We start from the raw sequence: 56,871 nt of genomic DNA, 5'->3' as shown, positions 1-56,871 counted from the left end.
TCCAAATCGGAACAGCAGCACCTGTCTTAATTATAAAGCGTATTAGTTTTTTGAGCGATGGAATTCCATTTGAATTGGTACGTAGTACGTATCGAGCGGATCGCTATAAATTTATTAGTGAAATAAAAAGGTGATACAGTGCATCCATATTTCAGAAAAATACAGGAATTACTGCAATCTGTCTTGGAAAAGGAACAGCCAAAATTAGAATTGGCCGCACAAATTATTGCTGAACGTATAGAGAAAGGAGGAATTCTCCAATTATTCGGCTGCGGGCATTCCTATTTATTGGCGCAGGAAGCTTTTTATCGTGCTGGCGGTCTCGTACCGGTGCGGCCTATTACTATAGGGCCTTTGACGCTGCAAGCAGGTGCATTGACTTCCTCTAAGAACGAGAAAGATCCGACGATTATTCAACGCTATAGACATTGTTTTGATTTTCAGGAGAATGATAGTTTACTTGTAATATCCACATCCGGAAGAAATTGCGCTCCGATAGACGCAGCTATACTTGCCAGGTCTTCGGATATATTTGTAATGTCCCTTCAATCACTAAATTACCGGAATTATGAATCTAAGCATTCTGGTGGTAAAAGATTAGAGGATGTCGTGAATCTTGTGGTGGATACTCATATCCCAGTAGGCGATGGTATATTAAATCATCAAGGGCTGCCATATGCCCCGGCTTCAACAGTTATTGGCTCTACACTTTTGAATGGATTGTTCAGCTTAGTTATAGAGAAAGTATTCAAAAAAACAGGGACATTTCCTGTGTTTGAGAGTGCGAATATTTCAAATAGTGAGACACATAACACCGAGATGATTACTAAATATCAGCACCGTATTAATTTTGAGTAAAATCGGGAGGGATATAAAATGGAAAAAGACTTTAAAATTACTGCCACTGAAGGCTTGCATGCCAGACCTATTGCGTTATTAGTAAATGCTGTCATGCCTTTTGAAGCAGAGGTACAGCTCACGTACAAAGACAAATCGGTAAATATGAAATCCATTGTAGGCGTCCTGTCGCAAGGGGTGGCACCAGGTAGTATAGTGAAAATTTCAGCCAATGGTCCGGATGCAGAGCCATTGATGCAAGCAGTATCTGAAATCATGTCAACTAAAGGAATTGGCGAAGAATGTTAGAGCTTCAGGGGATTGCTGTATCGGATGGAATAGCGATAGCAAATGCTTATTGCCTGGTTGAACCTGACCTATCATTTGAAAAATTTTTTGTATCGGATACTAAATCAGAAATAAAGCGCTTACAGGAAGCGATTACCCAAACGAAAAAAGACCTGCAGGAAACTCTGGTAATGGCTGAAAGTAAGTTAGGGGAAGAGAAGGCAGCAATATTTGCAGCGCATCTGCTGCTGCTTGAGGACCCGGAGATAGTGGGAGCTATTGAAGCAAAAATTAGTAATGGCATGAATGCCGAATGCGCTTTACATGAAGTTTCAACAATGTATATAGTCCTGTTTGAACAAATGGACAATGATTATATGAGGGAGCGAGCAGCGGATGTAAGCGATGTCTCAAAACGGTTACTGGCCCGCTTGCTAAAGGTGGAAATACCTGATTACAGCCGGCTATCTTCTGATATCATCATTGTAGCGAAAGATTTAACACCGTCTATAACAGCTCAATTAGATACTGCATATGTAAAAGGCTTTGTAACAGATATTGGCGGGAAAACTTCCCATTCAGCTATTTTAGCGAGAACAATGGGTATTCCCGCAGTTGTAGGTACGAAAAATGCAACAGCATGTATAAAACATGGAACAAAAATTATTGTTGATGGGGCAGCAGGTAAAATTATTGTAGATGCATCAAGAGAAATATTTGAACAATATGAAGTGCAGCAAAATAGATACTTAATGGTAGAGCAAAAACTAGCACCCTATCGCTCATTAGCCAGTATAAGTGCAGATGGTTACCGGGTTGAAATTGCTGGCAATATCGGCAAACCGGAAGACGTGGAAAAAATACTTGAAGCGGGTGCAGAAGGTATCGGTCTTTTCCGTACAGAGTTTTTGTATATGGAAAGGCAGAGGCTTCCGGATGAAGAGGAACAGTTTACCGTTTATCGCCAAATATTAGAGAAGATGCAGGGAAAACCGGTAGTTGTACGTACGTTGGATATCGGGGGTGATAAGCAACTGCCTTATTTAGAGCTGCCATCTGAGATGAATCCATTTCTAGGATATCGTGCAATCCGATTATGTTTACAAGAACAGAAAATGTTCCGCAGCCAGTTAAGAGCATTATTACGGGCTAGTGTATATGGTAACTTAAAAATCATGTTTCCGATGATTGCAACGGTAGATGAGTTCAGAGCAGCAAAAGAACTGCTATATGAAGAAAAGAAGCGCTTAGTCAGCAGTGGAGCCGCCGTGTCGGAGACGATAGAAATTGGATTGATGATTGAAATACCTTCTGCCGCCATCATCGCTGATATATTTGCACAAGAAGCAGATTTTCTCTCTATTGGTACGAATGATCTTATTCAATATACAGTAGCAGTTGACCGTATGAATGAGAATGTGTCAGCTTTATATCAGCCTTGCCACCCTGCTGTTCTGCGTCTCATCAAGATGGTAATTGATGCAGCGAAACAGCATGGAAAATGGGTTGGTATGTGTGGCGAAATGGCGGGAGATAAGGTTGCCGTTCCCATCCTGCTCGGTTTGGGGCTTGATGAATTTTCAATGGATGCTTCCTCCATTTTAAAAACGAGGGCACAAATTTCTAAACTATCCAAGGAACAGCTAACTGCACATATTGAAACCATTTTAAAGTTGGCAACGGCAGGTGATGTAGAGAGCTATGTCCAGAAACACCTTACCTCTGCAGAGTAAGGGTATTTTGGGGTAGCAAATAGAGTGCAGAAGGAATGTCCCTAATATATCAAAGGGGGAGACATTATGGATATAAAGCTGGTGCCAATGGAAGATTATCAGCAAATACATCGCCTGAGAGACTACAGCTTTCCTAAAAAATATGAGGGAGCTCGGCGTGCAGACTTCCATTATTGGATTGAGCATAGTACGACGCTCGGAGCATATGATAAAGAAAAGATTGTAGGGCAAATATTAGTGCTGCCGCTTAATATGATGGTGCACGGTGTCCAATATAAAATGGGCGGGCTCGGCTTTGTAGCAACATATCCGGAATATCGCGGCAGAGGAGTTATAAAGATGCTGATGAAAAGAGCCCTAAAGGAAATGCGCCAAAATGGTCAATGGATTTCCGTTCTTGCCCCGTATTCAGTATCCTTTTACCGCTATTTTGGGTGGGAGCTGTTTTTTGATAAGCTACATTACACAATACCGATAGAAGCATTTCCGAATTTTGGCCGGCAATCAGATAATGTAAAACGCTTCAGCTTTGAATGGATGAACGATGAGATATTCGGAGAGATTCGGCAATTTCATAATAATCATATATTAGGCTGCAATGGAGGGATGATAAGAAACAAAGCATGGTGGCAAAGGATAGAGAGAAGAGAGCCTGAAAGTCATTTTATAGCTTACTATAATAATGAAAATAAAATAGCCGGGTATCTTCGTTATGAAATAAAAGACTTACTATTTCATATCAAGGATTTTTATGCAGAAGGTATAGATGCAGAGCAGGCAATTTGGCGCTTTATAACCTCTCATAAAGCAAGTGTAGAGAAAATCATAGGAGCTACATCGGTTGCATCTCATTTTGGCTTTCAATTTGACCAGCCGCAATTTAAAAGAGAAATAACTCAAGACGTAATGGTAAGAGTGGTAGATGCATTTGAATTTATGAAGTGTTATCCATGGGGCGAAATACAGCAGCGACTATTTATTCGCCTTCAGGATCCTATATGCCCTTGGAATGAGCATTTATTTCAAATAGGCAGCGGTGGTCATGTATCGATAATGGATGAAGATAAGGTGGAAGATCAGTATGTATTACATTTATCTATTAATCTATTTTCAGCCATGATGGTAGGGTATCTCTCAGTGAAAGATGTTTTACCGTTGTCCGGAAAGAAAATAGCTGAAAGAACTGCACTGAATTGGCAAAAAGCTCTGCCGGTCAGTTTTCCCGCATTTTTTGAGTATTTCTAAGAAAAGAGTGTAAACGACAGCCAGTACAAAAAAATTTTAAGTTTTTTTGTGGACTATACCAGTTATTTTCTGTTAGCAATATACAGTCGTCAATTCAATAGAACGTTATTTGTCTAATATAGAGAGGGAGAACAAAGAGAGAAAAACATATTATGGTATAGACCAATTAACGGCAATTTGTTGATAGAAAAACGGTTTCCATAAAGCAATTTTGCTTCTATTAGTCTGAATATTTAGATAAATGAAAGAAATATGCAAAGGAGTGTTTTCATTGAAAAATATTGTGTTAGTCTGCGTAGCGGGAATGAGTACGAGTTTGCTTGTAACAAAGATGCAAAAGGCCGCCCAGGAACAAAATATAGAGGCTGATATTTATGCGATTGCAGAAAGTGAAGTAGATAAAGTTGTAACGAGTAAAAAAGTAGACGTACTGTTACTTGGCCCACAAGTACGCTATTTAAAAGGGACATATGAAGCGAAATATAGGCATCTTAATATTCCGGTCGAGACTATTAATATGACAGACTATGGCATGATGAAGGGTGAGAATGTATTGAAGCAGGCTTTACAGCTGATTGGGTAAGGGGGCAGGGAAATGGAAGATCACGTAATGATGAATTCCATAATGGGATTGATTGTTCATAGCGGTAATACAAAAAGTGAATGTATGGAAGCTATTCAATTAGCAAAAAGAGGCAATATTGAGCAGGCAAAAGAAAAGATCTCATTGGCGAACGAAGCGCTGACAGAAGCGCATCATGCGCAGACGGCTTTATTGACAGAAGAGGCTAAAGGAGGGGAGATCGAAGTAACAATGCTGCTTATCCATGCACAGGATCACTTAATGAATGCGATTACTTTCCGGGATCTTGCGCAGGAAATGATTGAATTATATGAACGCCTCGAAGGGGAATAGCATCTGATTTAGATGTTAAATAAAAGTACAAAGGGGAGAGTATGTGATGTTCAAATTTTTAGAAGAGAAATTTGTACCTGTAGCATCCAAGATAGGAAATCAACGTCACTTAGTAGCAATCCGGGATGGGTTTATTGCCATTATGCCATTGACAATTGTTGGTTCTCTAGCAGTACTCGTTAATAACCTGCCAATAGATTTTTATCAAGATGCTTTAAACTCGATTTGGGCAGATGGCACCTGGAAACAATGGGGTGGAAACATTTGGGGGGCAACGTTTGCAATCCTCTCACTATTATTAGCATTTACAATCTCATATAATCTTGCCAAAGGATATAACAAAGATGGACTTTCTGCAGGAGTAATTGGTCTATCCGCTTATTTAACATTCGGTACTTTCGGTGACGGGGGCTTAACTGGTTTAACAACAGGTACAGGCGGAATATTTATTGCTATTATTATCTCGTTACTTTCTACTGAGCTGTTTTGCCGGCTATCTGGTAATAGCAAGCTGCTAATAAAAATGCCAGAAGGGGTACCGCCGGCAGTGGCGAAATCATTTGCAGCATTACTTCCGGCAATTATTACAATTGGCTTATTCGCATTAGTTCGGACAATTATTTCGGTCGGATTTGATGTTCCCGATATTGTCGGATCATTTTATGCAACGATTCAAGAGCCATTTATGGGCTTGACGAATTCATGGACGGCGGCTTTGATTTTGGCTTTTATCCCTTCATTCTTATGGACGCTAGGTGTACATGGTGCCAATATAATTGATCCGTTTATGCAGACAATTAACGCAGATGCTATAGCGAAGAACATTGCAGCACTTGAGGCTGGTGAAGTAGCGCCGTATATTGTTAACAAGCCGTTTTTTGATGCATTTGTTAATATGGGCGGATCAGGCACGACAATTGCCTTGATCATCGCGATTTTCATCTTTGCAAGGAAAAACAAGCAATATAATACAGTGGGGAAATTATCTGCAGCTCCGGGACTATTCAATATTAATGAACCATTACTATTTGGTCTGCCTATCGTATTAAATCCCATTTTGTTCATACCGTTTATTTTAACACCAATGGTTAACGTTTCTGTTGCTTATTTTGCAACAAAAATTGGCTTGGTACCAGCAGCGACAGTAGTAGCTCCGTGGACAACGCCTCCGATTATTAACGGATTCCTAGTAACGCAGTCTTGGCAAGGCGCTGTATTAAGCTTAGTGCTGATTATCCTGTCCGTTTGTATTTATCTGCCGTTCATAGCAATGGCAAACCGTGTTGCCAAAAGAGATACACTTGAAAAAAATATATCAGAATGATGCTCCCGCACTGTCAGGCGGTATCGGCTGTATATGATTGTTAATAAGTCAGTCCTTGTTACTATGGAGATTTTGTCAATTTTGATTGTCAGTGGAGGTTTATCAAATGAGAAGATTAGGTATTTCAATATATCCCCAGCATAGTACAATGGAGGAAATGCAGCGATATATTCAACTGGCACATGATAATGGTTTTGATCGCATCTTTACATGTCTTATGTCATTGGAAAATAAAAAAGAACAGCAAAAATTACAGCGCATTAACTTATTTGCAAAAGAGCTGGGCTTTGACATTTCTGCCGATATTGCCCCTTCTGTTTTTCAAGACCTTGGATTAACCTATAAGGATATTGCTTATTTGAAAGAGAACTATCATTTGGCAGCTCTGCGTTTGGATTTAGGGTTTTCAGGTCAAGAAGAGGCCTTTATGTCATTAAACGAATGTGGCTTGAAGGTAGAATTAAATATTAGTAATGGTACGAAATATGTGGATAATATCATGTCCTACCAGCCAAACCAAGATAATATCATTGGATGCCATAATTTTTATCCGAGAAAATATACAGGGCTTTCACGGCAGCATTTTTTAAACACCTCTAAGATATTTAAAGACAATCATCTTCGTACAGCTGCTATGATTTCATCCGAACATGCAGTGTTTGGACCTTGGGAGCAAACACTGCATGGCTTACCCACTTTAGAGGAGCATCGTGCGCTGCCGATCATTGTGCAAGCAAAGGATTTATGGAATACGGGTTTAATTGATGATTTAATCATCGGGAATATGTTTGCTTCTGAAGAAGAGCTGCATGCATTGGGACGATTAAACCGAAATAAGCTGGAGCTAAAGGTTATATCAATGCCTGCAACAACTCAGCTGGAAGAAGATATTTTGTTTAAAGAGCTCCATTTCAATCGCGGAGATATATCTGATTATGTCATCCGCAGTACACAATCACGTGTGAATTATAAAAATGGTGATTTTCCCGTTCATGATACGCATAGCTTAAAACCTGGAGATGTAACAATTGATAATAATTTAGATGTACGATATAAAGGGGAGCTTCAAATTGTGTTAAAGGAAATGCCCAACGCAGGATCTACAAATATTGTAGCTAAAGTAGTTGAGGAGGAGCGTTTTTTATTGCAGCATATTCAACCATGGCAATCATTTAAATTTACAACATAAAAGGCAGAGGGATTGAGCAAATGGAGCCGGCTCAGTCCCTTTCCTTCATTTTTAGAATAGGAGTGAGGGCAATGTATGTACTGGCGGTGGATGGCGGAGGAACAAAAACATCAGCTGTCATTAGCGATGAGCTTGGAAACATTCACGCGAAATTGGTTACTAATCGGAGTAACCCTACAGCGATGGAAATGGAGCTTTTTAAAGCGACCCTTCATCAATTACTTCAAGGATTAAGAGCCCAAAATCCACATATATTTTCAGCTGTTCGAATCTGCTTTGCGGGGATGGCGGGAGTCCAGGAAAAAAAGGCTGAAACGATTGTGGAGACAATATTTCGTGAATATGTTCATAGTGAAGCGATCGTTATTATACAAAATGACGCTTTAATTGCCTTGTATGCCGGCACCTTTGGCGGGGAAGGAATCGTACAAATAGCGGGTACAGGAGCTGTTACAGTCGGCTATGATCATACACATTCCTTTTACAGGGTAGGTGGATGGGGCTATTTATTTGATGATGAAGGCAGCGGCTATGATTTGGGTGTACAGGCATTAAAGGCTGTATTCCAGAGTCATGATAATAGGTCCAGGTCAACATTATTAACAGATGCTTTATTAAAGCATTTTGCAGTAAATAATGTTCCAGAGCTTATTGACTGTATTTATGGTACGAAGCATCCTAGGACGGTAATTGCTCCTTTAAGCATGTATGTGATGGAAGCAGCAGAGCTTGGAGATTTGGCAGCCAATATTATTAGAGAAAATAGTTGTTCCAAGCTGTACCATGCAATAAAAACATGTTACCAGCAGCTATCCTGGAAAGGACAGATGGTTGTTCCGGTTGTACTAACGGGCGGTGTCCTATCGAATACTTCGTATTTTATATCAAAACTAACACAATTAGCTATTAATGACCAACTACCGCTGCAATTTCTTTCACCACAGCTGGATCCGATTGGAGGAGCTGTAATAGGAGCATTGCACACAATGGGCATTTCAGTGGGAGATGAATTTTCAGCGAAATTTATGGAGCATTACGTAAAATGGGGTAAATAAGGTCCTGAAGACAAGTAATGGAAGGTATTGCTACTTATACAGTAGAATCCGTGAAATGATAGCACAAAATTATGGAAAAAGACCAGACTAATAAATAGATGGTGCTATAACGGTGGAAGTCCCGTTAATAAGTTTACAGCAGCGTTCAAATGTTTTTATTTTTATTACTATTTGATTTTATGAACTGCAAATAAATGCAGATCGTCTATCTTTCGAATTTTATTATTAATTATAATAGTTTCTATTGACTGTGGAGTAACATTACGATATAATTCTTTAGTACACATCAATAGAAAATGTTGATGATGTATTGACGTGTGTTCGGAGGGAGGGAAAGAGAGATGTCAAAAACTGTCGTTCGCAAAAACGAATCGCTTGAAGATGCTCTTCGCCGCTTCAAACGTACTGTATCTAAAAGTGGTACAATTCAAGAAGTTAGAAAGCGCGAGTTCTACGAAAAACCTAGCGTAAAACGTAAAAAGAAATCAGAAGCTGCACGTAAACGTAAGTGGTAATTTTCCCTGTAAAATCCCTACGTTCATAACACGCAATTCGAGATTTAACTGAGCAGACAAATGATATACCCCGAAGCTACTTGCTGGCTTCGGGGTATTTGTATTTATACGATTAATTTATGCAATAGGCTTATTTTGTATACTATATTCTTGACGGAAAATAGATCAACCAGGTGTTGTGTGCTCTCGGGAAAAGTGATGGGGCACATAAGATATGTTGTAAAGGACAAGAAAATTTTCGCTTTTTCTTTTTACTCGTTTTAAAAAATGTAGGCTATACTGTTGGAAAGAAAGGAGTTAGCTTTACATTTTGTCTATATAAATTTTCCGGCAATAAATTATTAGATCAAGTAATGAGTAAATACATAATAAAAATGAAAGAAAATAAAATATAATGAAACTAATTGCGTTTTCATTCGTATAACAGGTAGGATCACTAAAAAGAAAGGAGGAATTGGATGAGGCAAAGAAGAGTTTGCGTCTGGCTGTTATTGATGGCGCTTTCATTTTTACTCCTTATTCCGGCTATTTCAGCTGATTCTCCAAAGGTATTCCACGTCCCAGTAAAGAATAATGTAGAAAAGGGCCTGCTTTCTTTTTTAGAGAGGGCAATCAAAGAGGCGAAGGAGCAAGATGCCGAAGCGATCGTCCTAGAAATACATACTCCGGGCGGCTTTGTGGATGCAGCACAGGAAATTGGTAAGCTGCTTGATGCTACAGATGATTTGAAAGTCATCGCCTATATCAACTCGACTGCATATTCGGCAGGAGCCTTTATTGCACTCCATGCAGACGAGATTTACATGTCAAAAAACGCTACATTCGGTGCAGCAGGAATTATCGATGGTGAAGGAAATACAGCTGATCAGAAAGCGGAAAGTGCCTGGATAGCAGCAATGGAAGCAGCAGCTGAATCTTCCGGCAAAGACCCTCGCTTTGCAAGGGCAATGGCAGATAAATCGTTTAATTTACCCGAACTTCGGGTTCCTGACGGTAAATTTTTAACCCTTACGGCTGATGAAGCCTTTAAGGTTAAATATTCGCAAGGAACAGCTAACTCCCTGCAGGAAGTGCTGGATAAAGCAGGATTGCAGGGTGCAGAAATTGTGGATGTCGAACCATCGCTTGCTGAAAATATTGCACGCATTGTGACTAACCCGATCGTTGTTCCTATTCTCCTGTCCATTGCGAGTCTTGGATTAGTAGCAGAGCTGTATTCACCGGGATTCGGGGTGCCGGGAACGATGTCATTAGCTGCCTTTGGTCTCTTCTTCTTTGGTCATACAATTGCTGGTTTTGCAGGATATGAGTCGATTTTATTGTTTGTAGTCGGCGTTATTTTTGTCATATTGGAGTTATTTGTCCCCGGAGGTATTATTGGCATACTCGGAGGTGCATGTATCATCCTCAGTCTTTTATTTGCAGGCGCAAGTGTGACACATATGGCATATTCAATCATTTTGGCAATGTTTATTGCAATGATAGGAATGGTGATTCTTATGAAGTTCTTCGGTAAAAAAATGCATATATTCAATAAGCTTGTCCTAAGGGATGCCACAACGACAGAGGAAGGGTATGTTTCCAATACGAACCGTGTGGAATTGATCGGGCGTACAGGAGAGGCATTAACACCGCTTCGCCCAGCAGGGGTCATCTTGATAGGGAATGAACGAATTGATGCAGTGTCTGAAGGAAACTTTGTTAATAAAGGAAGTCTAATTGAAGTTATTAAAGTAGAAGGTTCACGTATCGTCGTGAGAGAAATTTTAAGGAAAATGGAGGAATAAGATAATGGTTATTGATGGAGCAACAATCGGTTTAATTGCCATGATCGTAGGAGCATTCATTGTACTGGCAATATTCTTTACGCTTGTACCGGTTGCACTATGGATCAGTGCCCTGGCTGCAGGGGTTCGTGTAAGTATCTTTACATTGATTGGGATGCGGCTGCGCCGGGTTATCCCGTCACGTATTGTCAATCCGTTGATTAAAGCACATAAGGCAGGGCTTGATGTATCGATTAATCAATTGGAGTCCCACTATTTAGCGGGTGGTAATGTGGACCGAGTAGTTAATGCTTTAATAGCAGCGCAGCGTGCGAATATTGAATTGACATTTGAACGTTGTGCGGCTATTGACTTAGCAGGACGGGACGTATTAGAGGCTGTACAAATGTCCGTTAATCCAAAGGTAATTGAAACACCGTTTATCGCAGGGGTAGCAATGAACGGTATTGAAGTTAAAGCGAAAGCCCGTATTACAGTACGTGCAAACCTTGATCGTTTAGTTGGGGGTGCTGGTGAAGAAACAATTATTGCACGTGTCGGTGAAGGGATTGTATCGACAATCGGTTCATCTGAATCCCATTCCAAAGTGTTGGAAAATCCGGATATGATTTCTCAAACGGTCCTTTCAAAAGGCTTGGATTCAGGTACAGCCTTTGAAATTTTATCCATTGATATTGCGGATGTAGACATCGGTAAAAACATTGGGGCAGAGCTTCAAATTGAGCAGGCGCAGGCTGACAAAAATATCGCCCAGGCGAAAGCTGAGGAACGCCGTGCGATGGCCGTAGCAAGTGAGCAGGAAATGGTGGCCAAAGTTCAGGAAATGAAGGCAAAAGTAGTGGAAGCCGAGGCGGAAGTTCCAATGGCGATGGCAGAAGCATTGCGCAGCGGAAACTTTGGTATTATGGATTATATGAATTACAAAAATATACAGGCTGACACATCAATGCGTGATTCTATTGCAAAAGTGTCACAAGAGAATAAGTCTGAAAAAGGTGAAAAATAACCGAGGAGGGGGAGCGCTAAATGGAAGGGATCATCATCATGATTGTCATGTTTGTTCTCAGTACGCTATTTACAAAAGATAAAACAAAAGAAAAAGAGACGAAGCAAATGCCGCCATTTAGCAATCAGCATGTCCCTCGGGAAAGTACAAGGGATGAACCGCGTAGGGAAAGACCGAAAGTACGTTCACTAGATGATTTTGCAAAGGAAGTTTTTGGTCAATTAAGCGAAAAGGCGGAGGCGGTCCGCGATGTTCGTAAGATGAACGAAGAGACGGTCGAAGAACCTGTAAAGGAAGCGGTACGGGAAATCCAGGAGGAACGGAAATCCCTGCGCCCGGAGCTGGGTGTGTCCAGACCTATCATACAACGGCAAAAGAAGGAATCTCCGGTTATTGTGCCAAGTACGAGAGAACAGCTAGTGCAGGCAGTAATTACCTCGGAAATTTTAGGTCCTCCAAAAGCGAAGCAACGTAAATAATACATGCCCCCTTTTTTGCATACACTGTAAGAAAGGGGGCTTTTTTTGAAATCATTTATGCAATTGGATGACGTTCTGGAATGGATTCAATTCCGCCAGATTCGATGGAACGGTCTATATGATGTACGGCAGGTGGCGTCTGATCAATTTAGCTGCTCTTTAGGGAAGTTTCAGCTGACAATTGAAGGGGAAGGGATACTCGTCCAGTATTTGACCGAGGGCGGCTTTTTATTGAGTGCTGAAGTGATCAACAAAATTAAGATAGAAGAGCATGTGATGTAATGGACCGCCGCAAAGTGATTGTGTCGCTTAAACAAGGGCCACGTGCAGATCGATTATTTCACCATTTACATAAAGAGCGTATTGTCATGAAACAAGTCCGTTTTTCCAATAATGAAGTATCATTTGAAATAACGAGAGATAACCTACCAGCATTGCGTCGTGCCCGGCGTTTTGCTGGCGCTAATCTGAAACTGCGCTATGACGACTTGGATTCTGTTCTTCAAATTACATGGAAAACAATTATGGGTATACTATTATTAGTTGCTATACCAATCATCTGTACACAGTTTATTTGGCGGATTCATGTTACAGGTGCAACCCCGGAGCTCGCATTAAAGGCCGAGCAGTTTATTGACAAGGAAATAGGCATTACCATCCCATTAGTAAAACAATCGCTGCCGACAGATTATGAAATTCGCCAGCAGCTCATGGCAAAGTTTCCAGAGCTGTCATGGGTTCATTTTATGAAAAGTGGCGGAAATATTACGATATCGCTACAGCTGGCGCCAAAAACAGAAGTAAAAAAGAAATCGGATGAACCGATGCATCTTATAGCAGGTAATAGCGGAGTTGTTACCCATTATTTTCTGACGAGCGGTGTCAGGCTGGTAGATGCCAACACAACTGTGTATAAAGGAGATGCTCTAGTATCGGGAATTCTGGATGCGGGGGACGAGCAGCTTGTCATTGGGGCAGAAGGAGAGGTCTATGCGGATTACTGGCTTGAAACGGCCTTTACATTGAACCGGAAGGCCACCTATTATACGCCGACCGAATCCGCCTGGAAAGTAACAAACGATCAAGAGAAAGTGTATATGGATGAAATCAATCTTCCTGCATGGCTGAAGAATCATGTTCGTATCGTAAAAGAACAGAGTTTTAAAAAGGAAGAACGCGTATTGAAAGAAGAGGATTTGGATACGATTATCCGGCCGCTTCTTCATAAGAAAATATTGCAGGGTCTTCCTCCGAAGACGACAATTAAATCGGAAAAGATTTTACAGGTTACATTTGATAATGATACAGTAAGGGGGCAAGTCCTTTTTTTGGTAAATGAAAACATCGCAACACCATACCCTATTTATCAAGGAGAATGATTTATGTCAGAGAAAATGTCGGAACTTTTAGTCGATAATCCAAATGAAGCAGTCATGCTGCTCGGGATGTCGGATGCAAATGTGAAATTAATCGAAGAAACTTTTAGTGTACAAATCATCACTCGAGGAGGGCTTATCCAAATCGCTGGTGAAGATCATGATAAAAAAGAGTGTGCAACGGCTGTGCTGCACGGCTTGCTTGAAGTCATTCGTAAAGGCATCAATATTGATCAACGGGATGTAGCGACAGCCATTGAGATGGCTGGGAAAGGGACAATTGAGTATTTCCCAGAGCTTTATGACGAGGAGGTAGCCCGTAATGCCAAAGGTAAGGCGATTCGCGCCAAAACAATTGGCCAGCGGGAGTACATTAAAGCCATTCGCCATAAAGACCTTGTATTCGGTATCGGGCCTGCAGGTACAGGGAAAACATACTTGGCCGTAGTCATGGCGACACAGGCATTAAAAAATGGACATGTAAAGCGGATTATTCTAACACGTCCGGCTGTAGAGGCAGGGGAATCGCTCGGTTTTCTACCAGGGGATCTAAAGGAAAAAGTAGACCCGTATTTACGTCCGCTTTATGATGCTCTGCATGATATTTACGGCATGGAGCAGACGCAACGCCTCATTGAGCGGGGAACAATTGAGATTGCTCCACTTGCTTATATGCGGGGACGCACGCTGGATGATGCTTTTGTTATTTTGGATGAAGCGCAAAACACAACACACCAGCAAATGAAAATGTTCCTGACTCGTTTGGGTTTCGGCTCGAAAATGGTTATTACGGGGGACAAAACTCAAATCGATTTACCAAAAAATCAGGAATCCGGCCTGATTATCGCTGAACGCACATTAAAATATGTAAAAGATATACATTTCCAAATCCTGGAGCAAGGCGATGTAGTAAGACATCCATTGGTAGCGAAAGTCATCCAAGCATACGCCGACCAAGAACTATAATGCTTTTCCTATGCGCCGAGAGCAAAGCGGCAGGTGCAAGGCGATGTAGTAAGACATCCATTGGTAGCGAAAGTCATCCAGGCATACGCCGGCCAAGAACTGTAATGCTTTTCCTATTCAGAAAGTGAAACGTCAGGCACTTATTAGTTTCAAAAGGAATGCAGGCATATGCTGATTTAGGACATTAAATGAAGGAAAAAGCAAAATCCTTTGAGGGTTTTGCTTTTTTTTGTGAAATCACCTGTAGAAATTGGTAGAATAGAGGAAGGTTAAATAGGAGGTGCTGAATGGAGAAGCAATTGAAACGTTTTGTGGATTTAATGGGCTTTCGTTCATTCTTAGCTATCGTACTGGTCGTTACAGCATTTCTGCAATTTGGGTTAATGGTGGATAGTGTAAGAGGCGTTACATATGATATATCGATGGGAAGCTTGGCACCGGAGACGATTCGTGCAGCCAAGACCGTAGAAGATACAGAAAAGACAGAACTTGAACGTACCAATGCTGAAAATGCAACAGCTCCCGTATATGATTTCGGGCAGGAAATAGCTGAGCAGAAGGCGGGCTTGCTTACATTGCTGTTTGATTTAACGATCGAAGCAAAAAAAGAATTGGATGCGCAGGAGAAATTGTCACAAGCTGAAAAACTGGAAGTAATGAAAGAGAAGCTGAAAGCAGTGACGGAAAAACAAGAGGGTTTGTCACTGACTGATGATGAACTGCGAGCATTGTTTAATGCGTCCGAAAGCCAGCTTGTACAAGCTAGGGATATATTAGTGGAACTTGTGAAAGATGTACTTTCTGAAAGTATAAGAAAAGAAAATCTATCATCTGCCCGTACAAACATAGAGTCGCTAATCCGCTCTTCCTCAATTGCGAATCCGCTGCTCTCGACAGCGATTACGCTAGGTCGGAATTCGCTGGTCGAGACAGAAACATTAAACGAGGAAAAAACGGCTATTGCCAAGCGGCAGGCACGTGATGCAATAGAGCCGACGAAAATTTTACAGGGTCAGATTATTGTACTTGAAGGGGAAATTGTCGACAGGGAAAAGTACCGCCAGCTGGAATTGCTTGGCCTCATTGATAGCCAGGCTTCCTGGAAACCAATTGGAGGCGTTATGATTCTTATTATCCTTCAAATGATCTTTCTATTTGTTCTCTTTGATGGATATAAGGGACCGCTGAAAGAAAAAAGCAATCATTTGCTGGTAACGGTAATCGTTTATTTAAGTGCAATTGTTATTATGAAATTGGGGAACCTTATATCTGATAACTTTGATGTCATGCTTGGGTTTATTTTTCCTACTGCTATGGCCACAATGCTGTTAAGACTTTTAACGAATGACCGGATTGCCGCATTAGTAACGTTATTAATTGCGGCATCAGCAGGTATTATATTCCAGGAAAACTATGCAGCTGTTTTACAAATGGATATTGCACTGTATATTTTGTTTGGCGGTTTTGCCTCGCTGTTCTTTATGGGAAGTGTGGAAAAAAGGTCGCATATTTTGCGTGCCAGTGCCATTGTAACTGTTATTAATCTTGTGTTCATTGCGTTTTACCTGCTTATGACACAATCGGATTACGGGGTGTCCGAAATTCTGTTCTATATAGGGGCGGGGATTGTCTCGGGCTTGCTTTCGGGAGCTTTGACAATGGGGTTGTTACCGTTCTTTGAATCGGTGTTCGGTATCCTATCAACGATGCGACTAATTGAGCTTTCAAACCCGAACCATCCGTTATTAAAAAAGATTTTAACGGAGACGCCGGGCACTTATCATCATAGCGTAATGGTTGCCAATTTGGCCGAGACAGCATGTGAGGCAATCGGGGCGGATGGCTTACTTGCCCGTGTTGGCTGCTATTATCACGATGTAGGAAAGACGCGTCGACCTGCCTTTTTCATTGAGAATCAGATGGGGATCAATCCTCATGATACTTTGGCTCCTGAGTCAAGCTCAGATATCATTATTGCTCATACGACAGATGGTGCAGACCTGCTGAAGAAGCATAAAATGCCGCAGGAGATTATAGATATTGCATTACAGCATCATGGGACAAGCCTGCTGAAGTTTTTCTATCATAAAGCAAAAGAAGAAGGAAAACAGGTCGCTGAAAAGGATTTCCGTTATCCGGGGCCTAAACCGCAAACGAAAGAAGCTGCTATCATAAGCATTGCAGACAGTGTAGAGGCAGCAGTACGTTCAATGAAGGAGCCAAGCGCAGATAAGATTCAAAAGCTAATCCAGGCTATTATCCAGGACCGGGTGCAAGATGATCAGTTTGATGAATGCGATATTTCGCTGAAGGAACTGAAAATCATTGAAGACGTATTATGTGAGACATTGAATGGCATTTTCCATTCACGTATTGAATATCCAAAAGAGAAGCAGGAGGCATTATGATTTTAAATATCGACTTTTTAGATGAAACAAATATGGTGAGAGAAGAGCATATTGAGCTTGTAGAAAAGCTTCTGCAGCATGCTGCAAAGGTGGAGCAGATTGAAGAGGGTTCGGAGGTTTCCGTTACTTTTGTGACCAATGAAGCAATTCATGAAATTAACCGGGAATATCGTGATAAGGACCAGCCGACAGATGTAATTTCCTTTGCTCTTGAAGAAATGGGGGAAGGAGAGGTCCAAATAATTGGCGATGACATTCCGCGTATATTGGGCGATATCATTATCTCTACAGACAGGACTCTTGAGCAGGCGGAAGAATACGGACATTCCTTTGAACGCGAGCTCGGGTTTTTAGCAGTACACGGCTTCCTCCATTTACTTGGCTATGATCATATGACAGCAGAGGACGAGAAGGAAATGTTCGGTAAGCAAGATGAAATTTTAGGCTCTTTTGGCCTATCCCGTGAGTAATGGACATTCGTAAGTTCATTCGATCATTTGGGTATGCGGCAGAAGGACTGATAACAGCTATGCGTGAACAAAATATCCGCTTCCACTATACAAGTGCAGCAGTTGTATGGCTAGTTGGTTTTTTTACAGGCCTTTCTGTGATGGAATGGATGATTCTGATTCTAGTGATGGCGCTGGTGATAGGGGCAGAGCTTTTCAATACAGCGATCGAGCGTGTTGTAGATCTGGCATCGCCTGAAATTCATCCGCTGGCAAAACAGGCGAAGGATATCGCAGCAGGTGCTGTTCTTGTATTTGCCATAGCAAGTGTTATAATCGGAATGCTCATATTTTTACCAAAATGGTTTTAAAGGAAAGAGGGGGAGTTCTCCTATGAACATGGAACAATTACTGGCAGAGTCGAAAATTGCACGTGAAAAGGCATATGTACCATACTCGAAATTTCAGGTAGGGGCAGCGCTCCTAGCGGAAGATGGAACAGTATATCATGGGTGTAATATTGAAAATGCCGGGTATAGTATGACAAATTGTGCGGAGCGCACGGCATTCTTCAAGGCCGTATCAGAGGGTGTTAAAAGTTTCAAGGCATTGGCTGTCGTAGCAGATACTGATCGCCCGTGCTCTCCATGTGGAGCATGCCGTCAAGTAATGGCAGAATTTTGTGCACCGGATATGCCGGTCTATTTAACAAACTTAAAAGGCGACGTACAACAAACAACAGTGGGTGAGCTGTTACCAGGCGCATTCACACCGGAGGATTTAGATTATGCAGCAAGTAAACAATAATGGCTTTAAATCGGGCTTTATCTCGATTATCGGCCGACCGAACGTTGGGAAATCGACGTTTTTAAACCGTGTAATTGGACAAAAAATTGCCATTATGTCGGACAAACCGCAAACAACACGCAATAAAGTGCAGGGTGTATTAACACAAAGCAGCTCTCAAATGATTTTTATCGATACGCCGGGTATTCATAAACCGAAGCATAAGCTTGGTGAGTTCATGTTGAAAGTAGCGAAGAATACACTGCGTGAAGTGGATGTCATCATGTTCATGGTAAATGCAGAGCAAAAAATCGGAAAAGGCGACGAGTTTATTTTAGAAATGCTGGAGGGCAATAAAACGCCTGTGTTTCTTGTAATCAATAAAATCGACCAGATACATCCAGATGAGTTGGTAGATATTATTGCATCGTATAAAGATAAATACCCATTTGCTGAGATTGTACCGATCTCTGCCTTACAAGGGAATAATGTTGAAAATTTATTAAGTGCAATTGAAAAATATTTACCGGAAGGGCCGCAGTATTATCCAGCCGACCAGGTGACAGACCATCCGGAGCGCTTTATTATTTCCGAATTAATCCGTGAAAAGGTTCTTCATCTAACGCGTGAAGAAATTCCACACTCTATCGCAGTAGTGATCGATAAAATAAAACGGGATGAAGAAAACGAGGATAAGATTCGTGTACAGGCGACAATTATGGTGGAGCGGGACTCTCAAAAAGGCATTGTCATCGGAAAGCGCGGGGCTTTGTTAAAAGAGGTTGGTATAAGAGCACGCAAAGATATCGAAATGCTGCTTGGTTCAAAAGTGTATTTAGAACTCTGGGTAAAGGTCCAGAAGGATTGGCGAAATAAACAGACGCATCTTCGTGACTTTGGTTTCCGTGAGGACGAGTATTAAAAGTAAAAGATTCTCTGTATAAAAAAGTATAGGGAGCTTTCAAAAAAAAACATATTATACGACACTATATTGTTAGCATCTTGTAAACAGGTGGAGCATCGAAGAGATGTTCTGCCTGTTTTTTCGTGTATAATAGAAATATATAAGAGAGTAAGGACGGGTTGTGTATGCTGCATAAATGGGAAGGGATCGTACTTAAATCAAGAGCGTACGGGGAATCAAATAAAATTGTCACATTACTCACACGTGAAGCGGGCAAGGTTGCGTGCATGGCCCGGGGAGCGAAGAAGCCGACCAGCCGACTAGCCGGTGTGACACAGCCGTTTATGCATGGCTCATTTTTGGTGCAGCGGACAAGCGGAATGGGCACCTTGCAGCAGGGCGAGCATTTTAATACAATGCGTACGTTGCAGACGGATATCGTTGCGACTGCCTATGCAAGCTATATTGTGGAATTAATCGACCGGTTGGTGGAAGAAGGCAGAGAGGAGCCATTTGCATTTGAATTGCTGCTCCAGTCCTTAACGGCGATTGATGAAGGCTATGACCCTGAGGCTATTACATTATTTGTTGACTGGAAGATGCTGCCGTATACAGGTGTACAGCCAATTCTCCATTGCTGTGCCTCGTGCGGAGCGGTGGAAGGGGAATTTGCCTTTTCCTTTACGCAAGGGGGCTTTCTATGCCATAACTGCTTCCATTTGGATCCGTATATTATCAGGCTTTCACCTACACAGCTGAAGCTGATCCGGATGTTTTATACTGTACCGATTGATCAGGTAGGGAAATTAGAGCTAAAACCCCAAACGAAACGTTTTATAAAAAAAATTGTTACGACTATTTATGAAGAACAGACCGGCATCCGTTTGAAATCACGTTCATTTATTGAACAGCTAGAAAGGACACCACAGCTTCAACCGATACGTAAAAAAGAGGAAGAAGAATAAAGGGCTGTCATCCTGCCTCACTAGCCAAGTGAGATGTGATGACAGCTTTTTTTATTAGGCATTTTAATTACTCCTGTCGTTTTTGAATAGCAAGAATGTATCGATACATACTAACACGTATGGTATAGATAAACAGGAAAGGGTGTTTATATGTCCCCTATTTTTAAAAAGAGCCCGACCAACAAAGAAGGAGAGCGCTTTGTACCAAACAGTTCAATCATCCAAAAAGCGCAAACAGTGTATTTCACACCTAATATAAAATATAATTTTGAACTATTTACCTCCATTCTCCAAAAAGATGCGGATTTTCTTAGCAAAAAGTTTAAAGTTTTTGGAGAAACACCAGCTGTGCTTATATGTTTAAAATCGCTGGTTGATATGGAAAAGATTGAACGGGATATTATCAAGCAACTTCAAAACAAAAAACATCCTGATAACAGCCATACGCCTATTACAACGTATATTATGGAAGATGTGTTGTATTATACAGCTGTTGAAACGGTGAAGAATTTAGCAGCGGGTATAGAATCATTGCTTGCTGGCAAGGCTCTTGTATTTATTGAAGGAATCGAGCAAGCGATGGCATTAGATGTTTATACTCAAGAAAAACGAAGTATTGAACAATCAGAAACAGAGCGGGTTGTCCGTGGACCAAGGGATGGGTTCATTGAGTCGTTACAAACAAATGTTGCTTTATTGCGTTATCGTCTTCCTGTACCTGAATTTCGTGTCGAGCAAAGAGAGGTCGGTACACGGACGAAAACCAAAATAGCAATCTGCTACTTGGATGACATCGTAAACCCAGAATTGTTAGAAGAAGTACGGAGCCGAATTGATAAGATTGTTATTGATCGTATTCTGGATGCAGGCTATATCGAACACTATATACAAGACGATGTAACATCGCCATTTCCACAAGTGCAAAACTCGGAAAGACCAGATAGGGTAGTGGGAAATTTATTAGAAGGAAGAGTAAGCATTTTGGTCGATGGCAGTCCGTTTGCGCTGATTGTACCAGCCATTTTTGTCCAATTTTATCAAACAAGTGAGGATTACAATGAGCGTTGGATCATTACATCAGCGATTAGGATAATTCGATTAGCAGCTTTAGTTTTTTCGCTGACCTTTTCCTCCTTCTATGTAACGGTGCTATCCTTTCATCCAGAGCTCATTCCAGCTACTTTTGTCGTCGCTGCCTCAAGTGGAAGGCAAGGGGTTCCATTTCCCGTAGTGATAGAAGTATTAATCATGGAAATTGCGATGGAAATTTTAAGGGAAGCAACTGTTCGGATGCCTCAGCAGGTGGGCGGGGCATTATCCATTGTAGGCGTCTTAGTAGTAGGACAAGCAGCTGTACAAGCGGGGTTTGTTAGCCCGATTACCGTTGTCATTATGGCATTGTCCACCATTGGCTCATTTGCCACCCCGTCTTATAACGTAGCTACGGCATTTCGCGTTTTACGTTTCATACTCATCATTCTGGCGGGGACATTTGGACTTTTAGGATTGGCAGTAGGCATTATGCTCGTGTTAAACCATATGCTGTCGCTGCGGTCATTTGGTGTTCCGTATATGGCGCCTTTTTCCCCGGGGAATTATCAGGAGTTAAAAGACTCGTTTATGCGTTTTCCGATTCAGTGGACAAAAGAAAGACCTAAGCATCTTCAGCCTCAAGATAAGAAGCGGGTAGATAATAGGAAGTACAATAAACGAAGCGGGGGAGAGGGCAATAATGAAACCTAACAATGCCGTGACACCTGTTCAGCTTGCAGTAACCATTATAAGCACAATAATAGGTGTATCCATACTTGGCATCCCCAATTTTGTGACAGAAAAAGTAGGAACAGCTGCGCCGCTTTCAAGTGTACTAGGGGTGTTGATGGGGGGATTCGGCATACTGGCGATCACTTTACTAGGCAGGCGTTTTCCCAAACAAACACTAATCGGCTATAATCAAGAAATTTTAGGAAAAAAAATCGGCAATTTTTTCAGTATTATAGTTATCCTCTTTTTTTTAACCCTGATGGGTGTTGAAACGCGCCATTTTGCAGAGGTAATAGTAGGATCATTGCTGCCCAATACGCCCATTTCAATCGCCATTTTTTTCATGATTTTTTTATGTGCTTCTGTTAGCTTTTTGAGCGTTTCAACATTCGTGTATATCCATTTTTTCTATCTCCCTTTTATTATTATTCCGTTATTAATTATACTATTGCCTTCTATCCAAAATGTTACCTATTATCATTTGCTGCCTATCACGGGACATGATGTTTCTATCAGGATGCTTTTTAGCGGAGGAATGAATGTCACACAAGCTGTATCGAATTTTATGGTGATTGCTATGCTCATCCCTTTTATGAAAAACCCGCAAAAATGTGTAAAAAGTGGTTTATGGGGATATGCAATCGGTAGTCTCTTTTTCATTATAACAATTACAATAGCACTCGCTGTTTTTGGAGCTGAAGAAATGAAGCATTTATTATGGCCGACATTAGGACTGGGGAAAATGGTGCGAATTCCTGGTGATGTTTTATCGCGTGTTGATGCAATTTTGCTGATTGCCTGGATATTTGCCGTTTTTACAACATTATTTTCTTATTATTTCCTTTATGTTCGGGGTGTAGCAGAATTAATGCGATCTTCTCGCTATCGATTAATTGCTTTTTTAGGTTTCCCGTTTGTATTTATGGTTGCATCGTTACCACAAGATATTTATGAGGTGTATTACTATGTATTAGAAGTAACGCTGGTCGGCCTTATAATAACCATTATCTATCCCGTTCTTTTGTTTATCTTATCTATCATTCGTAGGCAAAGGGGGATAACTGAGTGAAAAAGCTGGGTATGCTCACTATATTTTTAATAAGTCCACTTTTTTTATCTGCATGCTGGGACAGCTATGAATTAGAAGAACGAGCAAACATTTTAGGGCTAGCCGTCGATTTAGGAGATATGAATGAAATAGATGAAATACCAAAAGTCACCCATATAGAAGGAGAGACTCCTGCTAGCGTTGAAGATACAATATATAAAGTTACAGCTCAAATAGCGGTACCCGGAAAAATTAAACTTGGGCCTGAGGGCGGAACAGGAGAAGGCTCTGAGAAAACAGCATGGGTACTTGAAACATACGGCCATACGATGAAAGATGCATTGGCCAATATGCAGCAGCAGCTTGCGGAAAAGCTGTATTTAGGCCACTTGCAAATTATTGTAGTCAGTGAGGATATTGCAAAACAAGGGATTATAGATATTAGTGACTATTTAAGGCGTGATATTGAAGTAAGGAGAACGGCTTGGATGATTATTAGCGAAGGTGACGCCCACTCTATATTAAAAGTGGCCCCTCCTATTGAAACAGTACCTGCCTTATATTTGGCTGAAACTTTAAATAATGCAGTTCGATTCGGAAAATTGCCGGAGGAGTATTTGGGGAAATTTTGGATAAACCTTTCGGATATCGGGGTCGATGCAATTTTACCCATCGTCAAACCTATAAATAATGACCGCATTTTTGTTAGTGGTTTAAGTTATTTCAAAGAAGAAAAAATGGCCGGAACGATGCTGCCTTTAGAGATAGGTGCTTATTTGGCCATGATTGGAGAAGCGAAAGGCGGATACTCTTTTATGGTTTCTTTAGACGATGCGGTATATATTTTAAACTCCCAAAAAAGGAGTTCTGTTATACAGGTAGATCTACAGAATGGTACTCCCACAGCTGCAATTGATATTCATATTGACTCGGAGCTTGATGAAGAAATTAATGATGGAAGGCTGGATGAGAAAAAAATTAAGGAAATTGAAAAAGAGGCCAATGCTTTTCTAGAAAAGGATGTTCTCTTAAACCTGATAAAAAGATTGCAAGATGATCAGTCAGATATCCTTGGAATAGGTGCAAGAATCCGTGCAGAATATAGTGATTATTGGAAACGAGAAGTAAAGACGACTGAGCAGTGGAAGAAGATTTACAAAGAAATGAATATTAAGGTTAATATTCATACACAAATCAGAAGAACAGGGATGGAATGGGACTAAATAGTCGAAAAAAACATTCAACTTATGATGGAGACGACCTGGCCGTACAAATTTGAGCGTAAAAGAGGGGATGGGCACGCATTATTTTATGAGTAGGATGTGGGGCAGGTAATTCTTTTAATATGTTATCAGCTATGGACGATACGTCATAGCTGGAAAGAAAGAGATAGGAAATAAGGAAATCTTTTAGAGGATTCATTTTTCTAATTGTAAAAAGTATGTTTAGAAATAGGAAGGGGCAAAGAAATGACATGAAAGCTATACTATTGCTTCCCTATATCGAAAAAAGCCATCTTTCTCGAAAGAAAGATGACTTTTTTATTTTGTCTTAGCCTCTTTGATTGAAAAAATAATTAGTGCTGTCAGGAATTGATTGTTGGGATGCGTGAAAAGGCAGATCTATCTTCTGTATAAGATACGAGCGTTTGATTTAATAATAAACGGATTCGATTTAATATAAGGATGACGTTTGCTTTATAGCAGTCAGGGCATTCTTTCTGGATTTCTTTAAAGAAAAGCTGTAACACGCGCAGCTCGGATGTCGATAAGCGTTTCAACTGGATGGGAACACCTTGCTTGGGAGATAAATCTTGCATAAGATTAGCGAAATGGATATTACGCAAGCTGATATCTTCCAAGGTTAAGATCATGCGGATTGCCAATGAACGATGTCTCGCATGAAAGTTTTTTTGTATTAATGTATTAAGCTTTTTATAATTTTTTGCTTGCATATTTTTCACTCCTCTTTACAAGAGTATATTTACCCTTGAATTTGTATAAGTAATCATCCAAAAATCTGAAATTTTGTTATTCAATCTGACAAAGCATTGGAATGATTTCTTCCTTCAATCCATGGAAAAATGCACTTTCATCTTCGGGTGTAAAACAAAAGGCATGTCTAGTTATAAACTGTTCGTAGCAATTATTAATAGTTGTACTGGATAGACGAAAGTGGTGGTTGAAATGTTCCCTCTCACGTGGGTCACATAAATACATATAACCTCTAGTTAATCGATATAACTGATGATGCTTCTCCGACAGCTTTGTATAGCGTTCTTGATGAAATCGGCCGGAGCTTGTAGAGACATTGATAAAATGACGATGCTTTTCCTTCGCTTCCTGCAACCCTTCCAGTTTCATATTAGCTGTAAATAAAAGATGATTTCGCAAACTGTGTTCAGGCAGTTCACGCGTAAGGCATTCTGTAACGATCTCTCTCATTTGGTCATATAAATCCCGTGTTGATGCTGTTTTTCCCTTTGTTTGAAAGAACATGACAAACACTCCCTTATAACCTTTTTATCCATTATAACGAAGAAAAGTGGGTTTTGTTCATTTTGTTCATTCTTTATTTTCGTAAGATTCAGTTTCTAGTTTTGGGGATACGAGCAGTAGAAGAGGTCGTGAAAAATTGTGGATGTTAATATGCAAAGAGGACGACCCGCTGTGCGAATCGTCCCCCCGCTATTACTAAAATTGTAAATGCTTTTCGATATATGCTTTTACTTCTGAAATAGGCATACGTACTTGATCCATTGAATCACGGTGACGCACTGTTACTTGGCCGTCTTCTTTAGAGTCGAAATCGTACGTGATACAGAATGGTGTACCGATTTCGTCCTGGCGGCGGTAGCGTTTACCGATGGATTGTGATTCATCATAATCAACCGGGAATGCTTTGCGTAGTTCTGCCCATACAGCAGAGGCTTCTTCACCTAATTTTTTTGATAATGGCAATACCGCTGCTTTAAATGGCGCAAGAGCAGGATGGAAGCGTAAGACATTACGTACGTCGCCGCCTTCTAATTCTTCTTCGTCATAAGCATCACATAAGAATGCTAAAGTTACGCGGTCTGCACCTAAAGAAGGCTCGATGCAGTAAGGAACATAGCGTTCGTTTGTTACTGGATCAATATACGTGAAGTCTTCACCTGAATGTTCCATATGCTGCTTTAAGTCATAGTCTGTACGGTCAGCAATACCCCATAGTTCACCCCAGCCGAATGGGAAGCGGAACTCGATATCTGTTGTTGCATTTGAATAGTGGGATAATTCATCTTCCTCATGATCGCGCAGACGCATAGAATCTTCCTTCATGCCAAGGTTTAATAACCAATCTTTACAGAAGTTTTTCCAGTAAGAATGCCATTCAAGGTCTTCCCCAGGTTTACAGAAGAATTCAAGCTCCATTTGCTCAAATTCACGTGTACGGAATGTAAAGTTACCTGGTGTGATTTCGTTACGGAATGATTTACCGATTTGTGCAATCCCAAACGGAGTACGTTTACGCATAGAACGCTGAACGTTTTTGAAGTTAACAAAAATACCTTGTGCTGTTTCCGGACGTAAATAGATTTCATTCGATGAAGATTCTGTTACACCTTGGTGTGTTTTGAACATTAAGTTGAACTGCCGAATATCTGTCCAGTCATCTTTGCCACAGTCTGGGCAGGTAACTTCTAATTCGTCCATCTTCGCTTTCATTTGGTCAAAGCTCATACCATCGACGATAATTTCTTTACCTGTTTTCTCCAAAGAGGCATCTTCAATTAATTTATCAGCACGGTGGCGCGCTTTACAAGCCTTACAGTCGATCATTGGATCATTGAAGTTACCGACGTGACCTGAAGCAACCCAAGCACGCGGGTTCATTAAAATCGCAGCATCTAAACCTACATTATGTTCAGATTCCTGAACAAACTTTTGCCACCAAGTTTTTTTTACATTATTTTTCAGTTCAACACCTAGTGGGCCGTAATCCCATGTGTTTGCAAGACCTCCGTAGATTTCTGAACCGGGGAAAACGAATCCACGTTGCTTTGCCAAGCTGACGATTGTTTCCATAGATTTTTGCGCCATCAAATATTCCTCCTATTTATTGTCCGGTAAACGGCAACGAAAAAAGCACCCGCCCACCGGACATATGATATGCCCGGGGACGAGTGCGTACCATTTGCACCCGCGGTTCCACCCCGCTTGCTTTTTAGGGGAGGTCAAGCGTTTTCGCAAATGGAAAACCGCATGCCATCATAAAAAGCCTCTTTCAAAAAGTCAGCTCACGGGTGCCGTTTCATTTTTCGGTTGCAGGCTTTCACCATTCCTGCTCGCTGAGTAGTTGAAAAATTACTTATATCCCGTTCATCGCCTATTTAATCTATATTGTAAATATGCAATAAAATTGTACACGTGTCAACACTGAACCTTTAAGATTTTATTCTTCGCAATCCATGCCAAAATAGTATATAATAATAATGGAAAAAGTATAACATTATTTGAGGCGGTGAGTCCAATAGAACTCAATAAACGTCAAGACGCCATTTTACAAATTGTCAAGGAGAATGGACCGATTACAGGTGAACAGATTGCGGAGCGTCTTCACCTGACAAGGGCTACCTTAAGACCGGATTTGGCAATTTTGACAATGGCGGGCTTTTTAGACGCAAGACCACGTGTAGGATATTTTTATGCCGGTAAAAAAAATACCGTTTCCTTAACGGAGTCAATGATGAATTTAAAAGTAAAGGATTTTCAGTCTATGCCGGTCATAGTATCTGAAAATATGACGGTTTATGATGCGATTCTGCACATTTTCTTAGAGGATGTAGGGACGCTTTTTGTCGCTGATAAGGACAATCACTTGCAGGGTGTATTGTCACGGAAGGACTTACTTCGTACAAGCATCGGAAGCCAGGATCTAAATAAAATCCCAGTAAACATAATTATGACGCGTATGCCAAACATTTCGTATTGTTCAAAAAAGGATTCGCTTATATTGGCGGCGAATAAACTAATAGAACATGAAATCGATTCCTTGCCTGTTGTGGAGGAAACCGAAGAGGGTCTAGAGATTGTTGGTCGTCTAACTAAGACAAATATTACGAAGGCGTTTATTTCACTTGCGGAAACGCATGACCTGTAAGGTGCAGCCCATGGAGAAATTACGTTTTTTTGTCGTTTCTGATTCCGTTGGTGAGACAGGGGACCTGGCAGTAAAGGCTGTTGTCAGTCAATTTAGACCACATTTTGAACAGGTGGAGATCCGCAGATTTCCTCACATTCATGAGCAGGATCATCTCCTGCAGATTATAAGTATCGCTAAAAAGCAAGATGCCATTATCATTTATACACTTGTCGAAAAAGAGTTACGCGCAGCATTGCATGACCTGGGTGTTAAACACAATGTTGCGGTCATTGATTTGCTAGGGCCTATGCTGGACCTGCTGGAAAGCAAGATTAAGCAAAAACCACTTGAGCTGCCTGGTATTGTACACCAGCTGGATGAGTATTACTTTGAAAAAATTGAAGCAGTGGAGTTTGCGGTAAAGTATGATGATGGCCGCGACCCGCGGGGAATCCTGCTTGCAGATATTGTATTGGTAGGAGTATCCCGTACATCTAAAACACCGTTGTCACAGTATCTGGCTCATAAACGGTATAAAGTTGCCAATGTTCCGCTTGTACCGGAAGTTGATCCACCTGCTGAATTATTTATGGTAGATCCGAAAAAATGTTTTGGACTTGTTATTTCGCCGGGCCAATTAAATAATATCCGCAAAGAACGCCTGATAGCCCTCGGATTAGGAGAAGGTGCTACATACGCACAGCATGACCGTATAGAGGAAGAAATTGCTCATTTCTATCAAGTGGTAGAAAAAGTCGGCTGTGAGGTAATAGATGTGACGAATAAGGCAGTTGAAGAGACAGCCAACTGTATTATTGATAGAATAGAACAAGAGAAAATGCTATAACCGATAAAACCGCCTCTAATAAAGGAGGAGGTTTTTTCACGTTTTTTTTAGTAAAAAAATATGGAATTATTTTGTGAATTGTTTTATAATAATAAAATTGTGGTAAAAATACTCACATAGAGACGATAGTATGAAAAATATTAAATTTTTTGTCGAAATTTAAAGGGTTTTTTCATTTTATCTCGAATTGTGTTTAAGGACAAAAAAAGAATGGTGATTACATGACTGGGAAAATTCCTGAACAGTTAATTGAGGAGATTCGTTCGCAGTCCGATATAGTTGATGTCATCAGCGACTATATGCAGTTGACAAAGAGAGGACGCAACTGGTTTGGATTATGTCCATTTCACGGCGAGCAGACTCCTTCTTTTTCGGTGTCACAGGATAAGCAGATTTTTCACTGCTTTGGCTGTGGAGCAGGTGGAAATGCCATTACCTTTGTGATGGATATAGAAAATATTCCTTTTCCCGACGCTGTGGCCAAGCTGGCAGAACGAGTTGGTGTACAGGTAGATGTGCAGCCGCAAAATGCAGGAGGAGCGAAAGGCCTTTCTCCAACAGAGCTGAAGATGCTGGATGCACATGAGTTTGCGACCGAGTTTTATCATCATTTGCTTGTCAATACAGAAGACGGGGAGCAGGCATTACAATATTTAATGGAACGCGGTTTTACACGCGAGCTCATTGACACTCATAAAATCGGCTGGGCTTTACCGAAATGGGATGCTCTTGCAACACTCCTCGAACGAAAAGGTTTTATGTTAGAGGATATGGCAACATGCGGCCTAATTATTCATAAGGAAATTGATGATAGTTATTTTGATCGTTTCCGCGGGCGAATAATGTTTCCAATTCGTGATGAAAATGGAAAGGTAATTGCGTTTTCAGGGCGAATCTTAAATAGTGATGCAGATGAAGCAAAATATTTAAATAGTCCGGAATCACCGATTTTTCATAAAAGTCAGGTTCTCTATAATCTCGATAAGGCACGTGCATCGATCCGCAAGACAAGAAAGGCCGTCTTAATGGAAGGATTCATCGATGTGCTGGCTGCAAACCGGGCCGGTGTACACAACGCTGTCGCAACGATGGGTACGTCACTTACACCTCAGCATGTCCAAAAGCTCAAGCGCTTAGTGGAGCAAATTACGATTTGCTATGATGGGGACAATGCTGGTTTTGAGGCTGCCAAGCGTGCAGCGGAAATGTTACAGGCGGAAAGGCTTAAAATCGAGGTTGCGGTATTGCCTGATAAACTCGACCCGGATGATTACATTCATCGTTACGGCGCAGAGAGTTTTACCAATCAAATATTAGAAAAACCGTTTGCCTATATTGCATTTATGATGATGCATGCAAGACGGGGAAAAAACTTCCAGTTTGAAAATGATACGTTCCAATATATTCATGAGGTGCTTGGACATTTAGTCGGTAAAACGTCTCCAATTGAGCGGGATCTATACATTAATCAGCTCGCAAAAGAGACGAACATTACGAAGGAAGCTATCGAAGCCGAGTACCGCAAGTTTGAAGGGGAGCAAGTAAAGCATCATAAACAGACTGAAAAAAAAATAGGGCTGGTAAATCAGCATGTTCCGGTACAAACTAAGCCATTGACTGCTACGGAGCGTGCAGAACGTTTGTTGCTCGCGCATATGCTTCATAATGTATACGTGGTTGACAAAATTTTAAACAGTGAAGAGCCGGATCCATTTATTCGGGATGATTACAAAACGGTTTTCATTAAGTTGATTGGGTTTTATGAGGAATACTCCTCTTCTGACTATCACCGTTTTGTAGAACTGTTGGATGAAGCAGATCTCCGTAAAATAGTAATGGAGGCAGCCCTAGTGGAGCGGGACCCTGACCATGGGGATCTAGAAGTGGCTGATTGTTTGAAGCACCTGAAAAAATACCGCATCCAGATTGAAATAGATAATTTAATTCATGAAAGTAAAGAAGCGGAGAAAATGTTTGATTATTTACGTGCTCGTGATTTAGTCGCAAAGCAGATTCAGCTGAAGCGGCAGCTAGCAAGCATGTGATCCGATTCGGTTTGCATAGAAGGAGGAAGGTTTATGGCGGACAAGTCAGAACGTTCGAAAGAAACAGGAAATGAACTTACTTTAGATGAGGTGAAAACTCTTCTTAAAGCCAAAGCAAAACAAGATGGCGAAATTTCCATGAAAGAAATTTCAGAAAAGCTTGCATCATTTGATTTAGATACGGAAGAAGTATTTAACTTTGCTGATGAAATTGAAAAAAATGATGTGCAGGTGGAAGGTAAGGAAGAATTTGAGGAAGAGGCGCTATCAAAGCAAGAAGCGAGCGAAGAAGCATTCGACTTAAATGATTTAAGTGTTCCTCCTGGTGTAAAAATTAATGACCCAGTTCGCATGTATTTAAAAGAAATCGGCCGTGTTGATTTGCTTTCTGCAGAAGAAGAGATCCGTCTGGCAGAACGTATTGAACAAGGGGATGAAGAAGCACGAAAACGTCTTGCAGAGGCAAATTTACGTCTCGTCGTATCGATCGCCAAACGGTACGTAGGGCGCGGCATGCTCTTCCTTGATTTAATTCAGGAAGGAAATATGGGTTTAATTAAAGCGGTTGAAAAGTTTGACCACCGAAAAGGATTTAAATTCTCGACATATGCTACTTGGTGGATTCGCCAGGCCATTACACGTGCGATTGCCGATCAGGCGCGTACAATCCGTATCCCGGTACACATGGTTGAAACAATCAATAAATTAATTCGCGTTCAACGCCAGCTACTGCAAGATTTAGGGCGTGAACCAACTCCGGAAGAAATCGGTGAAGAAATGGATCTAACGCCTGAAAAGGTGCGTGAGATTTTAAAAATCGCACAGGAACCAGTTTCTCTTGAAACACCGATTGGGGAAGAGGATGATTCTCACTTAGGAGACTTCATTGAAGACTCGGAAGCCCAATCACCGTCAGACCATGCAGCTTATGAATTATTGAAAGAGCAGTTAGAGGACGTTCTGGACACATTGACAGATCGTGAAGAAAACGTTCTACGCCTCCGTTTTGGGTTAGATGACGGCCGTACACGTACGTTAGAAGAAGTAGGGAAAGTATTTGGTGTTACACGTGAGCGTATTCGCCAAATTGAAGCGAAAGCTCTACGTAAATTGCGCCACCCATCCCGCTCGAAACGTTTAAAGGACTTTTTAGAGTAAGGGTTCGCAGCACCTTAAGAAAAATTTCTTAAGGTGCTTTTTGCGTGGAACAATGTATTCTTAAGACAAATCCATTTTGTTAGCATCTTACAAAAAACATGTTGATAAAACAGCGCTAGGTAAACATTTTTCCCTATTTCCAATCCTTCGTATCAGATACAGAAGTCTCTTACAGCAAAAAGGTAAAAAAGGATATTGCTACTTTTTACGGATGTCGAATGTGCCTTGCTTCTATTAGAATAGTTTTATAAAACATATAAATTCTGGAGAAACGTCTATGGCCAATCAACGAAAACAAATTATTATTAATGAAATTGCCTTTTGGAAGCAGAATAAGCTGCTGCCAGAGCATTACTGCGACTTTTTAATGACCCTTTACACAGAAGGCGAATCCCATAATAAAGAAACAGCAGGTGATGCAAAACAGTCAGTAAAGGCTCAGGAAAAACGGAAAGGGAGGCGGATTCTTATCGTCATCCCTTGTTTAGCCCTTTTCCTCTTTGTGCTGCTATTTACAACCAAGGCAATATGGATTGTTAGTATCCCTGCCCTCCTGCTTGCAATTGCAAGCATCGTTGGCGCATTTTACTATACAAAGAAAAAGCAGCTATTAGCGCCTATATTATATATAAGCGGAGCCCTCATATTATTTGGGCTTTCGGTCAAACTAAGTTTAGCCTATTTTCCAGAAAACAATACTGCTTTATATAGCGTGCTTATAGGAAATTGTGTCTTCTGGTTATTATCAGGCATCTACATGAAGCTCATATATTTTACAGTTTCAGGCACATTGGGAGTTTTAGCGATTATCATTTACATGGTGATAAATAGGTAAAAAAAGTGCGTTACAAAAGCAGTATAGCTCAATAAAATGCTGAAAATAGAAGAAGTTTCGGATATATTCGCTTTTCTAAACTATATTAAAATAGTGGTATGGCTTATTTATCTGAAAGTGTTTACTTTTATTTGCATTAGTAGTTGTATTTTTCCAACAATCGGATATTGACGCATAAATGTCAAAATTGTTACAAAGAGAAGAAAAGTTGGTGTTTAGGTCTTTCCGTTTCTTCAGTAATGCAGTACAATAATGATTGTTGAATTGATTCTATATTTATAGAAGAAGCTTTAAAATGAGGGAGGGTACACACTATGAGAAACAATCCACTTATTCCTTACGTTCTTATTATGGCATTCGGTATCGGACTTATTTTCTTCATGTCATTAGGGGGCGCTGGAAGCAAGGATGAAGCAAAAGAAGCTGGCGAGAGCGGCGGTGAAGCTACAGCAGACATCGATGCAGAAGCAATCGTACAAAAATCTTGTGTTGGCTGTCACGGTGGCGACTTAACTGGCGGCATGGGTCCAAACTTAACTACAGGCTTGGATGCTGCGCATGTAAAAGAGGTAGTAATGAATGGCCAAGGCGCTATGCCTGCTGTTATTAAAGATGAAGCAGAAGCAGATGCTATTGCTGAATACATCTCTGGTTTAAAATAATCCTACTAAAATCCTTAGTCGTTTAGGCGACTGGGGATTTATTTTTTTATATAATGGTTTTGAACGGGAATTAGAGAAGAGAGGGATTTATATGAACGCACAAAAGCTTTCTAAACGTCTAGAAGCAGTGGCATCATTTGTGCCAACAGGAGCCGTACTAGCAGATATTGGGAGTGACCATGCTTATTTGCCTTGCTATTTGGTACATAAAAATGTTATCAGCCGGGCAGTAGCAGGAGAAGTAGTGAAGGGACCTTATGAGTCGGCTGTACGGCAGGTTCGTACTGAAGGGTTGACGGGAAATATCACCGTTCGCCTGGCGGATGGGCTTGCGGCCGTACAACCGGAAGATAAAGTAGATACAGTGACAATTGCCGGTATGGGAGGGCCGTTGATTGTTTCGATTCTGGAGAAACATCCACAGGCGCTGGAGAATGTAACACGTCTCGTGCTGCAGCCTAATATCCATGCAAAGGTTATTCGTGAATGGGCATTGCAAAATGGTTGGGCTCTATTAAATGAGGAAATTTTAGAAGAGGACGGCAAGGTTTATGAGATCTTGGTTCTGCAGCGCGGAGAAGAACTGCTTACAGAGGCTGAGGTGCTGCTTGGCAAACAGTTACTCGCTGCTAAATCTGATGTGTTTATAGAAAAATGGTCAAAAGAAATTGCTAATTGGCAACGCGTGCTACAATCAATCGAAAAAGCGGAGGCTACCCCTGAGGTTGAAGAGAAACGTGCAGAATTGCATCATCTGATCGAATTAGTGAAGGAGGCGCTTGTATGAAAGCAGTAAATGGGCATGAAATCATTCAGCTTTTTGAAAGCTGGTCACCGAAAAAATATGCTTGTATGCCGAACGATCCAATAGGGCTGGCTATCGGTACTTTAAACAAGCAAGTTTCAAAGGTGCTGGTGACATTGGACGTGACACATGCAGTAGTAGACGAAGCGATTGAAAATGGTTGTGAATTAATCATCGCACATCATCCACCTATTTTTATAAAGCTAAGTAATCTGCGTACGGACAACCCTCAAGGTCAGTTGTACGAAAAGCTGTTGAAAAACGATATAGCCGTCTATGCTGCCCATACAAATCTTGATGTAGCACCAGGAGGGGTGAATGACCTTCTTGCTGATGCACTTGGGCTTGTAGAACGGCGAATATTGGAGCCGACATTTAGCGAGAAAATGATGAAGCTTGCCGTTTTCATTCCGGATGCCCATGCTCAGGAAATGCGGAGTGTACTTGCAAAAGCCGGGGCAGGAAAAATCGGCCTGTATGATCACTGCAGTTATACCCTTAGCGGTAGGGGGCGTTTCCGTGTGCTCGAAGGAGCCGACCCTTATTTAGGTGAAGTAGGGGAGGCAGAAGTAACAGAGGAAGAAAAAATTGAGGTTGTGTTCCCTGAAAGTATGAAAAATAAAATACTAAAGGCCATGTTAAATGCCCATCCATATGAGGAACCTGCCTATGATTTATGGCCGCTTGAGATTGAAGTAAGTGAACAAGGTCTTGGTCGTATTGGCAAGTTAGAGGAGCCGATGACTCTAAAGCAATTTGCCGAGCAGGTAAAAGTGCAGCTTGATGTCCCTGCACTGCGCGTTGTAGGAGATCTTGACTCAATCGTGCAGAAGATTGCTGTTATCGGCGGAGACGGTAATAAGTATGTCCGTACAGCAAAGTATGCAGGAGCTGATGTGTTTGTAACAGGGGATATCGGCTTCCATGTGGCACAGGACGCAGAGGTGAATGGCTTGAATATTGTAGATCCCGGTCATCATGTCGAGAAAGTGATGATCAAAGGGGTAGTAGAAAAAATGAGTACAATGTGTACAGAGAAAAAGCTGCCAATCCAGTTTATCCAGTCAACAGTTCATACAGAACCATTCAAATTCATATGAGGGGCATTTTAAATGAAGGAACAACAAACAGTTAACAACGGCAAAATGTGGATTATCATCGGGATAGCCATCGCCGTTATCGGACTACTATTTACAATAGCGATGAGTGTTGTCAGCAGCCAAAATATTGATCGTTTAAAAACGCAGTGCGAAAACAGCGGCAAGACAGCGGAAGTGGTAGAAAAAGGATTTATCCTTACGACGAGTTATGAGTTTACATGTAAAAAATAATAAAAGGAGCTTATTCGATAAGTATATCTTATCGAATAAGCTCCTTTCGATTAATATGGCATAATTTTATCCACTGGTTTTGGTTCTTTAATTTTCGGCAAAATTTTATCAAGCGTTACAGTACGAACAATCTCGTGTGTAGATGGATCATTTTTATCAAACTTTTCTAGGAAGCTGATAACTTCCTTTACAATCGGTGTAGGAGTCGAAGCTCCTGCTGTTACCGCTACTTTGTCAACATTCATCAGCCAGTCAATCTGTAATTCGGAAAGATCTCCAATGCGGTGGGAAGGCGTACCAGCTATTTCAACCGATACCTGTGTAAGACGGTTGGAGTTATTGGATTTTGGATCTCCTACAACGATAAGTAAGTCTGCGTTTCCTGCCTGCTCTGCAACAGCTTCTTGACGTACCTGTGTCGCTAAGCAAATTTCTTGATGCACTTCTATATGCGGGAATTTCTCTTTCAAGCTCTCCATTAAAAAGGCTACATCCCACTGACTCATAGTCGTCTGGTTTGTTACAAGAATTTTTTGGTTATCAAGCTCTAAAGCATCAATATCCTTCATTGATTGGACGAGGTGGACATGGTCTGGAGCTACACCAATGGCACCCTCCGGCTCAGGATGCCCTTTTTTACCAATATAGATAATATCATAGCCATTAGCCGACTTTTCACGGATTAAATCATGCGTTACGGTAACGTCCGGGCAAGTGGCATCAATTGATACAAGACCTTTACGCTTGGCGATTTCGCGTATTTCCGGAGAAACTCCATGCGCAGTGAAGATAACCGTACCTGTTTCTACTTTTTCAATGATCTCTTTCCGGTTTTCTCCGTCTAATGTGATAATCCCGTCTTGCTCAAATGCATCTGTTACGTGTTTATTATGAACAATCATGCCTAAAATGTAGATTGGTCGTGGTAATGTTTTATCTAGTGCTGCGTTGCGTGCGATTACCATAGCATCAACTACCCCGTAGCAATAGCCGCGTGGATTAATTTTAATGACTTCCATGCTTCGAACTCCTTTCAAGCTTGTCTCTTCCATTATAACGGAGCGTATTCATTAATACAAAGAAACTATTTATAAGCTAATTAGTCGGCTAAATTAATAAAAAAGGAGGTCTCGAAAGGAGGCCTCCTTTTATGGTTGGTAGATTTTTGGTAGAGAGGGCTTTGGTGTCGTATCTACAGATGGCCTATTGGAGCGGGAAGCAGATTTCCCGGTTGAGGCAACTGCTGCACCTGAACTCGTTGCTTTGGTCGTTGGAGTTGCATCAGGCATGCTTTGGAAACCTTTGTATAGCTTGAAGAGGGCAGGTAGATTTTTTAGCATCGGCATTGCTTGTTGAACATATGGAGCATACGTTTGGGCAGTTTGCATAAACTGACCTGTAGATTGTAAAAACTGTTCGATTCGGGATGGTGAAGCTGCTGCTCCAACTGCTCCGAGCGCTCCAGCGGCTCCGGCGGCCCCGGCTGCGTTCGGGATATTGCCCATATTCGGCATATTCCCCATGTTCGGAACATTACCCATATTCGGCATACTCCCTATGTTCGGGGCATTGCCCATATTTGGCATCTGCTGCATTTGAGGCATTTGAGGCATCTGTTGTGGCATTTGGGACATATTCGGAATGTTATTTGGCATAGCAGAAGGACCCATCGGCATTCGGTATGGATTGTTTCGATAAAACGGATACATGCTTTTCTCCTTTCGTTCGCATTAATAATTGACGCAATGCTTGATTAAAGCTATCATATGCAAATGGTCTACTAAATGTCCGTTTCATGTTACAATAGGAAAGATGTAAGAGGAGTGAGTAAATGTCAAAATACACAGATTATCAATTTAAGCCATTTTTGCAGGACGCCATTGCAGAACTGGGTTTTAAAGAACCGACACCAATTCAAAAAGAAATGATCCCGCTTGTATTAAAAGGGAAAAGTGCCATTGGACAAGCGCATACAGGTACTGGAAAAACACATAGCTTTTTATTACCGATTGTTGAACGTATCGCAGAGGAAAGACAGGAGGTGCAGGCAGTCATTACATCTCCTACGCGCGAGCTAGCGCAGCAGATTTTTGATGCACTTCAGCAGCTGATTGAAAAAACAAATATCCAGGCAAAGCTGTTTATAGGTGGAACAGATAAGCAGCGTTCCATTGATAAATTAAAAACACAGCCCCATATTGTAGTAGGGACGCCTGGACGGATTAAAGACTTGGTGAAAGAAGGGGCTCTTCTTGTGCATACTGCCCCTATTTTAGTAGTAGACGAAGCCGACCTAGCATTTGATATGGGCTTCATCGAAGACATTGATGGCTTTGCTTCCCATATGCCGGAGAAGTTGGAGATGTTTGTTTTCTCCGCAACTATTCCTGAGAAGCTCCAGCCTTTCCTAAAGAAGTATATGGACTCTCCTGTTCATATTCAAATGAATGATAAACGCCCAGTAGCAGAAAATATTGAGTTTGTGCTTGTTCCTGTGCGTTCAAAGTCTCGTAATGCACGTTTGATGGACGTTATTAAAGGAATTAATCCGTTTTTAGCAGTCATTTTCTGTAATACACGCAAAACAGCGGAGCATGTCGCTGGGTATCTGGCAGAACAAGGTGTGCGTGCAGGCCAGATTCACGGAGATTTAAGCCCACGTGACCGTAAAAAAATGATGAAGCAAATCCGTGACTTAGAGTTCCAGTATATCGTAGCAACAGACCTTGCAGCCCGTGGAATTGATATTCAAGGGATTTCCCATGTCATTAACTATGAAATTCCGGAAGATCTCGAATTCTTCATTCACCGAGTTGGCCGGACAGCGCGTGCAGGTAATAAAGGCACAGCCATTACACTTTATCAGCCGGAGGACGAAGACGCGCTGGCACGAATTGAAAAAATGGGTATCCCATTTGTACAGAAAGATGTAAAAAATGGGGAATGGACGGATTTAAAAGACCGTCATCAACGTAAAAACCGTGTGAAACATGAAAATGAAATTGATTTAAAGGCCAAGGCTTTAGTTCGAAAACCAAAGAAAGTAAAGCCAGGTTATAAACGTGCGATGAAATGGGAAATGGATAAAATCAAAAAACGTGAACGCCGTATAAAAAACCGCGGGAAAAAATAAATAGAATGACAATAGAAAAGCCGACTCCCGGCTTTTCTATTTTTAGGAGGAGTACTGAATGCTGATAGGTTCACACGTATCGATGAGTGGTAAGAAAATGCTGCTTGGGGCAAGTGAAGAGGCTCTTTCTTACGGGGCGAATACCTTTATGATTTATACAGGCGCCCCGCAGAATACGCGCCGTAAAGCCATCGCTGAATTAAATATTATGAATGGTTTGATTCATATGAAGGAAAATGGCTTGTCAAATATCGTTGTCCATGCCCCTTATATCATCAATCTCGGGAATACAACGAAGCCGGAAACATTTGAGCTTGGCGTTACCTTCCTGCAGGAAGAAATTAAGCGTACAGCAGCTCTTGAAGCATCCCAAATTGTCCTGCATCCAGGCGCCCATGTAGGTGCGGGAGCAGATGCTGGGATTGCGAAAATTATAGAAGGGCTGAATGAAGTACTGACAGATGAACAGCCTGTACAGATTGCTCTGGAGACAATGGCAGGGAAAGGATCGGAAATCGGCCGTACATTTGATGAACTGGCCCGGATTATAGATGGAGTCACACACAATGAACGTTTGTCTATATGCTTTGACACATGCCATGTTCATGACGGCGGTTACAATATTGTGGAGGACTTCGACGGGGTACTGAATGAGTTCGACAAAATCATTGGCCTAGACCGTCTGAAGGTGCTTCATATTAATGATTCGAAAAATGTCCGCGGTGCTGCCAAGGACCGTCATGAAAATATCGGCTTTGGTGAAATCGGGTTTGAAGCATTGTCATACGTTGTGCACCATCCACAGTTAATTCATATCCCGAAAATATTGGAAACACCTTTTGTCGGTCCGGATGCTAAAAACAAGAAGGCACCATATACAGCAGAAATTGCCATGCTGCGCGATAGCATATTCCGTCCAGAAGAAATTGAATCGCTTCGTGGAGAAAAGGAAGAGCTGATCAATCTTAATACATGATTTCTTATTCATAAGACCGAAAGTGCCGTCAGCAGGCATTTTCGGTCTTTTTCTGCTTTAGGATTGGAGGATGAAAAATCTTTCGTTACTATAAAATTCATTCGAATGGTTAGGATAAGGTTAGGGGAGAAATAATTTTGGCGAAAGATGATGAAATATGGATTTTTTTGAAAAAACACCATAGCAAAATGGTATAGTAAGAAGGGGAGGGACGAGATGAAAAAGAATATTTTTGCTGCAATAGTAGCGTTTATTATGATTTTTGCCTCAGTATGGGTGCCATCACAGGCAGAAGCCTCTATGAATTTGAGTGGTACTGTGAGTAAAAGCCTAGGCAGTTCAGGAGTGGGAGTTTCTGTACGTGACGGGGAAACAGGGCAGATTCTATATGAGTATTACGGCAATACAGCAAAGAAACCGGCGTCAAATATGAAGCTGCTGACTGGAGCAGCTGCAATATCTCTATTGGGAGAGAATTACCGGTATGAAACCTCATTATACATAGATGGCTATATAGCGAACGGCGTATTAAATGGCAATGTCTATTTAAAAGGAAGTGGAGATCCGACGCTTCAATATAACCAGCTCCAAACTTTTGCCACAGCATTGAAAAATTATGGCATTTACAAGGTAAACGGTAATCTATATGGGGACGATCATATATTTACTGGTGAACAACTAACACCGGGGATAGCGGCAGAGGATGAAAGCGACTATTTTGCTGCCCGGACAACAGGGCTTGTCCTGTCACCGAATGATGATTTTGATGCGGGCACAATTATTGTACAGGTAAGCGGCGGAACAGCAGGCAAAAAGCCTGCTGTACAGGCATTGCCGAATACAATGGGGATGACGCTTTCCAATTATGCAACGACAGGCAGTAAAGGAACGCGCAATACACTGACGATTAAAAGGAAATATGGAACAAGCCAAGTCATCATTACAGGGAGTATTCCGGCCGGCAGTACGGTAAAGGAATGGGTGACCGTCAACAATCCTACTGTCAATACGATGTATGCAATGCAGCAGGCAATGAAAGATAGGGGGATTGCCTTTACGAATACACCGGCAATTGGTCGGGGTACTGTTCCTCAAGGGGCTACGCGTGTCTATACATCGAAGTCCCGCACGTTAAAAGAAATGTTTCCCGCTTTTATGAAATTAAGCAATAATAGTATGGCCGATATTTTTGTAAAGACGCTAGGTGCGGAAGCATATGGGAAAGGCGATACACAGACGGGCGTAAAGGTTCTTCAGGAGTATGGGGAATCGATCGGCCTGGATATGGGCAACTGGTCTTTTGAAGACGGTTCTGGTATGTCACATAAAAACCGTATATCACCAAACGGCTTTACGGCACTTCTCTATAACGCGAGAGGGATGCAGGCGTATGACACATATTACAGCTCTCTGCCAGTTGGAGGAGCCAATAACAGGCTGGTAGGCGGCTCTTTACGCACACGCTTTACGTCCGCAGCTTATCAGTACCGGGTTGCCGCAAAAACAGGACATATTACAGGTGTGTACACATTATCGGGTTATGTGAAGGCAAATTCAGGAAAGAACTATATTTTCTCGATTATGACGGAAAACAAACAAACAGCTGTCATTACAGGCATTGATGCTGTAGTAGCTTATATTATTAATCATTATTAACAGGAAAGCGAGCTGGCTGATGCTATCAACCGGCTCGTTTTTTGTATGGAAAATGACACAAATCTGCTGAAAAAATCCCGATTTCTTTTCAACCAGAAAGTCATAATATCCTCGAATAGAGGGATAATGCTTGCCGTTAAAGGCAGAAATAATAAAGTGTATAGTTTCTCGTAAATAAAGGCTGAACTACATGTTTACAGTAGTTCAGCCTAAAATGACCATATTCAGCCTGTTGCACAACCTACATTATAAAGAGTCCTCTTTTACTGTATTTGCTTTAGGAATTGCTGGACCCTTTCAGCACCGACTATGCTTTCGGCTTTTTTAATGACGGATTCAGGAATACCTGTAAACAGCCAGCTCGCCTGGGCATTTTGGAAAACCTCACGTAATTTCTTAATTTCACTTTTTCTTAATTCTACACCGTTATCTTTTAAAAACTGCTGGACCTCACGTGTTGGTCCTTCCATCAAAAAACGGAACAATTCAAGTTTTTTCACTGTCTCATCCTTTCAAGCGTAAAACCTTTACAAAGAGCAGAAATTCACTTATACTAACAAATTGTAAATCGTAATGATTTTGAATTGGAAAGAAGAGAAATCGATGACAAAAACAATTATTGAACTAAAAAATGTATCCTTCCAGTATGACTATACACAGGTGCTGAAAAATATTTCGTTTCGTGTAGAGGAAGGGGATTTCCTAGCTCTGCTTGGTCCTAATGGATCAGGAAAATCCACCCTGCTAAAGCTGATCCTTGGCCTGCTGAAACCGATGAGCGGTGAAATTGAACTGTTTGGCAAACCGGCCGGCTCTTTTAAAAACCGGGAGATGATCGGGTACGTGTCTCAAAAGTCCAATGCCTTTAACTCAGGGTTTCCGGCAACGGTTCAGGAAGTAGTAAAATCCGGCCTTACAAAAAAGGCAGGTCTTTTTAATCGACTGCCGAAAGATGCCAATGAGCGCATCTTACGTGCATTAACGGCAGTTGGAATGGAACAGTTTACCAAACGAAATATCGGCCAGTTATCAGGCGGTCAGCAGCAGCGCGTATTTATCGCCCGCGCGTTAGTTGCTGAACCGAAGCTGCTGATTCTGGATGAACCGACTGTTGGGATTGATCATGAAAATGTGCAGGCATTTTATGATATGCTGGCCAGGTTGAACGAGGAACAAAATATTTCGATGATTCTCGTTACACATGATGTGGATACTGTTTCAAACCGTATCAGTCATGTGGCATGCCTTAATCAGACGATCCACTTCCACGGCTACAAAAATGATTTTGACGCAATTAGTCAGGACGAGCTTGATGCTTGGTACGGACATGCGGTGCGAAAGATACACTAAGGAGCACGTATATGATTGAAGCATTAATGAATTATGAATTTTTACAGAACGCTGTTTTCTCGGGGATGATTATTGGCATTATAGCCCCATTATTAGGTGTATTTATTGTTGTACGGCGCCTCTCGCTGATTGCGGATGCTTTGTCTCATGTGACATTGGCAGGGATTGCGGGGAGTCTTTATTTAAGCCAAAGCTTTTCCGCTCTGGCATTATTGAACCCTATCTACCTGGGGATTGCTGCATCGGTTGGCGGCTCCATGCTGATTGAACGCCTGCGCCGCTTGTATAAGCATTATGAAGAATTGGCCATTCCGATTATTATGTCGGGCGGGCTGGGAATCAGCGCCATCTTCATTTCACTGGCAAGTGGTTTTAATACAGATTTGATGAGCTATTTATTTGGGTCCGTTTCTGCCGTTTCAAGACAGGATTTTACTGTTGTTGCTATCATCGCTGTCATTGTATGTATTTTTTTATTGATCTTTTTTAAAGAATTGTTCGTTCTGTCATTTGATGAGGAATATGCCAAAGCGAGTGGTTTGCCTGCCAAATGGATTCATCTGCTGTTTATGGTTGTTGTAGCGCTTGTTATTGCAGCAAGTATGCGGATTGTTGGTATTCTTCTTGTATCAAGCATGATGACACTACCTGTTGCGGCGGCGATGCGGCTGGCAAGAGGCTTTAAGGAGGCGATTTTTTATTCCATCGTTTTCGGCGAGCTGTCAGTCGTAATTGGGCTGGTGAGCGCCTTTTATTTGAATTTAGCACCAGGTGGAACAATCGTCGTTACATCGATTGCAATTTTACTAATTGTCATTTTAGCGAAAAGGATATTCGTTCAATTTTCTGCAAAAGAGGTGTAGATCGTGAATATTACAAGAGCTTGGGAAATTTTAAAGGATAATGGCTATAAAAAAACAGATAAGCGGGAGCTCATTCTTAATTTATTTTCGGAAACAACAAAGTATTTGACGGCACGCGACCTGCTGACCGTCCTCAAACCGCAGTTTCCCGGGATGAGCTTTGACACCATTTATCGCAATTTGGCAACATTTGTAGAGCTCGGTATATTGGAAGAAACAGAGCTGAATGGTGAGCGGAACTTCCGTATGCATTGCGAATCCGACCATCATCATCATCATTTTATTTGCCGGGAATGCGGTAATGTGAAAGAGCTATCTTTATGTCCGATGGATTTACTCGGGGGAAAACTGCCTGGATATTTTGTAGAAGCACATAAATTTGAAATCTATGGAAAATGTCCGGATTGCCAGTGAAATCTACTATGCTTCGGATTATTTTCTAATAAAGTTGCCAAAACTCCTAACTGTTATGCTAAAATGAGTATGCATAAATATTAGGAGGGGTAGTAAAATGGCAAAGCAAGCTAAAGAAGGTCATATTACAGAGGGACGCTTAGAAGAGGGTTTACGAATCCGCAATGAGCTATTCATCGAATTAATTGCACAAGTATTACACGAGCAATTAGTAATCGAGCGCCCAATTCTTCATGAACGCATGGCAAACCTTGTAGACTTAAGCAATTATGACGATGAGTTGAAAGATACTTTATATGCATTAATCAACAAGCTATAAGATGCTACATAGGAAAGAGACTTCGAAACCGGAGTCTCTTTTTTTATCGATCTGAAAAGGATAAAATATAGTTATACAGCTTGTAGTAATAGATAATTCTGTACAATTAATTATATGTCCCTTTTTGTATTGATAAAAAAGACAACTATTTATGATTTTTATTTGAAGATAATAATTGCAAAGCTGTAATATGCTACATTCAATGAATGGACTGATGGAAGGGGGAGATATATGTGGAGGGAAAGTGTATTTTTATCACTGGAGGCGTACGCAGCGGAAAAAGCGCTTTCGCCGAGGGGTATATTAAGCGGTATAAAAAGCATTGCCAGGCTGTTTATATTGCTTCAGGTGTAGCATTTGATGAAGAAATGGAAAAAAGAATTATGCGGCATCAATCTGACCGCAAGCGGGATTCATGGTTGACGATGGAAGTGCCGAACCGCTTTCCGACAGTCTTTCATCAATTACATAACGGGCATATTCTGCTGTGGGACTGCCTTACTACATGGTTAACAAATATATTGGTAGAAGGCATGCCGGCAGAAGAAATGCTTGAACAATTGCAAGGACAGCTAACTGAGTGGCGGAGAAAGGGGATAACGGTTATTCTCGTATCCAATGAGGTTCTTGATGCAGGTATTTCGGAATATGAATTCACAAAAAATTATCAGCAGCTTTTAGGAAACCTGAATCAGTGGCTTGTCCGCTTTTGCGATGAAGCTTATGAAATGAACTACGGAATTGTAAAGAGGTGGAAAGGTTGAAGCATATCTTGACAGGAATAGTACTCGCCCTGCAATTTTTTAGCGCTCTGCCAATAAGAAAGGCATTTGAGATGAATGCCAGATCGGCAACAGTGATGTACGGTGCTATACCGTTGATTGGACTGGGGATAGGCGCTCTCCAGGCAATTTTTCTAACAGTAAACGATACATATTTTACGTTATCGCCATTATTTACCGCTATTCTACTAGTAGTCCTTCATTTTGTAGCAACAGGAGGACTCCATATGGACGGTGTAATCGATACGGGAGATGCTTATTTTTCCTACCGGGACCAGAAGAAGCGGCTGGAAATCCTTGATGATCCACGGATTGGTGCATTTGGGGCTATGACGCTCGTACTGTTTGTCCTATTAAAAGTCGGCGTTTTATATGAGCTGTTGCTTCGCGGACTTCCGCTTTTATATGTGATTCTCGTTCCATTTATCGCAAGACAGGCTGTCATTTTAGTATTTATTACGACAAAGCCATCAAAAGAAACGGGAATTGCCAGCTATTTCAAAAAGACGGTAAATGAGCGGACGCTTTTATGGATTGTGATTTCTTATTTTATCGGCATTTTAGCAATAGTGATGATACTGCAGAACTGGCTTCTGCTCGTTCTTTATGGAGCATTGTTGGCTTTCACAGGACTATACCGGTCATGGGTGAAGCGAAATTTCGGAGGGGTTTCCGGTGATTTACTCGGAGCGATCTTTGAATGGGGGGAATTGATTTTATGGTTCGTACTACTGTGCATCTTATAAGGCATGAGCAAACATTGGCAAATAGAGAAAGGCGCTATATCGGCTGGACGGATCAGCCGATTATTCAACGGGTAGAGGCTATCATTCCTATTGAGCCGGCTATTGTAATTGGAAGCGATCTTGTGCGCTGTGAGCAGACAGCTTCCTGTTATTTTCCTCATGTTCCCTTTGTAGCAGATGAGCGATTCCGTGAACTGCACTTCGGCGATTATGAGATGAAAACATATACAGATTTGCAGCATATCGCCGAGTACCGGTCATGGATTAATGACCCTTTCCATACGACACCGCCTCGCGGAGAGAGCTTTGCCCATTTTCAATCCCGTGTATTGACTGCCTTCCACGAAATGGCGGCGATATATTCAGAGCCTGTATTTGTTGTTCACGGAGGCGTTATTAAGTTGATTTTGGCCGACTGTTTCAAAAAGGGTTTTCATGAAGTACATGCCGCTCATCGAAAACTATATACAGTGAGCTGGGAGGAGGGAAATACATGCATGTCATTATCGGAGGAGCCTATAACGGTAAGCGGCAATACGTTGTTGAACAGCTAGGAAATTGCCGATACACAATTTATGAAGGAGAGCTTCCAGCAAAATCATTTTCGAAGGAGGAATATGTCATTATTTCAAACTTTGAAAAAATTGTATTATCCTATAAGAATTATGATGAGCTGGAGATAGCGGAAAAGATTCTGGAGCAGCTGAAGGAGCTGCAGCAACAGACGAATGTCATCTGTATTTGCCGGGATATCGGACGAGGTATTGTACCGATTGAAAAAGAGCAGCGCTTCATCCGTGATGCCTGCGGAAGGGTGTATCAGCGTTTGTTTAACGAGGCAGACACTGTGACACGTATATGGTACGGGCTACCGGAAGTAATAAAGAAAGAGATGTAGAGCTTTCTGTAATATAAGTACGGGCGCTATCGGGAGAAAGAAGCATGGTATACTTACACATTATGTACTACACAAAGGAGTTTCTCATATGCATGAAATGGAACAGTATTTTTATAACGGCCAAGTCCATCGCAGCCTAGAAGCGGCCAGACAGGTAAAAGAGGATACGCCGGAAGCCGAAACGGCCAAGCAGTTGATCACATTATATGAGCGGTTTGGTGTACCTGCTATTCCTTGCTATACAAAGAAGGAAAAACAAAGTATGGAGCGGGCGGATGAAACCTACCAGGAAATGGATGAGGTATTTGCTATACGGGCGATCAAGGGTGAGGGAGATTTCTCGGCACGTATAAAGGAATTAGAACAGACAGCTAAAGAGGGCGCTGAAGAAGAAAAAGCAATGTCCTTCTTTACACAGGGCCATCTATTTTTATTTGCCCATCATTATGACGAAAGTGTACACTGCTTCATTCAGGCGGTGAACAATGAACCAAATAAAGCACTGTACTACGGCATGGCAGCCCAGACAATGAATCGCTTCAGCTATCCGCCGTTTGAGGTGCTCGGTTATTTGGAGCGTGCCATTGAACTGGACCCGGAAAATGCTAGATGGCATTGGAATAAATCCATCGTGTTAACAACATTGTTTAAAGATTTGCAGCAGGAAATGTTCTTGGAGAATGCATTGATTGCTTTGGAGGAAGCGCGGGACTGTTTAAGGGAAGAGCAGACATCTTTAAAATCTGCAATTGATAATACATTCGAGACGATGCGGGACTATGTATTTCAATAACCCGGTGTTAGGAAGAATTAGCCCGGAAAATTAACAAGCGTGAAAAAAGAAGTAGCACCATGTGAGGGGCTACTTCTTTTTTACGGGAAACTGGTAAATGTGAAGTTTCCTTTGAGCGACCTTCCAAAAGTTCCTTCAGCAGCTGTTTAGGCTATTCCGATCTGACAGCACGGTTTCCTATTAGGAGCATCAAGAAGGCAACAAGGCCGAAACTATTAAGGGTATAAATAGAAATAGAAATAGAAATAGAACCTGCATTCATTAATGAGCAAAATAACAATTCATTCACTGTATTTTTTTCTCAAGGATGTCTTTTCTTTTTTGCAGCGTAGGACGAAAAGGAACCCAATGCTTTGGTGAAAAGCGTTCATTCAAAGAATAGCCGTAGAAGAGCCATAGAGGCAACGCCCACGATTACTGTTTTCGAAAGGCTTTTTGTCCATACGGCAACTAAAAGCGTTGGAATGGCAGCAAAAAAATGATAGCCATCAATAACAACAAGCTTTCCTTTTTCCTCGAACATGCCTTCAAAAACTAGGGCACTCAATATACAAATTGGTATGTATTTCAACCAGCGCAATACAACATCAGGCAGCTCAACACTTTTTACAAACAAAAACGGAAGTATCCGCGGCAGCCAGGTTACGAGCGCACACCCTGCGAGGAGCAATAGCATATTGACGGTTGTCGTCATTCTGTCATCACCCCGATCGTAGCAACAATTAATGTCGCAATTAAGACTGCTAAATGTCCCGGCATGAAGTAAAGCAGACAGTAAAGTGTTAGCCCCATTATACCGATCAGCTTCAGATAGCGCATGATTTGATGACGGGGACTACTCGCCAGACTCAAAATAAGAAGTGCAATAAACATCGCGGCAAGAGCATAATCAAGTCCCCAGCTTTCTGCATCAGGCATCCATTTCCCAATAAGTCCGCCGACTGTACAGGCTATCACCCATGTTGAATAAGCGGTAATGTTCAAGCCGTCCATCCAGTTGCCGCCAAGGCGGTTTTCCTGTGCAATTTTCGTGACGGCCACACCGAATGTTTCATCAGTCAATAGTGTACCAAAGCCGATGTTACGAAGCGAGGAGTATTTAGTGAAATAAGGGGCCACAGTCAGAGCCATGAGAAGGTGGCGCAGGTTAACGATGAATGTTGTTAAAATAATGACGGTTACAGGGGCACCGGCCATATACAGACCGCAGAAGATGAACTGGGCAGAGCCTGCATATACAAGCAGAGATAATAAAAAAATTTCTAGTATAGATAAATTTGAGGTAGTTGCCACGACACCAAATGCCAGCCCGATGCTGACATAGCCAAGCAAAGTAGGAAGGCAATCTTTTATCCCTTGGCGAAACGTATTTGGAGTGGCTATGTATTGCGTCTCCATGTCACAAATCCTTTCCGACAATAATGTATGTGAACGATTTTACAATATATTCTTAAAATTCACAACAGGAAAAGAGCTTTCCTAAAGCAAAAGAGGGCTAGAAAAAATCATTAACAAGTGCCTAAATTGAAAATGAATGGTACGATAAGAGATGCAAATGCAACCGTAATAAAGGAAGTGAACGTAGTGGAAAATACAGCACAGCAGCAAGTAAATCGTTATATTGAAATCTTATTTGCCCGATTAACTGCTAAGGCAGATGTGAAACAGTTTGAACAGATTATTAAAAACAATGTCCAGGCAAAAAAATCGTCCGCAAAAGATGAAGTGGATTATTTTGACCGATTAATGTTGAATATTACTTATTTTGTGGAAAATAAGGCAGTGTGGAACAAAATGATGCAGGAGACTTACGGACGAGGACAAGTACCCAAGATTTCTTATATAGAAAGCGAGACTATGGCGCAGCAAATGCGTATCCGCCAAGCAATAGGAGAAAAGATGAATGACTATACAAAGCTTTTCCATAGTCAGTATAAGGCTCTTCAGGTAACCGAAGAGGATGTCGTATATGACTATGCTTACGCTTCTGTCGAGCATTCTCTGCGCTATGATTTCCTAACATATGTAACGATTCAAAAAGATGTACAGGAACTGCTTGCGGGGGAATTTGAAGAAACATTACGAGTTATTGATGGCTATGTAGCCTATCATGCTGATCAAGCTGTCAACCAGATGGCATTGTTATAGGAGGAAAAATATATGCAATCACCATACACATTTATTCATAAGGCGCCGGCAGTCAGCGCGGAAAAGCAACCCGCTATCTTCCTGCTGCATGGCTTAGGCAGCAATGAACAGGATCTGCTGCAGCTTGTAAAGGCATTCGAGGGGCACTGTCACATATTTAGTCTTCAAGGCCCTATAGAGCACAGACCGGGCTATGCGTTTTATACATTTGAGGAGGAAGGCTTTCCGACACGTGAAGTGTTTGATAAAGTGATTCAGTTCACGCAAGCGCTTATCTTTGAAGCTATTTCAGAATTTGACCTTGATATGGAAAAAATTTATGTGGTAGGCTTCAACCAGGGAGCGGTTGTTGCGCAAACATTAGCGCTTGTTATGGGCAGTGCCATCCGTGGTACGGTTGCGTTGTCCGGCTATATTCCGGAATTCGTAGCTGTCGAATACAATAAGCTTCCAATGGATAAATCAAGAATTTTTATTTCACATGGTGAATATGATTTTGATTTCCCGTTTAAATGGGGAGAGGGAAGTGCAGCGTTCTTTAAGGATTCTGGAGCTGATGTAACCTTCAAAGCCTATCCGGATGGACATGGGGTAAATGAGGAAAACCTGAAAGATCTTATCGCCTTTATTGCTTCGGATATCCCGGTCAATGTAAATTAACTTACAGCACACAAGAGTGGTCTGAGAAGCTTAGAGCAGTAGTTTGATACTTGTTTATTAACCTTTTAGTGGAATGAGTAAGTATCAAGTGACCTAAAAATAGAAGAAAGCTCCTTTCCTATAATAAGCGAAAGGGGCTTTTTTATCGTGCTTTTAGTGAATTAATTTGGCGGCATCTTCTAAAACGAGCGGCTTATGGAAGTAATAGCCCTGACCGGTATGACAGCCCATCTGTTTTAGACTTTCGAATTGCTCAGGCGTTTCGATTCCTTCAGCGACAGCATTCATCTGCAGGTTCGATGCCAGTTGCACAATTGTATGGACGACCGCATGCATACCGGGATTATCCATTGCATTGATAAAACTGCGGTCGATTTTGATTTCCCGGAAAGGAAGCTGCTGCAAATAGCTGAGTGATGAGAAGCCGACGCCAAAATCGTCAATTGAACACTCAATGCCATGCTGGCGCAGCTCTGAAAGGATATCCTTTGCTTTAGAAAAGTCAACGAGCTCCATACTTTCGGTCACTTCTAATTTAACCAGATAGGGAGGCACCTTATAACGTTTGATCAGGCTGACAATCTGCTGAACGAAGCGCTCATCGTAAAAGTGGACAGGAGATATATTAATAGCGATTGGTACTGTTTTTTCATTGCTGTCCAGTCTTGTCCGCTGCCATCTTAATACTTGCCTCATGACAAGCTCATCCACCTTTTTGATTTTTCCGGTTTGCTCTGCAAGCGGAATAAACGTAGCAGGGGAGACAGGTCCGAGTATATGGCTGTTCCAGCGGCAAAGTGCCTCGAAACCTTCTATTTCAAGTGTCTTAATATTGATTTTCGGCTGTAGTACTATGTAGAATTCTTTATTTTGCAGGCCGTATGTTAGCTGATTTAGCACATCCATTTCCAACTGCAGCTTCATATCGTTCTGTTCTTCAAAAAATGCTACATTTGTTCCGGAAACTTGGCGGGCTTTCGAAAGAGCCATATCTGCCTGACGGATAGCCTCGTCCAATTGACTGTCCGGGCAAAAATGGGTCATGCCGATTTTAAATGTAATATAGAACTCCTTCCCATGAATACCAAAAGGCTCCTTTGTCATTTGCCGGATTCTAGCCTCGTATTGTTCGGGTTGCCCAAAGGCTCTATTACTGGCAAAAATGATACAGGAATTTGAAAACTTAGCTATGAATTCTTTGCCTTCCCGAGAGGGCTGTTCCTGGAGCCGATCTACCATCTGACGAAGAATTTCATCCCCAGCACTGCGGCCATATACATCGACAATACTCGAATATTCCCCAGGCTGAATAATAATAATGAGGCCCTTTTCTCCTTGTTGCAGCCACGTTTCCATTTCAGTATGAAAATAGTGAAGGTTCGGCAGCTGTGTCTCTGAGTCAAAATAGGCGAGCTGACGCAGCTGCTGTGTTTGAGCGATATATTTAATCGACAATGAAATAAGCGGAACAAGCCGGTTTAAAAACTCTATTTCAATGGAATTAATATTTGGCTCTTTATTAAAATACATCGTAATCGAACCTATAATTTCATTTGCTGTACCGCAAATCGGCTTGCTCAAGCAATGCTTAATATCGATCTTCAATGGAGTGTGTGCCATTTCATTCGCAGCAGCCAGCTCCTTTTTCGTGAACTGCTTAACAAAAATAGAGTTTCTATCCTCGGTTTTCATAGAATGCAATTCAATGCCATAGAGGATATTGGCCATCTCTAATGGAAGTGAACCGCTTGCTTCTGCGGCCATAGAGCTGCCGTCTTTCATTAAGTGGATCGAACAATAAATATTGCGGGTATAATACGTTTCAATCTGTGTTGTAATTAGTTGCAAAATATGTGAAAGAGAGTCGCCTTTTTCAATTTCCAAGTACACCTCATGCTCAAGCTTAGAAAGCATTTTGAATAGCTTTTCATATGTTACATTTTTGCTATGGACCATAATATATTGAGCAACCCCCTCCTGATCGCAAATGGGGTGGGCAACCAGCTCATGCCAAAAGGGACTGTCGTCTTTTTGGTAGTGAATTAAGGATGTTTCGTATGGTAATGCATGTTTTGTATGATAATCCAGCTCCGCTAAAAGATCTGCTGCAGTTTTGATGCCGGCAAAACAGGATAGATTTTTACCGATCAGCTCGGTTCTATCAAATCCTGTCAAGGCGGAAAACGGCTCATTGTAGTAGACGAAAGGACATTCTATGTGACGGGCATCTAAAATGGCAATACCTGTACTGTATTGTTTCGCCATACTACAAAGAGAACTAAACAGCTCTTCTCTCGATAGGGGCATAGTATTATGGATAGACATTCAGTGTCCCCCTACAATAATAGTAAAAACATTGTCGAATAACGTGGTAAATGTAAGCAACTATTTACATATTATACCTCTTTATATGCAGGTGAAAAGAGGGATATTCAAAAAAAATAGAATAAAATATAAGAAAAACAGGAAAGATTAATGTATCTTTCCTGCATTCCTTGTCATTTTATAGATTATTTGTCTCTATGATGAAGGTCATTGTCCCCATGGAACAGATGGTCCTTCATATCGGCGACTTCTTCCTGGGCTTCACCTTTTAAACGATCTAAACGGCCTTCTGCACGCAGTTCTGGATCGTTCGCCACTTTTCCGAGACTCTCTTTTGCCTCACCTTTTAGTTTATTACCTGCACTTTTCATCTTATCTGATAAATTTGCCATGTAAAAAACCTCCTTAAAGTTTCGGTCTTAAAACTCTTCCCGTTACAGGAGGAATTAAACATGTGGCTATTACACTTGAACATTTATCATGATGCTGCGTTATATATGTAAAGTACTTTTTATCAGCTAGAAGCAACGTCACCTACTTTGCTGTGTAATAGTCATATAAATAGTGTAGAATTTCCGGGCCGTTTTCATCCAGCAATGTATCTCCATCATAGAGCAGCGTCACATGCGTAGCATCTTCTAGGATAATATGGTTGTCGACTCCTAATACTATTGTTACCTCTCCGTCATTGGCCAGACTGCTCTTATTACTTTTTCCAATACCGTAAGAGGCAAATAGGTCGGGCTGCCAAGTGCCTGTTATTTTTAATGAAGTTTTGTCCTCTTCCTGTTCATAATGCCACTGGACGTCACGTAAAATGGTTTTAAATAAGTCGTTTACCGTAAAAATTTGGCCATTGTATGAAATCTCTATTGCCCGGACGGAATGGACATCCTGTGAAATGGCAGTGGCTGCTTTGTCTGCCGCGTCATTAATGCCGGATGCCGCCTGCTTGATCTCGCTTAACGTATCGGAGCATCCTACTAAAAAAAGTGAAAGTATACTAGCTGAGCATAAAATAAAAAATTTCCGCATTGCAGCTCCTCCAACTCTACATAAATATTCCACCTCCATCTTACTAAATCTTCTTCTGATAAAAAGGGTAACTTCCAATGTTTGTGTGACTATTTTTTTACATCTTTCTAAAAAGTGATGATTAACTTCCGGCCGTAACACTTATCGGATCATGAGCAAATACAGCTGAACTTTGCAGACAATATAGGGGAGGGGAGACTATTGCGCATCGATGATGAGATGCTGGACAAATTAGGAACATATTTTGTTTATCATAATGTGTACGAAAAGTATGGCATTACCTTTGAAAGCTTTGTTGAGCGGTGGAGGAAAGGGATTTTAGTCATTTGAAGAATGCCCTTATTTTATATAAGGACAAGCTTCTTTATAAGAGAACATAAAAAAGAGTGTAGAAAGCAGGCTTTCTACACTCTTTTTGTCAGAATTTTTTTTGGATCCAATCATTTGCTTCCAGCCAGCTGTTAACACGGATGACATTTGAAGGAACGGCCAATTGATTATATGGAGTATTGAACAAAATAACTGGGATGTTCAATTCCTCAGCAATCATAACGGCATTATCATGCTTATCTTCAAAAAAAGCATCCACCTCATGCAGACGGGCAGCAGCAATTTTATCATGGCTGCCAATCAGTTCAATATGATCATATGGTATACACTGTTCCTGAAACCACTTGGCTGTAATATCAAAAACATTTTCCCCGCGCGCCGAAATGTAATAGAGCTCGTATCGGCTTTTCCAGGCACTTAAAATATTCTTGGCGTCTGCTGCCAATTCGCTCACAGCATACATGGAAGGTTCATTTTCCTTGAACCATGCATTAAATTGCGCCCTGTCAACAGGATGGGGAAATGCGCTTAAAAAATCATACTCCACTACATCGTCCAGCGTAATGTTGACATTATACTGCTTATTAATATGAGGGATAAGGGTCGCAGGACATGTGACTGTTCCGTCGATGTCGATGCCAAAGCGTGGTTTTAATTTTGTAGCCACTGACGTAACCCCCTCCTTGTTATGCATTTACATTCGCTTGCGCTTCTGCTTCGCGTTTTTCCGCCATTTCAGCCGCCAGCTTATCGATTTCTTTTTTCAGTTCTTCTACCATCGTTTCCTCTGGTACTTTACGGACTGTTTTTCCTTTCATAAACAGAAGGCCTTCACCGCGTGCGCCGGCAATGCCGATGTCCGCTTCGCGTGCTTCACCAGGACCGTTTACCGCACAGCCCAGAACAGCTACTTTCAATGGTACATTCAATTTTGAGATGTACTCTTCCACTTCATTTGCGATGGAAATTAAATCGATTTCGATACGTCCGCAAGTAGGGCAGGAAATCAATGTAGCCATATTAGATGCAAGACCAAAAGATTTTAATAGTTCACGCGCCACTTTTATTTCTTCTACAGGATCAGCAGAAAGGGAAATACGCAGCGTGTTCCCGATTCCTTTTGAAAGGATAGCGCCTAGACCTGCAGCAGATTTCACAGTGCCGGCAAATAATGTACCGGATTCTGTAATACCTAAGTGAAGAGGGTAGTCAAAAGCTTTTGCCGCTTTTTCATATGCCTCAATTGCCAAGTTAACATCCGAAGCCTTCATCGACACAATAATGTCATGGAAGTCAAGATCTTCTAAAATTTTGATATGGTGAAGCGCTGATTCTACCATACCGTCAGCAGTCGGGTAACCGTATTTTTCTAGAATGTGGCGTTCTAAAGAGCCGGCATTTACGCCGATACGAATTGGAATGCCTTTCGCTTTCGCAGCATTTACAACCGCTTCCACCTTTTCACGGCGTCCGATATTACCCGGGTTAATACGAACTTTATCGATACCGTTTTCAATAGCTTTTAGAGCTAAACGGTAATCAAAGTGAATATCCGCTACGAGCGGAATGTTAATTTGTTTTTTTATTTCAGCAATCGCATCAGCAGCACGCTCATCAGGTACAGCGACGCGAACGATTTGGCATCCAGCTTCTTCTAAACGTTTAATTTCTGCTACAGTGGCTTCTACATCATGTGTTTTTGTAGTACACATACTTTGAATAACGACTTCGTTATTGCCACCGATCGTTAAGTTACCGACACGTACAGGACGTGTTTTTGTACGGTGAACGATTTCACTCATTTCATTTCTCTCCTTTTCAGGCCCTCAATATGTAGACCGTCACTGTACCCTATTTTATCAGTGTCCGAAAGCAAATGACAAGAAAGAAGACCAGATTATTATTTTTCACAACGATTTATTTGTTTTACCGGGATTAATACTTCCTCACCGGGAATAAGACGCTGATTTTGAAGATGCGGATTATACGTAAAAAATAATGCAAGTCTTTCTGATTGAGGGATGGCTGCTGCAGAAGGCGTAGCTGCAAATAGGCTGTATATTGTATCATGTTCCCTGATTTTGACACGGACGGTCTCATACTCCATAATTTCCGTACAAGGCTCCTCATAAAAATTCGTCAGAGGAATCGTTCCTTCCTGTAAATCTATTTTAATAACAGCAGCAATCAAAAAGATTAGTATTGTCCAGCCTAATAAGCGCAAAAAAATCCCCCCTTGCACAACACTATATGTGCGAGTGAGAGATTCATGCTTATTTCTTTGGCTGTTTTGGGTATTTTATTAATGCAATAACAATAAAGCCTATTGTGATAAAGATTCCTATCATGGTTGCCCATAGATCCGAGAATCGGAAAAAGGAAAATAGGATAGATAATAGAGTAGCCCATGTAACGGCAAAAGCTGCTGTCCGCCAAATATGGCGGTATTCTCCGCGGCGTTTCATAGCACCTGCCAGCACATAGCCCGCCAGTGCGTATAAACTAATACGCGCGAATATAAGCAGGGAAGTCATGATAAATAAAAACACAAAAGCAAATGGGTACAACAGCCACTGAATATCGTCCAAATAGTCGG

At 41.4% G+C, this 56,871-nt stretch carries 65 protein-coding genes (2 of these 65 cut by a window edge); 50 read left to right on the top strand and 15 right to left on the bottom strand.

Going from position 1 to position 56,871, the window contains the following annotated elements; translation table 11 throughout:
- From BOD01S_RS07125 to BOD01S_RS07000, 26 genes are all read left to right on the top strand, one after another.
- On the top strand, positions 1-134 hold the 3' end of the coding sequence (locus tag BOD01S_RS07125) for a GntR family transcriptional regulator (RefSeq protein ID WP_036157788.1). 589 nt of this gene lie to the left of the window's left edge; 134 of the gene's 723 nt are visible here — the last part of the coding sequence; the start codon falls outside the window, past its left edge; it ends in the stop codon at positions 132-134.
- 4 nt (positions 135-138) lie between these two features.
- Complete coding sequence (locus tag BOD01S_RS07120; protein ID WP_036157789.1) at positions 139-858, top strand: sugar isomerase domain-containing protein; 720 nt, start codon at positions 139-141, stop codon at positions 856-858.
- 18 nt (positions 859-876) lie between these two features.
- The gene (locus BOD01S_RS07115) at positions 877-1,146 is read left to right on the top strand and encodes an HPr family phosphocarrier protein (protein ID WP_036157790.1); all 270 of its coding nucleotides are present in this window, start codon (positions 877-879) and stop codon (positions 1,144-1,146) included.
- On the top strand, positions 1,140-2,858 hold the full coding sequence (ptsP, locus tag BOD01S_RS07110) for a phosphoenolpyruvate--protein phosphotransferase (RefSeq protein ID WP_036157791.1): 1,719 nt from the start codon (positions 1,140-1,142) through the stop codon (positions 2,856-2,858). The genes BOD01S_RS07115 and ptsP overlap by 7 nt, the downstream gene beginning before the upstream one ends.
- Before the next feature lie 66 nt (positions 2,859-2,924).
- Complete coding sequence (locus BOD01S_RS07105; RefSeq protein ID WP_036157792.1) at positions 2,925-4,103, top strand: GNAT family N-acetyltransferase; 1,179 nt, start codon at positions 2,925-2,927, stop codon at positions 4,101-4,103.
- A 271-nt stretch (positions 4,104-4,374) separates the two neighbouring features.
- Positions 4,375-4,686, top strand: coding sequence for a PTS sugar transporter subunit IIB (locus BOD01S_RS07100; protein WP_036157795.1), 312 nt, complete (start codon positions 4,375-4,377; stop codon positions 4,684-4,686).
- Between the two features lie 12 nt (positions 4,687-4,698).
- Entirely contained in the window at positions 4,699-5,019 is a 321-nt protein-coding gene (locus tag BOD01S_RS07095; RefSeq protein ID WP_036157797.1) for a PTS lactose/cellobiose transporter subunit IIA, read from the top strand.
- Positions 5,020-5,065: 46 nt separating this feature from the next.
- Positions 5,066-6,343 carry a PTS sugar transporter subunit IIC gene (locus BOD01S_RS07090; protein WP_036157798.1) on the top strand — a complete coding sequence of 426 codons (1,278 nt, stop codon included), beginning with the start codon at positions 5,066-5,068 and terminating at the stop codon, positions 6,341-6,343.
- 106 nt (positions 6,344-6,449) lie between these two features.
- Positions 6,450-7,532, top strand: a complete 1,083-nt coding sequence (locus tag BOD01S_RS07085) for a DUF871 domain-containing protein (RefSeq protein WP_036157800.1) — start codon at positions 6,450-6,452, stop codon at positions 7,530-7,532.
- A gap of 71 nt (positions 7,533-7,603) precedes the next feature.
- Positions 7,604-8,587: an N-acetylglucosamine kinase gene (locus tag BOD01S_RS07080; protein WP_036157802.1), complete on the top strand. Its 984-nt coding sequence runs from the start codon at positions 7,604-7,606 to the stop codon at positions 8,585-8,587.
- A 341-nt stretch (positions 8,588-8,928) separates the two neighbouring features.
- Entirely contained in the window at positions 8,929-9,102 is a 174-nt protein-coding gene (gene rpsU, locus BOD01S_RS07075) for a 30S ribosomal protein S21 (protein WP_004227078.1), read from the top strand.
- Positions 9,103-9,560: 458 nt separating this feature from the next.
- Positions 9,561-10,889, top strand: a complete 1,329-nt coding sequence (locus tag BOD01S_RS07070) for an NfeD family protein (protein WP_036157804.1) — start codon at positions 9,561-9,563, stop codon at positions 10,887-10,889.
- A 4-nt stretch (positions 10,890-10,893) separates the two neighbouring features.
- Positions 10,894-11,895, top strand: coding sequence for a flotillin-like protein FloA (gene floA, locus BOD01S_RS07065; protein ID WP_036157806.1), 1,002 nt, complete (start codon positions 10,894-10,896; stop codon positions 11,893-11,895).
- 20 nt (positions 11,896-11,915) lie between these two features.
- On the top strand, positions 11,916-12,374 hold the full coding sequence (locus tag BOD01S_RS07060; protein ID WP_036157809.1) for a hypothetical protein: 459 nt from the start codon (positions 11,916-11,918) through the stop codon (positions 12,372-12,374).
- A 45-nt stretch (positions 12,375-12,419) separates the two neighbouring features.
- The gene (locus BOD01S_RS07055; RefSeq protein WP_036157811.1) at positions 12,420-12,656 is read left to right on the top strand and encodes a hypothetical protein; all 237 of its coding nucleotides are present in this window, start codon (positions 12,420-12,422) and stop codon (positions 12,654-12,656) included.
- The gene (locus BOD01S_RS07050) at positions 12,656-13,753 is read left to right on the top strand and encodes a sporulation protein YqfD (RefSeq protein WP_036157813.1); all 1,098 of its coding nucleotides are present in this window, start codon (positions 12,656-12,658) and stop codon (positions 13,751-13,753) included. The genes BOD01S_RS07055 and BOD01S_RS07050 overlap by 1 nt, the downstream gene beginning before the upstream one ends.
- 3 nt (positions 13,754-13,756) lie before the next feature.
- Positions 13,757-14,716, top strand: coding sequence for a PhoH family protein (locus BOD01S_RS07045; protein ID WP_036157816.1), 960 nt, complete (start codon positions 13,757-13,759; stop codon positions 14,714-14,716).
- A gap of 287 nt (positions 14,717-15,003) precedes the next feature.
- Positions 15,004-17,124, top strand: a complete 2,121-nt coding sequence (locus BOD01S_RS07040; protein ID WP_036157819.1) for an HD family phosphohydrolase — start codon at positions 15,004-15,006, stop codon at positions 17,122-17,124.
- Positions 17,121-17,594, top strand: a complete 474-nt coding sequence (ybeY, locus tag BOD01S_RS07035) for an rRNA maturation RNase YbeY (RefSeq protein WP_036157822.1) — start codon at positions 17,121-17,123, stop codon at positions 17,592-17,594. Before BOD01S_RS07040 ends, ybeY begins: the two co-directional genes overlap by 4 nt.
- The gene (locus BOD01S_RS07030; RefSeq protein WP_036157825.1) at positions 17,594-17,944 is read left to right on the top strand and encodes a diacylglycerol kinase family protein; all 351 of its coding nucleotides are present in this window, start codon (positions 17,594-17,596) and stop codon (positions 17,942-17,944) included. The genes ybeY and BOD01S_RS07030 overlap by 1 nt, the downstream gene beginning before the upstream one ends.
- A gap of 22 nt (positions 17,945-17,966) precedes the next feature.
- A complete protein-coding gene (locus tag BOD01S_RS07025) occupies positions 17,967-18,380 on the top strand; it encodes a cytidine deaminase (RefSeq protein ID WP_036157828.1) in 414 nt (137 codons plus the stop codon).
- Positions 18,361-19,281, top strand: coding sequence for a GTPase Era (era, locus tag BOD01S_RS07020; protein ID WP_036157831.1), 921 nt, complete (start codon positions 18,361-18,363; stop codon positions 19,279-19,281). Before BOD01S_RS07025 ends, era begins: the two co-directional genes overlap by 20 nt.
- 167 nt (positions 19,282-19,448) lie before the next feature.
- Complete coding sequence (recO, locus tag BOD01S_RS07015; RefSeq protein WP_036157834.1) at positions 19,449-20,228, top strand: DNA repair protein RecO; 780 nt, start codon at positions 19,449-19,451, stop codon at positions 20,226-20,228.
- Positions 20,229-20,378: 150 nt separating this feature from the next.
- The gene (locus BOD01S_RS07010; RefSeq protein WP_052124970.1) at positions 20,379-21,971 is read left to right on the top strand and encodes a spore germination protein; all 1,593 of its coding nucleotides are present in this window, start codon (positions 20,379-20,381) and stop codon (positions 21,969-21,971) included.
- Positions 21,961-23,061, top strand: a complete 1,101-nt coding sequence (locus tag BOD01S_RS07005) for a GerAB/ArcD/ProY family transporter (protein WP_036157837.1) — start codon at positions 21,961-21,963, stop codon at positions 23,059-23,061. The genes BOD01S_RS07010 and BOD01S_RS07005 overlap by 11 nt, the downstream gene beginning before the upstream one ends.
- A complete protein-coding gene (locus BOD01S_RS07000) occupies positions 23,058-24,263 on the top strand; it encodes a Ger(x)C family spore germination protein (protein WP_036157841.1) in 1,206 nt (401 codons plus the stop codon). Before BOD01S_RS07005 ends, BOD01S_RS07000 begins: the two co-directional genes overlap by 4 nt.
- Before the next feature lie 362 nt (positions 24,264-24,625).
- Here the strand turns inward: BOD01S_RS07000 and BOD01S_RS06995 are convergent, their stop codons facing one another.
- From BOD01S_RS06995 to BOD01S_RS06985, 3 genes are all read right to left on the bottom strand, one after another.
- Positions 24,626-24,994: a hypothetical protein gene (locus BOD01S_RS06995; RefSeq protein WP_036157843.1), complete on the bottom strand. Its 369-nt coding sequence runs from the start codon at positions 24,992-24,994 to the stop codon at positions 24,626-24,628.
- Between the two features lie 76 nt (positions 24,995-25,070).
- Positions 25,071-25,538 (bottom strand): hypothetical protein, encoded by a 468-nt coding sequence (locus BOD01S_RS06990; RefSeq protein WP_036157848.1) that lies wholly within the window; start codon positions 25,536-25,538, stop codon positions 25,071-25,073.
- Between the two features lie 195 nt (positions 25,539-25,733).
- On the bottom strand, positions 25,734-27,122 hold the full coding sequence (locus BOD01S_RS06985; protein ID WP_036157851.1) for a glycine--tRNA ligase: 1,389 nt from the start codon (positions 27,120-27,122) through the stop codon (positions 25,734-25,736).
- A 421-nt stretch (positions 27,123-27,543) separates the two neighbouring features.
- Here BOD01S_RS06985 and BOD01S_RS06980 point away from each other — a divergent pair, with 421 nt between their 5' ends.
- From BOD01S_RS06980 to BOD01S_RS06940, 9 genes are all read left to right on the top strand, one after another.
- The gene (locus BOD01S_RS06980) at positions 27,544-28,182 is read left to right on the top strand and encodes a helix-turn-helix transcriptional regulator (protein ID WP_036157854.1); all 639 of its coding nucleotides are present in this window, start codon (positions 27,544-27,546) and stop codon (positions 28,180-28,182) included.
- Between the two features lie 10 nt (positions 28,183-28,192).
- Positions 28,193-29,011 (top strand): pyruvate, water dikinase regulatory protein, encoded by an 819-nt coding sequence (locus BOD01S_RS06975; RefSeq protein WP_036157857.1) that lies wholly within the window; start codon positions 28,193-28,195, stop codon positions 29,009-29,011.
- 221 nt (positions 29,012-29,232) lie between these two features.
- The gene (dnaG, locus tag BOD01S_RS06970; RefSeq protein ID WP_036157860.1) at positions 29,233-31,056 is read left to right on the top strand and encodes a DNA primase; all 1,824 of its coding nucleotides are present in this window, start codon (positions 29,233-29,235) and stop codon (positions 31,054-31,056) included.
- Positions 31,057-31,089: 33 nt separating this feature from the next.
- On the top strand, positions 31,090-32,214 hold the full coding sequence (gene rpoD / locus BOD01S_RS06965) for an RNA polymerase sigma factor RpoD (RefSeq protein ID WP_036157863.1): 1,125 nt from the start codon (positions 31,090-31,092) through the stop codon (positions 32,212-32,214).
- Between the two features lie 277 nt (positions 32,215-32,491).
- Positions 32,492-33,049, top strand: coding sequence for a hypothetical protein (locus BOD01S_RS06960; RefSeq protein WP_036157865.1), 558 nt, complete (start codon positions 32,492-32,494; stop codon positions 33,047-33,049).
- A gap of 314 nt (positions 33,050-33,363) precedes the next feature.
- Positions 33,364-33,711 (top strand): cytochrome c550, encoded by a 348-nt coding sequence (gene cccA, locus BOD01S_RS06955; RefSeq protein WP_036157868.1) that lies wholly within the window; start codon positions 33,364-33,366, stop codon positions 33,709-33,711.
- Positions 33,712-33,802: 91 nt separating this feature from the next.
- On the top strand, positions 33,803-34,498 hold the full coding sequence (locus BOD01S_RS06950) for a tRNA (adenine(22)-N(1))-methyltransferase (RefSeq protein ID WP_036157870.1): 696 nt from the start codon (positions 33,803-33,805) through the stop codon (positions 34,496-34,498).
- Positions 34,495-35,616 carry a Nif3-like dinuclear metal center hexameric protein gene (locus tag BOD01S_RS06945; protein ID WP_036157873.1) on the top strand — a complete coding sequence of 374 codons (1,122 nt, stop codon included), beginning with the start codon at positions 34,495-34,497 and terminating at the stop codon, positions 35,614-35,616. The genes BOD01S_RS06950 and BOD01S_RS06945 overlap by 4 nt, the downstream gene beginning before the upstream one ends.
- Positions 35,617-35,628: 12 nt before the next feature.
- A complete protein-coding gene (locus BOD01S_RS06940) occupies positions 35,629-35,847 on the top strand; it encodes a hypothetical protein (RefSeq protein WP_036157876.1) in 219 nt (72 codons plus the stop codon).
- A gap of 50 nt (positions 35,848-35,897) precedes the next feature.
- Here the strand turns inward: BOD01S_RS06940 and BOD01S_RS06935 are convergent, their stop codons facing one another.
- Positions 35,898-36,866, bottom strand: coding sequence for a 4-hydroxy-3-methylbut-2-enyl diphosphate reductase (locus BOD01S_RS06935; protein ID WP_036157879.1), 969 nt, complete (start codon positions 36,864-36,866; stop codon positions 35,898-35,900).
- Positions 36,867-36,995: 129 nt separating this feature from the next.
- Positions 36,996-37,556, bottom strand: a complete 561-nt coding sequence (gene vrrA, locus BOD01S_RS06930; protein ID WP_052124971.1) for a VrrA/YqfQ family protein — start codon at positions 37,554-37,556, stop codon at positions 36,996-36,998.
- 122 nt (positions 37,557-37,678) lie between these two features.
- On the opposite strand from vrrA, the gene BOD01S_RS06925 reads away from it, so the two are divergent.
- From BOD01S_RS06925 to dacB, 3 genes are all read left to right on the top strand, one after another.
- Entirely contained in the window at positions 37,679-38,980 is a 1,302-nt protein-coding gene (locus BOD01S_RS06925; protein WP_036157882.1) for a DEAD/DEAH box helicase, read from the top strand.
- 58 nt (positions 38,981-39,038) lie between these two features.
- Positions 39,039-39,956 carry a deoxyribonuclease IV gene (locus BOD01S_RS06920; protein WP_036157885.1) on the top strand — a complete coding sequence of 306 codons (918 nt, stop codon included), beginning with the start codon at positions 39,039-39,041 and terminating at the stop codon, positions 39,954-39,956.
- 216 nt (positions 39,957-40,172) lie between these two features.
- The gene (gene dacB, locus BOD01S_RS06915) at positions 40,173-41,612 is read left to right on the top strand and encodes a D-alanyl-D-alanine carboxypeptidase/D-alanyl-D-alanine endopeptidase (protein WP_036157888.1); all 1,440 of its coding nucleotides are present in this window, start codon (positions 40,173-40,175) and stop codon (positions 41,610-41,612) included.
- 263 nt (positions 41,613-41,875) lie between these two features.
- On the opposite strand, the gene BOD01S_RS06910 is transcribed toward dacB, so the two are convergent.
- Entirely contained in the window at positions 41,876-42,112 is a 237-nt protein-coding gene (locus BOD01S_RS06910; RefSeq protein WP_036157891.1) for a hypothetical protein, read from the bottom strand.
- A gap of 103 nt (positions 42,113-42,215) precedes the next feature.
- Between BOD01S_RS06910 and BOD01S_RS06905 the strand changes: the two genes are divergently transcribed.
- The 9 genes from BOD01S_RS06905 (at position 42,216) to BOD01S_RS06865 (ending at position 47,777) form a co-directional block, all read left to right on the top strand.
- Positions 42,216-42,962, top strand: a complete 747-nt coding sequence (locus BOD01S_RS06905) for a metal ABC transporter ATP-binding protein (RefSeq protein ID WP_036157894.1) — start codon at positions 42,216-42,218, stop codon at positions 42,960-42,962.
- An 11-nt stretch (positions 42,963-42,973) separates the two neighbouring features.
- On the top strand, positions 42,974-43,825 hold the full coding sequence (locus tag BOD01S_RS06900; RefSeq protein ID WP_036157898.1) for a metal ABC transporter permease: 852 nt from the start codon (positions 42,974-42,976) through the stop codon (positions 43,823-43,825).
- A gap of 3 nt (positions 43,826-43,828) precedes the next feature.
- Complete coding sequence (locus BOD01S_RS06895) at positions 43,829-44,239, top strand: Fur family transcriptional regulator (RefSeq protein WP_036157901.1); 411 nt, start codon at positions 43,829-43,831, stop codon at positions 44,237-44,239.
- Positions 44,240-44,336: 97 nt separating this feature from the next.
- Complete coding sequence (locus BOD01S_RS06890) at positions 44,337-44,558, top strand: hypothetical protein (protein ID WP_036157905.1); 222 nt, start codon at positions 44,337-44,339, stop codon at positions 44,556-44,558.
- A gap of 233 nt (positions 44,559-44,791) precedes the next feature.
- The gene (locus BOD01S_RS06885) at positions 44,792-45,322 is read left to right on the top strand and encodes a bifunctional adenosylcobinamide kinase/adenosylcobinamide-phosphate guanylyltransferase (RefSeq protein WP_036157908.1); all 531 of its coding nucleotides are present in this window, start codon (positions 44,792-44,794) and stop codon (positions 45,320-45,322) included.
- A complete protein-coding gene (gene cobS, locus BOD01S_RS06880) occupies positions 45,319-46,086 on the top strand; it encodes an adenosylcobinamide-GDP ribazoletransferase (RefSeq protein ID WP_036157911.1) in 768 nt (255 codons plus the stop codon). The genes BOD01S_RS06885 and cobS overlap by 4 nt, the downstream gene beginning before the upstream one ends.
- Positions 46,059-46,640 (top strand): histidine phosphatase family protein, encoded by a 582-nt coding sequence (locus tag BOD01S_RS06875; RefSeq protein WP_052124972.1) that lies wholly within the window; start codon positions 46,059-46,061, stop codon positions 46,638-46,640. Before cobS ends, BOD01S_RS06875 begins: the two co-directional genes overlap by 28 nt.
- Complete coding sequence (locus tag BOD01S_RS06870) at positions 46,580-46,984, top strand: bifunctional adenosylcobinamide kinase/adenosylcobinamide-phosphate guanylyltransferase (RefSeq protein WP_036157918.1); 405 nt, start codon at positions 46,580-46,582, stop codon at positions 46,982-46,984. The genes BOD01S_RS06875 and BOD01S_RS06870 overlap by 61 nt, the downstream gene beginning before the upstream one ends.
- An 88-nt stretch (positions 46,985-47,072) precedes the next feature.
- Entirely contained in the window at positions 47,073-47,777 is a 705-nt protein-coding gene (locus BOD01S_RS06865; RefSeq protein WP_036157922.1) for an O-linked GlcNAc transferase, read from the top strand.
- 367 nt (positions 47,778-48,144) lie between these two features.
- On the opposite strand, the gene BOD01S_RS06860 is transcribed toward BOD01S_RS06865, so the two are convergent.
- Both BOD01S_RS06860 and BOD01S_RS06855 read right to left on the bottom strand, forming a co-directional pair.
- Positions 48,145-48,471 carry an AzlD domain-containing protein gene (locus tag BOD01S_RS06860; RefSeq protein WP_036157924.1) on the bottom strand — a complete coding sequence of 109 codons (327 nt, stop codon included), beginning with the start codon at positions 48,469-48,471 and terminating at the stop codon, positions 48,145-48,147.
- Positions 48,468-49,175: an AzlC family ABC transporter permease gene (locus BOD01S_RS06855; RefSeq protein WP_036157926.1), complete on the bottom strand. Its 708-nt coding sequence runs from the start codon at positions 49,173-49,175 to the stop codon at positions 48,468-48,470. Before BOD01S_RS06855 ends, BOD01S_RS06860 begins: the two co-directional genes overlap by 4 nt.
- Before the next feature lie 117 nt (positions 49,176-49,292).
- Between BOD01S_RS06855 and BOD01S_RS06850 the strand changes: the two genes are divergently transcribed.
- Positions 49,293-49,925: a DNA helicase gene (locus BOD01S_RS06850; RefSeq protein WP_244887288.1), complete on the top strand. Its 633-nt coding sequence runs from the start codon at positions 49,293-49,295 to the stop codon at positions 49,923-49,925.
- Positions 49,926-49,937: 12 nt separating this feature from the next.
- Complete coding sequence (locus BOD01S_RS06845) at positions 49,938-50,585, top strand: alpha/beta hydrolase (protein WP_036157930.1); 648 nt, start codon at positions 49,938-49,940, stop codon at positions 50,583-50,585.
- Positions 50,586-50,738: 153 nt separating this feature from the next.
- On the opposite strand, the gene BOD01S_RS06840 is transcribed toward BOD01S_RS06845, so the two are convergent.
- The 3 genes from BOD01S_RS06840 to BOD01S_RS06830 form a co-directional block, all read right to left on the bottom strand.
- Positions 50,739-52,850: a putative bifunctional diguanylate cyclase/phosphodiesterase gene (locus BOD01S_RS06840; protein WP_169745638.1), complete on the bottom strand. Its 2,112-nt coding sequence runs from the start codon at positions 52,848-52,850 to the stop codon at positions 50,739-50,741.
- Positions 52,851-53,095: 245 nt separating this feature from the next.
- The gene (locus BOD01S_RS06835) at positions 53,096-53,302 is read right to left on the bottom strand and encodes a CsbD family protein (RefSeq protein ID WP_036157936.1); all 207 of its coding nucleotides are present in this window, start codon (positions 53,300-53,302) and stop codon (positions 53,096-53,098) included.
- A gap of 142 nt (positions 53,303-53,444) precedes the next feature.
- Positions 53,445-53,945, bottom strand: a complete 501-nt coding sequence (locus BOD01S_RS06830; protein ID WP_036157939.1) for a hypothetical protein — start codon at positions 53,943-53,945, stop codon at positions 53,445-53,447.
- Between the two features lie 201 nt (positions 53,946-54,146).
- On the opposite strand from BOD01S_RS06830, the gene BOD01S_RS23815 reads away from it, so the two are divergent.
- Positions 54,147-54,275: a hypothetical protein gene (locus BOD01S_RS23815; RefSeq protein ID WP_269845626.1), complete on the top strand. Its 129-nt coding sequence runs from the start codon at positions 54,147-54,149 to the stop codon at positions 54,273-54,275.
- Between the two features lie 88 nt (positions 54,276-54,363).
- Here the strand turns inward: BOD01S_RS23815 and BOD01S_RS06825 are convergent, their stop codons facing one another.
- The 4 genes from BOD01S_RS06825 to BOD01S_RS06810 all read right to left on the bottom strand — a co-directional run.
- A complete protein-coding gene (locus tag BOD01S_RS06825; protein ID WP_233153039.1) occupies positions 54,364-54,942 on the bottom strand; it encodes a 5' nucleotidase, NT5C type in 579 nt (192 codons plus the stop codon).
- 19 nt (positions 54,943-54,961) lie between these two features.
- A complete protein-coding gene (gene ispG, locus BOD01S_RS06820; protein ID WP_036157945.1) occupies positions 54,962-56,077 on the bottom strand; it encodes a flavodoxin-dependent (E)-4-hydroxy-3-methylbut-2-enyl-diphosphate synthase in 1,116 nt (371 codons plus the stop codon).
- Between the two features lie 98 nt (positions 56,078-56,175).
- On the bottom strand, positions 56,176-56,499 hold the full coding sequence (locus tag BOD01S_RS06815; protein ID WP_036157948.1) for a hypothetical protein: 324 nt from the start codon (positions 56,497-56,499) through the stop codon (positions 56,176-56,178).
- Between the two features lie 49 nt (positions 56,500-56,548).
- On the bottom strand, positions 56,549-56,871 hold the 3' portion of the coding sequence (locus BOD01S_RS06810; RefSeq protein ID WP_036157950.1) for a DUF1189 family protein. Its footprint extends 184 nt past the window's final position; only the last 323 of its 507 coding nucleotides appear in the window; its start codon lies beyond the right edge, outside the window; its stop codon occupies positions 56,549-56,551.

It is taken from the genome of Lysinibacillus odysseyi 34hs-1 = NBRC 100172 (assembly GCF_001591965.1).
GTDB classification, from domain to species: domain Bacteria; phylum Bacillota; class Bacilli; order Bacillales_A; family Planococcaceae; genus Lysinibacillus_B; species Lysinibacillus_B odysseyi.
Note: the sequence above shows the minus strand (reverse complement) of the source record. Positions and strands in the feature narration are given on the sequence as shown.

Coding starts and splice junctions, on each gene's coding strand:
- BOD01S_RS07115 (WP_036157790.1), top strand. CDS start 877: ATGGAAAAAGACTTTAAAATTACTGCCACTGAAGGCTTGCATGCCAGA.
- ptsP (WP_036157791.1), top strand. CDS start 1,140: ATGTTAGAGCTTCAGGGGATTGCTGTATCGGATGGAATAGCGATAGCA.
- BOD01S_RS07105 (WP_036157792.1), top strand. CDS start 2,925: ATGGATATAAAGCTGGTGCCAATGGAAGATTATCAGCAAATACATCGC.
- BOD01S_RS07095 (WP_036157797.1), top strand. CDS start 4,699: ATGGAAGATCACGTAATGATGAATTCCATAATGGGATTGATTGTTCAT.
- BOD01S_RS07090 (WP_036157798.1), top strand. CDS start 5,066: ATGTTCAAATTTTTAGAAGAGAAATTTGTACCTGTAGCATCCAAGATA.
- BOD01S_RS07085 (WP_036157800.1), top strand. CDS start 6,450: ATGAGAAGATTAGGTATTTCAATATATCCCCAGCATAGTACAATGGAG.
- BOD01S_RS07080 (WP_036157802.1), top strand. CDS start 7,604: ATGTATGTACTGGCGGTGGATGGCGGAGGAACAAAAACATCAGCTGTC.
- rpsU (WP_004227078.1), top strand. CDS start 8,929: ATGTCAAAAACTGTCGTTCGCAAAAACGAATCGCTTGAAGATGCTCTT.
- BOD01S_RS07070 (WP_036157804.1), top strand. CDS start 9,561: ATGAGGCAAAGAAGAGTTTGCGTCTGGCTGTTATTGATGGCGCTTTCA.
- floA (WP_036157806.1), top strand. CDS start 10,894: ATGGTTATTGATGGAGCAACAATCGGTTTAATTGCCATGATCGTAGGA.
- BOD01S_RS07060 (WP_036157809.1), top strand. CDS start 11,916: ATGGAAGGGATCATCATCATGATTGTCATGTTTGTTCTCAGTACGCTA.
- BOD01S_RS07050 (WP_036157813.1), top strand. CDS start 12,656: ATGGACCGCCGCAAAGTGATTGTGTCGCTTAAACAAGGGCCACGTGCA.
- BOD01S_RS07045 (WP_036157816.1), top strand. CDS start 13,757: ATGTCAGAGAAAATGTCGGAACTTTTAGTCGATAATCCAAATGAAGCA.
- BOD01S_RS07040 (WP_036157819.1), top strand. CDS start 15,004: ATGGAGAAGCAATTGAAACGTTTTGTGGATTTAATGGGCTTTCGTTCA.
- ybeY (WP_036157822.1), top strand. CDS start 17,121: ATGATTTTAAATATCGACTTTTTAGATGAAACAAATATGGTGAGAGAA.
- BOD01S_RS07030 (WP_036157825.1), top strand. CDS start 17,594: ATGGACATTCGTAAGTTCATTCGATCATTTGGGTATGCGGCAGAAGGA.
- BOD01S_RS07025 (WP_036157828.1), top strand. CDS start 17,967: ATGAACATGGAACAATTACTGGCAGAGTCGAAAATTGCACGTGAAAAG.
- era (WP_036157831.1), top strand. CDS start 18,361: ATGCAGCAAGTAAACAATAATGGCTTTAAATCGGGCTTTATCTCGATT.
- recO (WP_036157834.1), top strand. CDS start 19,449: ATGCTGCATAAATGGGAAGGGATCGTACTTAAATCAAGAGCGTACGGG.
- BOD01S_RS07010 (WP_052124970.1), top strand. CDS start 20,379: ATGTCCCCTATTTTTAAAAAGAGCCCGACCAACAAAGAAGGAGAGCGC.
- BOD01S_RS07005 (WP_036157837.1), top strand. CDS start 21,961: ATGAAACCTAACAATGCCGTGACACCTGTTCAGCTTGCAGTAACCATT.
- BOD01S_RS06995 (WP_036157843.1), bottom strand. CDS start 24,994: ATGCAAGCAAAAAATTATAAAAAGCTTAATACATTAATACAAAAAAAC.
- BOD01S_RS06990 (WP_036157848.1), bottom strand. CDS start 25,538: ATGTTCTTTCAAACAAAGGGAAAAACAGCATCAACACGGGATTTATAT.
- BOD01S_RS06985 (WP_036157851.1), bottom strand. CDS start 27,122: ATGGCGCAAAAATCTATGGAAACAATCGTCAGCTTGGCAAAGCAACGT.
- BOD01S_RS06975 (WP_036157857.1), top strand. CDS start 28,193: ATGGAGAAATTACGTTTTTTTGTCGTTTCTGATTCCGTTGGTGAGACA.
- dnaG (WP_036157860.1), top strand. CDS start 29,233: ATGACTGGGAAAATTCCTGAACAGTTAATTGAGGAGATTCGTTCGCAG.
- rpoD (WP_036157863.1), top strand. CDS start 31,090: ATGGCGGACAAGTCAGAACGTTCGAAAGAAACAGGAAATGAACTTACT.
- BOD01S_RS06960 (WP_036157865.1), top strand. CDS start 32,492: ATGGCCAATCAACGAAAACAAATTATTATTAATGAAATTGCCTTTTGG.
- cccA (WP_036157868.1), top strand. CDS start 33,364: ATGAGAAACAATCCACTTATTCCTTACGTTCTTATTATGGCATTCGGT.
- BOD01S_RS06950 (WP_036157870.1), top strand. CDS start 33,803: ATGAACGCACAAAAGCTTTCTAAACGTCTAGAAGCAGTGGCATCATTT.
- BOD01S_RS06945 (WP_036157873.1), top strand. CDS start 34,495: ATGAAAGCAGTAAATGGGCATGAAATCATTCAGCTTTTTGAAAGCTGG.
- BOD01S_RS06940 (WP_036157876.1), top strand. CDS start 35,629: ATGAAGGAACAACAAACAGTTAACAACGGCAAAATGTGGATTATCATC.
- BOD01S_RS06935 (WP_036157879.1), bottom strand. CDS start 36,866: ATGGAAGTCATTAAAATTAATCCACGCGGCTATTGCTACGGGGTAGTT.
- vrrA (WP_052124971.1), bottom strand. CDS start 37,556: ATGTATCCGTTTTATCGAAACAATCCATACCGAATGCCGATGGGTCCT.
- BOD01S_RS06925 (WP_036157882.1), top strand. CDS start 37,679: ATGTCAAAATACACAGATTATCAATTTAAGCCATTTTTGCAGGACGCC.
- BOD01S_RS06920 (WP_036157885.1), top strand. CDS start 39,039: ATGCTGATAGGTTCACACGTATCGATGAGTGGTAAGAAAATGCTGCTT.
- dacB (WP_036157888.1), top strand. CDS start 40,173: ATGAAAAAGAATATTTTTGCTGCAATAGTAGCGTTTATTATGATTTTT.
- BOD01S_RS06905 (WP_036157894.1), top strand. CDS start 42,216: ATGACAAAAACAATTATTGAACTAAAAAATGTATCCTTCCAGTATGAC.
- BOD01S_RS06900 (WP_036157898.1), top strand. CDS start 42,974: ATGATTGAAGCATTAATGAATTATGAATTTTTACAGAACGCTGTTTTC.
- BOD01S_RS06890 (WP_036157905.1), top strand. CDS start 44,337: ATGGCAAAGCAAGCTAAAGAAGGTCATATTACAGAGGGACGCTTAGAA.
- BOD01S_RS06875 (WP_052124972.1), top strand. CDS start 46,059: ATGGTTCGTACTACTGTGCATCTTATAAGGCATGAGCAAACATTGGCA.
- BOD01S_RS06870 (WP_036157918.1), top strand. CDS start 46,580: ATGCATGTCATTATCGGAGGAGCCTATAACGGTAAGCGGCAATACGTT.
- BOD01S_RS06865 (WP_036157922.1), top strand. CDS start 47,073: ATGCATGAAATGGAACAGTATTTTTATAACGGCCAAGTCCATCGCAGC.
- BOD01S_RS06860 (WP_036157924.1), bottom strand. CDS start 48,471: ATGACGACAACCGTCAATATGCTATTGCTCCTCGCAGGGTGTGCGCTC.
- BOD01S_RS06855 (WP_036157926.1), bottom strand. CDS start 49,175: ATGGAGACGCAATACATAGCCACTCCAAATACGTTTCGCCAAGGGATA.
- BOD01S_RS06845 (WP_036157930.1), top strand. CDS start 49,938: ATGCAATCACCATACACATTTATTCATAAGGCGCCGGCAGTCAGCGCG.
- BOD01S_RS06840 (WP_169745638.1), bottom strand. CDS start 52,850: ATGGCGAAACAATACAGTACAGGTATTGCCATTTTAGATGCCCGTCAC.
- BOD01S_RS06835 (WP_036157936.1), bottom strand. CDS start 53,302: ATGGCAAATTTATCAGATAAGATGAAAAGTGCAGGTAATAAACTAAAA.
- BOD01S_RS06830 (WP_036157939.1), bottom strand. CDS start 53,945: ATGCGGAAATTTTTTATTTTATGCTCAGCTAGTATACTTTCACTTTTT.
- ispG (WP_036157945.1), bottom strand. CDS start 56,077: ATGAGTGAAATCGTTCACCGTACAAAAACACGTCCTGTACGTGTCGGT.